This window comes from Lederbergia sp. NSJ-179, assembly GCF_022867885.1.
Classification (GTDB): domain Bacteria; phylum Bacillota; class Bacilli; order Bacillales; family Bacillaceae_C; genus Lederbergia.
The window spans coordinates 1-57,671 of the sequence record NZ_JALIFP010000006.1; the positions used below are offsets into that span (position 1 = coordinate 1).

53 protein-coding genes and 3 pseudogenes are annotated in these 57,671 nt (G+C 39.9%); 53 read left to right on the forward strand and 3 right to left on the reverse strand.

The window, feature by feature from the left end; translation table 11 throughout:
* From MUB24_RS06405 to MUB24_RS06440, 8 genes and pseudogenes are all read left to right on the forward strand, one after another.
* Window positions 1-381, forward strand: a pseudogene (locus tag MUB24_RS06405) (DDE-type integrase/transposase/recombinase); the annotation flags it as partial.
* Window positions 382-783: 402 nt separating this feature from the next.
* Entirely contained in the window at window positions 784-1,779 is a 996-nt protein-coding gene (locus tag MUB24_RS06410; protein WP_244702431.1) for an ABC transporter substrate-binding protein, read from the forward strand.
* On the forward strand, window positions 1,742-2,797 hold the full coding sequence (locus MUB24_RS06415; RefSeq protein WP_244702432.1) for a FecCD family ABC transporter permease: 1,056 nt from the start codon (window positions 1,742-1,744) through the stop codon (window positions 2,795-2,797). Before MUB24_RS06410 ends, MUB24_RS06415 begins: the two co-directional genes overlap by 38 nt.
* A gap of 3 nt (window positions 2,798-2,800) precedes the next feature.
* On the forward strand, window positions 2,801-3,601 hold the full coding sequence (locus tag MUB24_RS06420; RefSeq protein WP_244702434.1) for a heme ABC transporter ATP-binding protein: 801 nt from the start codon (window positions 2,801-2,803) through the stop codon (window positions 3,599-3,601).
* Window positions 3,602-3,833: 232 nt separating this feature from the next.
* Complete coding sequence (locus MUB24_RS06425; protein WP_244702436.1) at window positions 3,834-5,948, forward strand: (Fe-S)-binding protein; 2,115 nt, start codon at window positions 3,834-3,836, stop codon at window positions 5,946-5,948.
* Window positions 5,949-6,107: 159 nt separating this feature from the next.
* Window positions 6,108-6,323 (forward strand): hypothetical protein, encoded by a 216-nt coding sequence (locus tag MUB24_RS06430; RefSeq protein WP_244702438.1) that lies wholly within the window; start codon window positions 6,108-6,110, stop codon window positions 6,321-6,323.
* Between the two features lie 584 nt (window positions 6,324-6,907).
* Window positions 6,908-7,528 carry a DNA-directed RNA polymerase subunit delta gene (gene rpoE / locus MUB24_RS06435; RefSeq protein ID WP_280516894.1) on the forward strand — a complete coding sequence of 207 codons (621 nt, stop codon included), beginning with the start codon at window positions 6,908-6,910 and terminating at the stop codon, window positions 7,526-7,528.
* A 182-nt stretch (window positions 7,529-7,710) separates the two neighbouring features.
* Window positions 7,711-9,312 carry a CTP synthase gene (locus MUB24_RS06440; RefSeq protein ID WP_244702440.1) on the forward strand — a complete coding sequence of 534 codons (1,602 nt, stop codon included), beginning with the start codon at window positions 7,711-7,713 and terminating at the stop codon, window positions 9,310-9,312.
* An 82-nt stretch (window positions 9,313-9,394) separates the two neighbouring features.
* Here the strand turns inward: MUB24_RS06440 and MUB24_RS06445 are convergent, their stop codons facing one another.
* On the reverse strand, window positions 9,395-9,916 hold the full coding sequence (locus tag MUB24_RS06445) for a DUF2529 domain-containing protein (protein WP_244702442.1): 522 nt from the start codon (window positions 9,914-9,916) through the stop codon (window positions 9,395-9,397).
* A 184-nt stretch (window positions 9,917-10,100) separates the two neighbouring features.
* Between MUB24_RS06445 and MUB24_RS06450 the strand changes: the two genes are divergently transcribed.
* The 38 genes and pseudogenes from MUB24_RS06450 (at window position 10,101) to fabZ (ending at window position 45,741) form a co-directional block, all read left to right on the forward strand.
* Window positions 10,101-10,469, forward strand: coding sequence for a response regulator (locus MUB24_RS06450; protein WP_244702444.1), 369 nt, complete (start codon window positions 10,101-10,103; stop codon window positions 10,467-10,469).
* A 209-nt stretch (window positions 10,470-10,678) separates the two neighbouring features.
* Complete coding sequence (gene fba / locus MUB24_RS06455; protein WP_244702446.1) at window positions 10,679-11,542, forward strand: class II fructose-1,6-bisphosphate aldolase; 864 nt, start codon at window positions 10,679-10,681, stop codon at window positions 11,540-11,542.
* A gap of 612 nt (window positions 11,543-12,154) precedes the next feature.
* Window positions 12,155-13,435 (forward strand): UDP-N-acetylglucosamine 1-carboxyvinyltransferase, encoded by a 1,281-nt coding sequence (locus tag MUB24_RS06460; RefSeq protein ID WP_244702448.1) that lies wholly within the window; start codon window positions 12,155-12,157, stop codon window positions 13,433-13,435.
* Window positions 13,436-13,828: 393 nt separating this feature from the next.
* Window positions 13,829-15,118 carry a transcription termination factor Rho gene (gene rho, locus MUB24_RS06465; protein ID WP_244702450.1) on the forward strand — a complete coding sequence of 430 codons (1,290 nt, stop codon included), beginning with the start codon at window positions 13,829-13,831 and terminating at the stop codon, window positions 15,116-15,118.
* A 195-nt stretch (window positions 15,119-15,313) separates the two neighbouring features.
* Entirely contained in the window at window positions 15,314-15,520 is a 207-nt protein-coding gene (gene rpmE, locus MUB24_RS06470) for a 50S ribosomal protein L31 (RefSeq protein WP_244702452.1), read from the forward strand.
* Window positions 15,521-15,623: 103 nt separating this feature from the next.
* Window positions 15,624-16,244: a thymidine kinase gene (locus MUB24_RS06475; protein ID WP_244702454.1), complete on the forward strand. Its 621-nt coding sequence runs from the start codon at window positions 15,624-15,626 to the stop codon at window positions 16,242-16,244.
* A gap of 203 nt (window positions 16,245-16,447) precedes the next feature.
* Entirely contained in the window at window positions 16,448-17,518 is a 1,071-nt protein-coding gene (gene prfA, locus MUB24_RS06480) for a peptide chain release factor 1 (RefSeq protein WP_244702456.1), read from the forward strand.
* Window positions 17,519-18,373 carry a peptide chain release factor N(5)-glutamine methyltransferase gene (gene prmC, locus MUB24_RS06485; protein WP_244702458.1) on the forward strand — a complete coding sequence of 285 codons (855 nt, stop codon included), beginning with the start codon at window positions 17,519-17,521 and terminating at the stop codon, window positions 18,371-18,373. It begins immediately after the preceding gene.
* A 174-nt stretch (window positions 18,374-18,547) separates the two neighbouring features.
* Window positions 18,548-19,327, forward strand: coding sequence for a stage II sporulation protein R (gene spoIIR, locus MUB24_RS06490; protein WP_244702459.1), 780 nt, complete (start codon window positions 18,548-18,550; stop codon window positions 19,325-19,327).
* Between the two features lie 185 nt (window positions 19,328-19,512).
* Window positions 19,513-20,571 (forward strand): L-threonylcarbamoyladenylate synthase, encoded by a 1,059-nt coding sequence (locus MUB24_RS06495; RefSeq protein ID WP_244702460.1) that lies wholly within the window; start codon window positions 19,513-19,515, stop codon window positions 20,569-20,571.
* A gap of 514 nt (window positions 20,572-21,085) precedes the next feature.
* Window positions 21,086-21,643: a manganese efflux pump MntP gene (locus MUB24_RS06500; RefSeq protein WP_244702702.1), complete on the forward strand. Its 558-nt coding sequence runs from the start codon at window positions 21,086-21,088 to the stop codon at window positions 21,641-21,643.
* 200 nt (window positions 21,644-21,843) lie between these two features.
* Complete coding sequence (locus MUB24_RS06505) at window positions 21,844-22,287, forward strand: low molecular weight protein arginine phosphatase (RefSeq protein ID WP_244702703.1); 444 nt, start codon at window positions 21,844-21,846, stop codon at window positions 22,285-22,287.
* Window positions 22,288-22,315: 28 nt separating this feature from the next.
* Entirely contained in the window at window positions 22,316-23,605 is a 1,290-nt protein-coding gene (locus MUB24_RS06510; RefSeq protein WP_244702461.1) for a methyl-accepting chemotaxis protein, read from the forward strand.
* A 65-nt stretch (window positions 23,606-23,670) separates the two neighbouring features.
* Window positions 23,671-24,141: a ribose 5-phosphate isomerase B gene (rpiB, locus tag MUB24_RS06515; protein ID WP_244702462.1), complete on the forward strand. Its 471-nt coding sequence runs from the start codon at window positions 23,671-23,673 to the stop codon at window positions 24,139-24,141.
* Entirely contained in the window at window positions 24,138-24,689 is a 552-nt protein-coding gene (locus tag MUB24_RS06520; protein ID WP_244702463.1) for a TIGR01440 family protein, read from the forward strand. Before rpiB ends, MUB24_RS06520 begins: the two co-directional genes overlap by 4 nt.
* A gap of 178 nt (window positions 24,690-24,867) precedes the next feature.
* A complete protein-coding gene (locus MUB24_RS06525; RefSeq protein ID WP_244702464.1) occupies window positions 24,868-26,103 on the forward strand; it encodes a serine hydroxymethyltransferase in 1,236 nt (411 codons plus the stop codon).
* Window positions 26,104-26,282: 179 nt separating this feature from the next.
* Window positions 26,283-26,912: a uracil phosphoribosyltransferase gene (gene upp / locus MUB24_RS06530; RefSeq protein WP_244702466.1), complete on the forward strand. Its 630-nt coding sequence runs from the start codon at window positions 26,283-26,285 to the stop codon at window positions 26,910-26,912.
* A gap of 127 nt (window positions 26,913-27,039) precedes the next feature.
* Window positions 27,040-28,194, forward strand: a complete 1,155-nt coding sequence (wecB, locus tag MUB24_RS06535; RefSeq protein ID WP_244702468.1) for a non-hydrolyzing UDP-N-acetylglucosamine 2-epimerase — start codon at window positions 27,040-27,042, stop codon at window positions 28,192-28,194.
* Window positions 28,195-28,444: 250 nt separating this feature from the next.
* On the forward strand, window positions 28,445-28,819 hold the full coding sequence (locus MUB24_RS06540) for an ATP synthase subunit I (RefSeq protein ID WP_244702470.1): 375 nt from the start codon (window positions 28,445-28,447) through the stop codon (window positions 28,817-28,819).
* 22 nt (window positions 28,820-28,841) lie between these two features.
* On the forward strand, window positions 28,842-29,552 hold the full coding sequence (atpB, locus tag MUB24_RS06545) for a F0F1 ATP synthase subunit A (RefSeq protein WP_244702471.1): 711 nt from the start codon (window positions 28,842-28,844) through the stop codon (window positions 29,550-29,552).
* Between the two features lie 63 nt (window positions 29,553-29,615).
* Window positions 29,616-29,828 carry a F0F1 ATP synthase subunit C gene (gene atpE, locus MUB24_RS06550; RefSeq protein WP_244702473.1) on the forward strand — a complete coding sequence of 71 codons (213 nt, stop codon included), beginning with the start codon at window positions 29,616-29,618 and terminating at the stop codon, window positions 29,826-29,828.
* Between the two features lie 246 nt (window positions 29,829-30,074).
* Window positions 30,075-30,581, forward strand: a complete 507-nt coding sequence (gene atpF / locus MUB24_RS06555; protein ID WP_244702475.1) for a F0F1 ATP synthase subunit B — start codon at window positions 30,075-30,077, stop codon at window positions 30,579-30,581.
* 1 nt (window position 30,582) lies between these two features.
* Window positions 30,583-31,119: a F0F1 ATP synthase subunit delta gene (locus tag MUB24_RS06560; RefSeq protein ID WP_244702477.1), complete on the forward strand. Its 537-nt coding sequence runs from the start codon at window positions 30,583-30,585 to the stop codon at window positions 31,117-31,119.
* A gap of 31 nt (window positions 31,120-31,150) precedes the next feature.
* A complete protein-coding gene (gene atpA, locus MUB24_RS06565) occupies window positions 31,151-32,659 on the forward strand; it encodes a F0F1 ATP synthase subunit alpha (RefSeq protein WP_244702479.1) in 1,509 nt (502 codons plus the stop codon).
* Between the two features lie 105 nt (window positions 32,660-32,764).
* On the forward strand, window positions 32,765-33,622 hold the full coding sequence (locus MUB24_RS06570) for a F0F1 ATP synthase subunit gamma (protein ID WP_244702480.1): 858 nt from the start codon (window positions 32,765-32,767) through the stop codon (window positions 33,620-33,622).
* 39 nt (window positions 33,623-33,661) lie between these two features.
* Window positions 33,662-35,083, forward strand: a complete 1,422-nt coding sequence (gene atpD / locus MUB24_RS06575; RefSeq protein ID WP_244702483.1) for a F0F1 ATP synthase subunit beta — start codon at window positions 33,662-33,664, stop codon at window positions 35,081-35,083.
* A gap of 18 nt (window positions 35,084-35,101) precedes the next feature.
* Window positions 35,102-35,503: a F0F1 ATP synthase subunit epsilon gene (locus MUB24_RS06580; RefSeq protein WP_244702485.1), complete on the forward strand. Its 402-nt coding sequence runs from the start codon at window positions 35,102-35,104 to the stop codon at window positions 35,501-35,503.
* A 162-nt stretch (window positions 35,504-35,665) separates the two neighbouring features.
* Window positions 35,666-35,902, forward strand: a complete 237-nt coding sequence (locus MUB24_RS06585) for a DUF1146 family protein (RefSeq protein ID WP_244702487.1) — start codon at window positions 35,666-35,668, stop codon at window positions 35,900-35,902.
* 296 nt (window positions 35,903-36,198) lie between these two features.
* Entirely contained in the window at window positions 36,199-36,915 is a 717-nt protein-coding gene (locus MUB24_RS06590; RefSeq protein WP_244702489.1) for a YwmB family TATA-box binding protein, read from the forward strand.
* A 32-nt stretch (window positions 36,916-36,947) separates the two neighbouring features.
* Entirely contained in the window at window positions 36,948-38,255 is a 1,308-nt protein-coding gene (gene murA, locus MUB24_RS06595) for a UDP-N-acetylglucosamine 1-carboxyvinyltransferase (protein ID WP_244702491.1), read from the forward strand.
* Between the two features lie 153 nt (window positions 38,256-38,408).
* The gene (spoIID, locus tag MUB24_RS06600; RefSeq protein ID WP_244702493.1) at window positions 38,409-39,428 is read left to right on the forward strand and encodes a stage II sporulation protein D; all 1,020 of its coding nucleotides are present in this window, start codon (window positions 38,409-38,411) and stop codon (window positions 39,426-39,428) included.
* A gap of 219 nt (window positions 39,429-39,647) precedes the next feature.
* Entirely contained in the window at window positions 39,648-40,643 is a 996-nt protein-coding gene (spoIIQ, locus tag MUB24_RS06605; RefSeq protein ID WP_244702495.1) for a stage II sporulation protein SpoIIQ, read from the forward strand.
* An 806-nt stretch (window positions 40,644-41,449) separates the two neighbouring features.
* Window positions 41,450-41,737 carry a sporulation transcriptional regulator SpoIIID gene (spoIIID, locus tag MUB24_RS06610; protein WP_244702497.1) on the forward strand — a complete coding sequence of 96 codons (288 nt, stop codon included), beginning with the start codon at window positions 41,450-41,452 and terminating at the stop codon, window positions 41,735-41,737.
* 271 nt (window positions 41,738-42,008) lie between these two features.
* Window positions 42,009-43,010 carry a rod shape-determining protein gene (gene mreB, locus MUB24_RS06615; RefSeq protein ID WP_244702498.1) on the forward strand — a complete coding sequence of 334 codons (1,002 nt, stop codon included), beginning with the start codon at window positions 42,009-42,011 and terminating at the stop codon, window positions 43,008-43,010.
* 91 nt (window positions 43,011-43,101) lie between these two features.
* Window positions 43,102-43,886 (forward strand): annotated as a pseudogene (locus MUB24_RS06620) (flagellar hook-basal body protein).
* Window positions 43,887-43,919: 33 nt separating this feature from the next.
* Window positions 43,920-44,741, forward strand: a complete 822-nt coding sequence (locus MUB24_RS06625) for a flagellar hook-basal body protein (protein WP_244702499.1) — start codon at window positions 43,920-43,922, stop codon at window positions 44,739-44,741.
* Window positions 44,742-44,901: 160 nt separating this feature from the next.
* On the forward strand, window positions 44,902-45,198 hold the full coding sequence (locus tag MUB24_RS06630) for a DNA-directed RNA polymerase subunit beta (protein WP_244702500.1): 297 nt from the start codon (window positions 44,902-44,904) through the stop codon (window positions 45,196-45,198).
* A gap of 120 nt (window positions 45,199-45,318) precedes the next feature.
* A complete protein-coding gene (gene fabZ, locus MUB24_RS06635; protein WP_244702501.1) occupies window positions 45,319-45,741 on the forward strand; it encodes a 3-hydroxyacyl-ACP dehydratase FabZ in 423 nt (140 codons plus the stop codon).
* Between the two features lie 350 nt (window positions 45,742-46,091).
* On the opposite strand, the gene MUB24_RS06640 is transcribed toward fabZ, so the two are convergent.
* Complete coding sequence (locus tag MUB24_RS06640) at window positions 46,092-47,309, reverse strand: helix-turn-helix domain-containing protein (protein WP_313898428.1); 1,218 nt, start codon at window positions 47,307-47,309, stop codon at window positions 46,092-46,094.
* A 113-nt stretch (window positions 47,310-47,422) separates the two neighbouring features.
* Between MUB24_RS06640 and MUB24_RS06645 the strand changes: the two are divergent.
* From MUB24_RS06645 to MUB24_RS06675, 7 genes and pseudogenes are all read left to right on the forward strand, one after another.
* Window positions 47,423-48,721: pseudogene (locus MUB24_RS06645) on the forward strand (MFS transporter); the annotation flags it as partial.
* Between the two features lie 270 nt (window positions 48,722-48,991).
* Complete coding sequence (locus MUB24_RS06650) at window positions 48,992-49,300, forward strand: hypothetical protein (RefSeq protein WP_244702504.1); 309 nt, start codon at window positions 48,992-48,994, stop codon at window positions 49,298-49,300.
* A 303-nt stretch (window positions 49,301-49,603) separates the two neighbouring features.
* On the forward strand, window positions 49,604-50,491 hold the full coding sequence (locus tag MUB24_RS06655; protein WP_396426701.1) for an ABC transporter permease: 888 nt from the start codon (window positions 49,604-49,606) through the stop codon (window positions 50,489-50,491).
* 15 nt (window positions 50,492-50,506) lie between these two features.
* Complete coding sequence (locus MUB24_RS06660; protein ID WP_244702508.1) at window positions 50,507-51,406, forward strand: carbohydrate ABC transporter permease; 900 nt, start codon at window positions 50,507-50,509, stop codon at window positions 51,404-51,406.
* A 60-nt stretch (window positions 51,407-51,466) separates the two neighbouring features.
* Window positions 51,467-53,140 (forward strand): extracellular solute-binding protein, encoded by a 1,674-nt coding sequence (locus tag MUB24_RS06665; RefSeq protein WP_244702509.1) that lies wholly within the window; start codon window positions 51,467-51,469, stop codon window positions 53,138-53,140.
* A 181-nt stretch (window positions 53,141-53,321) separates the two neighbouring features.
* Window positions 53,322-55,169, forward strand: coding sequence for a cache domain-containing sensor histidine kinase (locus tag MUB24_RS06670; protein WP_244702511.1), 1,848 nt, complete (start codon window positions 53,322-53,324; stop codon window positions 55,167-55,169).
* Window positions 55,162-56,688, forward strand: a complete 1,527-nt coding sequence (locus tag MUB24_RS06675; RefSeq protein WP_244702512.1) for a response regulator — start codon at window positions 55,162-55,164, stop codon at window positions 56,686-56,688. Before MUB24_RS06670 ends, MUB24_RS06675 begins: the two co-directional genes overlap by 8 nt.
* Window positions 56,689-57,056: 368 nt before the next feature.
* On the opposite strand, the gene MUB24_RS06680 is transcribed toward MUB24_RS06675, so the two are convergent.
* Complete coding sequence (locus MUB24_RS06680; protein ID WP_244702514.1) at window positions 57,057-57,470, reverse strand: YwpF-like family protein; 414 nt, start codon at window positions 57,468-57,470, stop codon at window positions 57,057-57,059.
* Window positions 57,471-57,671 lie beyond the last annotated feature (201 nt).

The following is a 57,671-nucleotide window of genomic DNA, read 5'->3' on the forward strand; positions in this document are numbered from 1 at the left end:
GATGGAAATCCCATCTATCTTCTAGCTCAACATTTTTTCGCCCAACACGACATCCAGTTTGATGTCAAACAGGTGATTGGTCTGACAAATGAAGACCCTGTTTCAACCGAATTCAGGCCACTTAAACAAGTCATTGAGAGACTTAATCGTACATTTAAGGGAAACTATCGTTCTACACACGGCTTTGGTTCAGAACATGGTTCTGTTTCCTATGTCACCTTGTTTGTCGCTTATTTTAATTTTCTTAGGCCACATGCCTCTTTAGAGGGAAAGGTACCTGTTGTCAATCCATCCTTATCAGGTCTTCCTACAATGCCGGCACGGTGGACAAAACTGATCGAGTTAGCTCAACAATGGATCGTAAAACAGCGGTTAGCCTAACTTTTTGTTTAGCTGAGCCCTTGAATGATTTTTAAAAGCTAAATTAGCAATCGGCGAAGCGAACTCTTGACAAACCGAACTTGCCAATGGTTTAAAATGGGAAAAACCAAGGGCTTATTTGGCCTGCCTTCTTTTTGTCCCCTTCGCCCTTGTTAGTCTGAATTCAAACCATTGGCGTGTTTGTCAAGAGCGATTGCGGCAGCTTACCACCACATTTAGATCTTAGAGCTACTTTTGGGCTTTTGTTTTCATAGAATTTTTGACACTACCCTCCGTCTTATTATTCCCTTTTCTTTATGAAAAAGATGTCCATTTAGAAAAAAAGATGTATAATCTGGGTGAACCTAGTATTTGTGGAAAAAATATATATAAAACATACTTTTTTATATGGGAGAAGTTCAAATGAAGAAAAGGAATATCGCTGTAATAGGAATTTTTTTACTTGTTTTTACGTTATTGACTGGTTGCGGGGCTGATGCTAAACCGAAAACAGATCAAACAGAGGGAAGTAAAGATCAGGTAGCAGAGAATCAATTGACAGAAGCAGAAGCTAGTTTTCCCGTTACCATTAAGGATGCAACAGGGAAGGATGTAGAGATTAAACAAGAACCAAAACGGATTGTTTCCCTGATCCCAAGTAATACGGAAATTGTTTTTGCTTTAGAAAAAGGGAGTGACATGGTCGGAGCTTCTACCGAATATGATGATTATCCTGAAGAAGTCGCTCATCTCGAAAAAGTAGCGGCTGGCTTTGAACTAAATGTGGAAAAGGTACTTTCGCTTAAGCCGGACCTTGTTCTTGCCCATAGTTCTAGCTTACCAACATGGGAGAGTGGGTTAAAGCAAATAGAAGATAGTGGGGTAACGGTACTTGTAATAGAAGATGCGCAAAGCTTTGATTCTGTTTATCAAACGATTGAGACGATTGGAAAAGCACTTGGAAAGACGGATAAGGCTAGTGAAGTTGTAGCGGATATGCAAGCGAAATTAGCGGATATTAAAAAGAAGGCTAAAGAAATCTCAGAAGATCAGCAAAAAACAGTATTCGTTGAACTTCAACCTGCACCAAAAATATACACAATAGGTAAAGGGACATTTATGGATGAAATGTTAGATACGATTCAAGCGAAAAACGTTGTGGAAGAAGAAGGATATCCCATCTTAAATGAGGAAGCGATTATTAAAAGCAACCCAGATATCATCATTGTGAATTACAGCCATGTGGAAGATGCAGTTGATCAAGTGTTGCAGCGGACCGCTTGGAAAGACATAACCGCGATCAAAGAAAACCAAGTGTACCATGTGAACGAAGATCTTATTAGTCGTTCAGGTCCACGAATTATTGAAGGAGTAGAGGAGCTTGCCAAAGCGATTTATCCAGAAGTTTACGGGGAATAAGCCAGGCATTTCATATTGCCTTGCGATTGGCTTTTTGCTCATCACAGTTTTTCTAGGAGTAGGAGTTGGAACGGTGCAGGTTTCCTTCAAGGAGATGGTTGCTATTTTTGGCAATCATCTTCTTCCTCTTTCTTTTCAAACAGATCCAATGCTTGATAATATCGTGATCAATATTCGTCTACCACGTGTTGTTTTAGCGGGTCTTGTTGGTGCTTCGCTTGCTTTAGCAGGCGCAGCCTTCCAAGGTCTACTCAGGAATCCACTGGCAGACCCCTATACATTAGGCGTATCTTCGGGAGCTTCCGTAGGTGCTGTAATCGTTATATTTTTTCAACTTAGTTTTCCTATTATCGGCTTATTAACCTTACCAATCGCCAGTATCATAGCTGCTTTTATAACGATTTTTATTGTGTTATTTTTTGCACGGAAAATTGAACCCAGCATGAAAGTAGAAACGATTATTTTAACAGGAATTATTTTCAGTTCCTTTCTGGGAGCGTTCCTTTCCCTGATCATTGCTTTGTCTAATCAAGAGCTGCGAGAAATTATTGGCTGGTTGTTAGGAAGTGTCTCGATGCGTGGTTGGAATTACATTTGGATCATCCTTCCTTTTTTCTTGATCGGCAGCTTTCTATTAATGTTGAATACAAGAGAATTGAATGCTATGACATTTGGTGAGGAACGGGCGCAACACTTAGGAGTGAATGTGGAAAAACGTAAACAGCTCGTTCTAATAGCTGGTTCTCTTTTGACCGGAGCCGCCGTCGCTGTTTCAGGAACGATTGGTTTCGTTGGCTTGGTGATTCCGCATTTAACAAGATTATTATGGGGACCCGATCATACACATTTACTACCTTTGTCTACGGTGGTGGGGGGAGGTTTTTTGATCTTAGCCGATTTATTGGCTCGAACGATCATTCAGCCGGCAGAGCTTCCAATAGGTGTTATTACAGCTCTCATTGGCGCACCCGTTTTTGCGGGGATTTTAATGAGACGAAGATTGGAAAGTAGAGGATAAATCATGCTGCAAATCAAACAGATTTCGGGAGGTTATCCCGGTTTTCAAGTGTTACATGATCTTTCTTTTTCGGTAGAAAAGGGGGAGTTTTTTGGAATCATCGGTCCCAACGGAAGCGGGAAAACAACCTTATTAAAGATGATGAGTGGTTTACTGTCACCGAAAAAGGGGGATATTCTGCTTCAGGACAAGCCCCTCCGAAACTTTACTACAAAGGAGTTAGCTCAAAAATTGGCCGTGTTACCACAGGTTCAGTCAGAAGCCTTTGCCTTTACAGTGAAAGAGACGGTTGCATTAGGCCGTTATGCCCATCAAAAAGGCTTGTTTCAAACGAGAAGGGAAGAAGATGAGCAAATCATTGAAAAAGCCATGATCGCAACCGGCATCCAGCCTTTTCAAAACAAATTATTGCATACTCTTTCAGGTGGAGAACGGCAACGCGTTTTTCTTGCTCAAGCATTGGCACAAAAGCCGGAAATTTTACTGCTGGATGAACCGACAAATCATTTAGACCTTTCTTTTCAAAAAGAATTATTAGACAAGTTGAACAGATGGGTAAGAGAAAAAGGGCTGACGGTCATTTCCATTTTTCATGATTTAAATATTGCGAGCCTCTACTGTGACCGCTTGCTGTTAATGGATAAAGGAAGAATACATACAATTGGGAAAGTGGAAGACGTTATTCAAAAACAAACGATTCGAACCGTGTACCATATTGAGGTGGAAATATACAACCATCCAAAAATGCCAAAGCCACAAATAGCCTTACTTCCCAGTCCATTACAGATGAACCCATCTGACTGAATTTTTATCCCGTCCGGAATCGATTATCCCTGTTTGATAAAAGCAATCACTTCTCCTAAAATAGTAGGGTTGATTGCTTTTTGTCCATAAACTTGGAATAAAGTTAGCGAAAATCACATACATTCAATAGCAAACTAGTAGAAAATCTAGATTCATTTCATTCTACCTCTTGACTGAATGGCCATTCATTTTATATGATGGGTATAATAAGAAATTAAAGGGAGTGCTTGGAATGGGTCCATTATTTTGGCTCAATTGGATTGCTTTCCTCTCTGTAACCGCTTACTGTATCTATCTCTTTGTTTATGTTGTCAGAACACGGATTGCTTATATCAAGCTAGGAAAAAAGACAGAATTTGACCATGATATGAAACAGCGCCTTAAGAAAATTGGTGTCTATGTTTTTGGGCAAAAAAAACTTTTGAAAGATAAAAAAAGTGGTCTCATTCATGTCGTATTTTTTTACGGGTTTATTCTTGTGCAATTTGGGGCGATTGATTTTATTTGGAAAGGGCTTGTGCCCGGTTCTCATCTGCCGCTCGGTCCACTTTATCCTGGGTTTAAATTTTTTCAAGAAATGGTTACACTCCTTATTTTAATTGCCGTCATAGGCGCTTTTTACCGTCGATATATTGAAAAATTAGCCCGATTGAAACGTGGTTTTTATGCAGGCCTTGTTTTATTATTTATCGGAGGATTAATGCTCTCCGTATTGCTTGGGAATGGAATGTCCCTCGTCTGGAACAATGATCCTTTAGTATGGACGGAACCTGTTGCCTCTGGGATTGCGTTTGTTTTCCGATGGATGGATCCCATGGTAGCTGCTGGTTTATTTTATATTGCTTGGTGGGTTCATCTTTTCATTTTGCTTGCCTTTCTCGTCTATGTTCCCCAATCCAAGCATGCCCATTTAATTGCTGGGCCTGCAAATGTTTATTTGAATGCCCCAGACGAAGGAAAGAAGTTGGCACCAATTGATTTCGAGGATGAATCGCAAGAAACCTTTGGTGTCGGAAAAATCGATGAGTTTACCGATTTACAGCTAATCGACTTATATGCCTGTGTAGAATGTGGTCGCTGCACAAATATGTGCCCTGCATCGGGGACCGGAAAAACGTTATCCCCAATGGAGATTATGACTAAATTACGTGATCATTTAACAAATTATGGGGCAGCCGTGACAAGTAAAGAGCCTTGGGTGCCAACTTATGCTTTTTCTGGAACAATGGGAAACCAATTAGCAAAGGCTGGAGCGGGAAAAGGAACGAAGGAAGCGGCAGCCACAGTTGATTATCATCCAAGTATGATTGGCGATATCATTACAGAGGAAGAGTTGTGGGCCTGTACAACTTGCCGGAATTGTGAAGATCAATGTCCCGTTATGAATAATCATGTGAGCCATATTATCGATATGCGTCGTTATCTTGTGTTGACAGAGGGAAAAATGAATCCGGACGCCCAGCGTGCGATGCAAAATATTGAACGGCAGGGAAATCCTTGGGGATTGAATCGTAAGGAAAAGGAAAACTGGCGAGAAGCCCGCGCAGATATTCATATCCCAACCGTGAAGGAAATGAAAAAGGCTGGAGAGGATTTCGAATATTTACTTTGGGTCGGTTCGATGGGGGCGTTTGATAATCGCAGTCAAAAAATTGCCCTCTCCTTTGCGAAACTACTGAATGAAGCAGACGTGAAATTTGCGATTTTGGGTAACAAAGAAAAAAATTCCGGGGATACGCCACGTAGATTAGGAAATGAATTTTTATTTCAGGAATTGGCAACAGCCAATATAAAGGAATTTGAAAAACATCAGATTCAAAAGATTGTAACGATTGACCCACATGCCTATAATATTTTTAAAAATGAGTATCCTGATTTTGGCTTCCAAGCAGAAGTGTATCATCATACTGAACTACTTTATCAGCTCATTCAGGAAGGGCGATTACGACCAAAGTATAAAGTGGAGGGAAAAATTACCTACCATGATTCTTGTTATCTTGGCCGCTATAATGAGGTCTATGATCCTCCGCGTGAAATCTTAAAATCCATTCCCGGCATTACCTTGGTTGAAATGGACCGCAATCGAGAGAATGGCATGTGTTGTGGTGCTGGAGGCGGCTTGATGTGGATGGAGGAAGATCCAGAACAACGTGTGAATGTAGCTCGGACAGAACAAGCCTTAGCGGTAAGCCCATCCATTATTAGTTCAGGATGTCCCTATTGTTTAACCATGCTGTCAGATGGGACCAAAGCGAAAGAAGTGGAAGATAAAGTCGGTACCTATGATGTAGCTGAGTTATTGGAAAGATCCGTTTGTGGGAAACCAGAAAGTGAAAAGGTCTCATAAACAGGAATGGGTGCATCATACTCTAGAATAAATGAGAGGAAAATATCTTATAAATATGTAAAAATAGATAGGGATACACCTATCTATTTTTATTGTTTTAAGGGATTTCCAGTAAGGAATTGCAAATAAACAAACTTTCTTCAGACTGGATGTGGAAGTATGAAAATTGCACTCTATATGATTGTAAGTTGTTTAATCTTAGTTGCCAGCTACTTTCTTTACCAACAATCACTTGGCGCCATTCCATTCCTGATTGGTTCCATCTTTTTATTCTTTTTAGTCATCAAAATCAATGCTTCATCAAAGAAAGAGATAGGGAAAATACCACCAGAAGAAAGAAAACCCGACAAATCCAATAATTATTTAGAAAAATAGTAGCATAAATGAAATCAATTTGTTTATAATGAGAAAAGCGGAGGCGACTGATTAGCGACGTACAAATTTAAAGGCTTCTGACGAGATAAAGGAAACACGGCGAAGAATGAGCCGATGTTGACTTATCGTAGGAAGAAGCAGTAAATTTGCTAGTCGCTAGGAGCCGGAGCTGGACAGAGAAAAGCGGAGGCGACTGCTTAGGGGCGTACAAATTTGAAATAGAAGGATGAACAGCTAAATTCGCGCCGTCCTGGCGCAACGCTGTTCTGACCAACATCCTGTTGGCCCAAAGACTTTGCCGGAGGAAGGTTATTTACTGCGAGCCCCTAGGAGCCGGAGCTGGACAGAGAAAAGCGGAGGCGACTGATTAGCGACGACAGAAAATGTTCTTCCGGAGGAAAAGTCAATAGACTTTACCGGAGAAAGGTTATTTTCTGCTAGTCGCTAGGAGCCGGAGCTGGACAGAGAAAAGCGGAGGCGACTGATTAGCGACGACAGAAAATGTTCTTCCGGAGGAAAAGTCAATAGACTTTACCGGAGAAAGGTTATTTTCTGCTAGTCGCTAGGAGCCGGAGCTGGACAAAATGAGATCTGTATTTGGCTATTATAAGGAAGAGACTTACATATATAGAGTGAAAGGGAGCGAATTTTCAATGTTGCAACAATCAAAGGAAGAATTACAAGAAATGGCACTAATTGAGCTAGCTTTTCAAATTTTTAAGGAAAAAGGGGAAGCTATTTCATTCCAGGAATTATTGGATGAGATAGGCGCGAATCTGGGATTATCGAAGAATGAAATGCAAGAGAAAATGGTTCAATTCTATACGGATTTGAATATAGATGGAAGATTTATGACACTCGGTGAAAATCGATGGGGACTTCGGGAATGGTACCCAATGGATCAAATTGATGAGGAAGTTGTAATGCCGACTAAGACTAAAAAGAAAAAGAAATCGAAAAAGGCGCTCAAAGAAGAGGAAGAAGACTTGCTTGAAGATTTGGAAGAAGAAGAGCTTGACTATGACTTGGAGGATGATGAAGTACTCTTAGATGACGACGAAGAGGAAGATGAGGATGAAAGTCTTGAAGCTCTTCAGGAAGAAGAATTCGAGGACGAAGAAGAATTTGAAGAAGACCTGATTGATGAAGAAGAATATGATATCGATGAAGAAGAGGAAGAAGATGTAGAGGAAGAGGAAAAATAATTCACTTGACTTCCTAATAACGAATATGTAATATTTTATTTGGGCTCCTTGAAAAAGGACTGTTCAATAAACCAACACGCTCCCATTGCAATTGTAGCGGGGGCGTTTTTTATTTTTTTAAAAGGAAAAAAGTGCCTAACCCATGATTGTGGAAGAATAGAGAATCTAGAGGAGGAAGAATTGTGTCTAAATTTATTTTCATTACCGGCGGGGTTGTTTCATCTTTAGGGAAGGGAATTACCGCATCATCACTCGGTCGGCTTCTGAAAAATCGTGGTTTAAGTGTCACCATTCAGAAATTTGATCCATACATTAATGTGGACCCGGGAACGATGAGCCCTTATCAGCATGGAGAAGTGTTTGTGACAGAGGATGGAGCCGAAACAGATCTTGATCTTGGCCATTATGAACGTTTTATTGATATTAATCTAAATAGATATAGTAATGTAACAACAGGTAAAATCTATTCTGAAGTCATTAAGAAAGAACGACGTGGTGATTATTTGGGGGGGACCGTACAGGTTATTCCGCATATTACCAATGAAATTAAAGATCGTATTTATCGTGCGGCTGAAAAAACAAAAGCAGACGTTATTATTACCGAAATCGGTGGAACCGTTGGCGATATTGAATCGCTTCCTTTTTTAGAAGCGATTAGACAAATGAAATATGATGTCGGTCTTGAGAATGTGATGTACATTCATTGTACCCTTATTCCGTACCTGCAAGCAGCAGGCGAAATGAAAACAAAACCAACTCAGCATAGTGTAAAGGAACTTCATAGTTTGGGGATTCAGCCGAATATTCTTGTTGTCCGTACAGAAAGGCCAATTTCAGAAGAAGTGAAGGACAAGCTTGCTTTATTTTGTGATATCGAAAAAGGTTCTGTCATTGAAGGTCTAGATGAAAGTACCTTGTATTCCATTCCTTTATCTTATCAGGAACAAAAAATGGATCAAATTGTCTGTGATCACTTGAAATTAAATGGCGGTGAAGCAGATATGACGGAATGGAAGGAACTTGTTGAAAAGGTACAAAACCTAGAGCATACGACAACCATCGCCCTTGTAGGGAAATATGTCGAATTGCCAGACGCCTATATTTCTGTAGTAGAAGCATTGAAACACGCTGGATACTCATTCAATTCAGATATTGACATTAAATGGTTCAATTCAGAGTATATGACAACTGAAAATGTAGCAGAGAATCTAAAAGAGGTAGATGGAATCTTGGTTCCTGGTGGATTTGGAGATCGTGGGATTGATGGGAAAATAGTGGCGATCCAATACGCCCGTGAACAAAAGATTCCATTCCTCGGTATTTGCCTAGGCATGCAATTGGCTTCTGTGGAATATGCGCGCAATGTAGTAGGATTAGAAGAGGCTCATTCTGCAGAAATTCAACCAGAAACTAAGGATCCGATTATTGCCTTATTGCCTGATCAGGAAAGTGTAGCTGATCTTGGCGGGACTTTGCGTTTAGGTCAATACCCATGTAAATTAACACCTGGAACGAAAGCTCATGAAGCTTATGGTCAGGACATAATCGAAGAACGTCATCGTCATCGTTATGAATTCAATAATGCCTACCGGGAAAAAATGGCAGAGAATGGTTTTGTCTTTTCCGGTATTAGTCCAGATGGACGTCTCGTGGAAATTGTCGAATTAACCGATCATCCTTGGTTTGTCGCTTGCCAATTCCATCCGGAGTTCAAATCACGCCCAACACGTCCACACCCATTATTTTACGGTTTTATAGAAGCAGCGATGAAAACGAAAAAGTAATGAATCAAATAGAAAAGCCTGTTTAGATGAAAGATGATTCATCTGAACAGGCTTTTTTTTGAAATTGTGTTTCAATTATTTATCACTTATATTCCATAAGAATTTCATCCAAAACAAATTTAATCGAAGAATAAATGTAAAGAGCGGCTATCAAGGAAGGGAATCCCATCCGACTTCCGTCTTCGTTCGGAAGTAATGGTTTAAGTACATAAGTATTAATATGTACATCAGCTAAATCCGGAAGCTGTTTGGCTTCTGACTTTTTTATTCCTGAGATGGCTACGAAGGAGATCCCTTTTTTCTCAAGTTTTTCAGCCAGTTGAACAGCTTCCTGATCATCAGAAAAGCGTGTCATCAGTAAGACCCGATCCACTGTTTTTAGTTCCGATACGGATGGTAAAGGCTGTACATTTTGCAAAGGTTCTTGTCCATGGATGGCTTCAGAAATCACACCTTCCATTTCATCAAAACCTTTTATATAAATAGTGCCCTCACCTGCAGAGGCTTGTGCCAGCAACCTTGCTCCATCCTCAATGGAATCAGCCTCATGATCCATGATCCGGTTAAAAAGACCTAGTAACTGGGTCGTAAACATTTTTTGCATGAAAAATTACTCCTTTCATTATTTATTATAATGATGAAAAAAAGGAATACAAATGCGGAAAGATGGGTAATTATGAAGGACTAAGTAAAATTAAAATAGAATATTATCTAATGGTGCCTAATTTGTATCTTGTACCCTATTTTATTAGAAAACTTTTTTTATAAAAGATAGAGAGGGAGATAAGATGAAAGAGAAAGTTTTAATTGTCGATGATCAGTTTGGTATTCGTATTTTATTAAATGAGATTTTGCAAAAAGAAGGATATCAAATTTTTCAAGCAGCCAATGGACCTCAAGCGCTTGCTATTACAAAAGAACATGATCCCGACCTCGTATTATTAGACATGAAAATCCCTGGTATGAGTGGTCCAGAAATTTTAGCGGAAATGAAGAAGATCAATCCTGATATTGGTGTGATGATGATGACCGCTTATGGAGAACATGAACTGATTCAAAATGCCAAAAAACTGGGTGTACTTGCTCATTTCTCGAAACCATTTGATATTGAGGAAATTCGTAGTGCTGTAAAACAGTATATGTTAAAAGAAGGTTAGCAGAATCAGATTATGTAATATTCTTCCACTGATATAATAGTTGGTAATAAACAGGCGAATTTGGTATGATAAAAAAGGAAGAAAATTCAGCCTAGGATATCGTCCTAGGACAGTAATAGAGCTTGTTCAAAAAGGAGGATAAAAACCGGACTTTTTGACATCCTCTACAAGCACACCAGTGCGCAGTTTAAGCCAGAGGAGGAAGGGTAATGCCTTTAGTTTCAATGACAGACATGCTTAATAAAGCAAAAGAGGAAAAATATGCAGTAGGCCAATTTAACATTAATAACTTGGAGTTTACACAAGCAATCCTACAGGCGGCAGAAGAAGAAAATTCACCGGTCATTCTTGGAGTTTCAGAAGGTGCAGCGCGCTATATGGGTGGTTATAAGTTTGTTGTAAAAATGGTTGAATGCTTGATGGAGGAATATGGAACCACTGTCCCTGTTGCTATCCATCTTGACCATGGTTCTAGTTTTGAGGCGTGTGCAAAAGCGATTCATGCTGGATTTACCTCCGTTATGATAGATGGTTCCCATTTTCCACTTGAGGAAAACATTAGCTTGACCAATAAAGTAGTTGAAATAGCACATATGTTTGGGGTTTCTGTTGAAGCAGAACTTGGCCGTATCGGTGGACAAGAAGATGATTTGGTTGTTCAAGATGCAGAAGCAGCATATGCGATTCCTGAGGAATGTGATCGCCTTGTTCGTGAAACGGGAGTTGATTGCTTCGCTCCAGCATTGGGATCTGTTCATGGTCCATACAAAGGAGAACCAAATCTTGGTTTTGACCGTATGGAAGAAGTGATGAATTTGACAGGTATCCCACTTGTGCTACATGGTGGTACAGGCATTCCAACCAAAGATATTCAAAGAGCGATTTCTTTAGGAACGGCTAAAATTAATGTCAACACTGAAAACCAAATTTCTTCTGCAAAAACGGTACGTGAAGTTTTAGCAGAAAATCCAGATATGTATGATCCACGTAAATATCTTGGACCTGCACGTGAAACGATTAAAGAAACCGTTATTGGTAAAATGCGCGAATTTGGTTCTACTGGCAAAGCATAATTACTTTAAAAAATGAATAAATGGTGAAGGCCGCTCGTTCTTGGGCGGTTTTCGTTGTCTTTTATTTAAAGGTAAGAAAGTATAAAAATTGGCTAATGTTTGGATCTAGCTCCAGCGCCTAGCCCCTCGAGGTCAAATAACCTGAGACAATAAAAGTCAAAACCGGACTTTTCTTGTCTCAGAACATTTGCTTGTCGGGGCTGACCAAGGCGCTTGCGCTTTTCTTAGTTCCTACCTCTAATCATGTTCTACAGTATGAAGAAAAGTTTTAACCAACCCGAATTGTAGGCCCCATGTGCTCGTTTGATTACGTGCGTCATGTTAAAAAATACTATTTTTTTACATGTTCCGCTAAAATTCGTATATAATACTTTTTAATGAGGTATCAAGGCGCTTGCTCTTTTCATAATAAGATATGAAAGATAAAAATTGGCTAGTGGTGGATCTAGCTCCAGCGCCTAGCCCCTCGAGGTCAAATAACCTGAGCCAATAAAAGTCAAAACCGGACTTTTCTTGTCTCAGAACATTTGCTTGTCGGGGCTGATCAAGGCGCTTGCGCTTTTCATATAACCTAGTTTTTTGGAAATAAGTTCGTGAGAAAGGACGACTAAGATGGAAAAGCTTAAAATAGCGGGTGGCTATCCTTTAAAAGGTACGATCAAGGTAAGTGGAGCTAAAAATAGCGCCGTTGCTTTAATCCCTGCGACCCTCTTGGCTGAGTCGCCTGTAACAATCGAGGGCTTACCTAATATATCAGATGTGCATATTTTAAAGGCATTGTTAGAAGAAATTGGGGGAGACGTTGATTTTCATCAGGGAATTATGACAGTAGATCCGACCAAAATGATTTCTATGCCTTTGCCAAATGGGAAGGTCAAAAAATTAAGAGCCTCCTATTATATGATGGGTGCCATGCTAGGAAGATTCAAAAAAGCGGTCATCGGTCTTCCAGGTGGTTGCCATTTGGGACCACGTCCAATCGATCAGCATATTAAAGGATTTGAATCTCTAGGTGCGAAGGTAACCAATGAACAAGGAGCCATCTATTTACGAGCAGATGAGCTTCGTGGGTCACGGATTTATTTAGATGTAGTTAGTGTCGGGGCGACGATCAATATTATGTTGGCGGCTGTCAAGGCAAAGGGCAGGACGATTATTGAAAATGCGGCTAAAGAGCCAGAGATAATTGATGTGGCAACGCTACTTACAAATATGGGAGCCAAAATTAAAGGAGCGGGGACAGATGTGATCCGCATTGATGGTGTAGAAAACTTGAGTGGTTGCCGCCATACGATTATTCCTGACCGAATTGAAGCAGGTACATATATGATATTGGCTGCAGCAGCAGGAGAAGGAGTTCTCATAGACAATGTCATTCCCCATCATTTGGAATCATTAACAGCAAAATTAAGAGAAATGGATGTACACGTAGATGTAGGCGATGATCAAATTTTTATTGGTAAAGGAAACAGGTTTAAACCGATTGATATAAAAACACTTGTCTACCCTGGCTTCCCAACCGATTTACAACAACCATTTACCGTTCTATTATCTAAGGCGGAAGGTTCATCGATTGTAACGGATACGATCTATTCTGGACGTTTTAAACATATTGATGAATTAAGAAGAATGAATGCGAATATTAAAGTAGAAGGCAGTTCTGCTATTATAAATGGGCCATCTAAACTGCAAGGTGCAAAGGTAAAAGCATCTGATTTACGTGCAGGAGCTGCTTTAGTCATTGCTGGTTTGCTGGCGGAAGGCATAACAGAAGTAACAGGTCTTGACCATATCGATCGGGGCTATAGCGGGCTGGTCGAAAAATTGAATGGACTTGGTGCAACCATTTGGCGTGAAAAGATGACCGAGGAAGAAATGGAACAAATAAAGTGAAACTTCATTCCATGGGGGGAGGTCTGCGGGACGCATGTCATGGAGACGAAGACATGCGGACGTGGCGTCCTTAGCCGTTTATCCTCTGCTCATCCATTTGATCCTTACTTTTTGAACGTCCTCTAATAGAAAGGCAAAATATACTGTATAAAAATTAGTAAAGAGGGGGAGTCTTGTAATAAAAATAGACTTCCCTTTGCAAGTTTTCCCTTTTCCGTGTAATATAGAGACATCTTCAAAACTTCCTACTCTACATTTGTGTGTAACTTGTCATCCTTCCCGTATTTCAACAGGAGTATAATTTTTGATTGACTTGAATTAATAGTGGCGGATTTTGTTTTTTGTCTTTATTATTTTTAATATTTTTTGAAATTAAAAAAGTGTGGTGTCATGATGACGGATTTGAACATTTCTTTACTCGAAGATATGAAATTAAAAGAATTATATGAATTAGCCAAGGAATACAAAATCTCTTATTACAGTAAATTAACGAAAAAAGAATTAATTTTTTCTATTTTAAAGGCGCGCGCCGAACGAGAAGGATTTTTCTTTATGGAAGGCGTTTTGGAAATCATTCAGTCTGAGGGGTTCGGTTTTCTACGGCCGATTAATTACACAGCTAGCTCGGAAGATATTTATATTTCAGCTTCCCAGATTCGCCGCTTTGATTTAAGAAACGGGGATAAAGTCTCCGGTAAAGTTCGCCCTCCGAAAGAAAACGAACGATATTTTGGATTGCTTCATGTGGAAGCGGTCAATGGGGCAGATCCTGAAAGTTCGAAGGAACGGGTTCATTTCCCTGCGCTTACTCCACTTTATCCTGATCGCCAGATAAAATTGGAAACGACCCCAACCAATCTATCAACAAGAATTATGGATCTGGTTTCTCCTGTAGGCTTCGGACAAAGGGGGCTAATTGTTGCACCGCCAAAAGCAGGGAAAACAATGCTACTAAAATCAATCGCCAATTCTATTACAACCAATCATCCAGAAGCAGAGTTAATTGTCTTATTAATTGATGAACGTCCTGAAGAAGTTACCGATATTGAACGCTCTGTTGATGCTGATGTCGTAAGCTCTACATTTGATGAAGTACCCGAAAATCATATTAAAGTAGCAGAGCTTGTTTTAGAAAGAGCGATGCGACTTGTGGAACATCGGCGAGATGTCGTCATTCTAATGGATAGTATCACACGTTTGGCACGGGCTTATAATTTAGTAATCCCACCAAGTGGACGGACTCTCTCTGGAGGGATTGATCCAGCAGCTTTTCACCGTCCTAAGCGCTTCTTTGGTGCTGCCCGAAATATTGAAGAGGGTGGGAGCTTAACCATCTTAGCGACTGCGCTTGTGGATACAGGCTCACGGATGGACGATGTCATTTATGAAGAATTTAAAGGCACCGGCAATCTAGAGCTTCATCTCGATCGTTCTCTTGCAGAAAGAAGAATTTTCCCTGCTATCGACCTTCATCGATCTGGAACAAGGAAAGAAGAATTACTTATTCCGAAAGAGCAATTGGATAAACTCTGGAAACTGCGTAAAGCAATGGCAGATACTCCTGACTTCATGGATAAATTTATGCGTAAATTAAAAAAATCAAAAACAAATGAAGAATTCTTTAATATGTTAACGGAAGAATTAAAAGGTAGGACGAATGGAAGAACGGTTGTTCAATCTTAATCAAGCCAAATCGGCTCTTTTTCAAAAAAGGAAGAGGTTACCAATGAATCTTTTTCTGTCATTTCATTGCATTTTCTATTTACAGTTGGTATAATAGACATTGTGTTTTTATAGCATAATGCAAACGGTCTAGGTTGAGCATTATAGTTTAACTCTGTTTCAGCAAATGATTCAGGGCATAAGGAGCTGAAAAGAATGAAAGCAGGAATTCATCCAGAATATAAAAAAGTTATGGTGAAATGCGCATGTGGAAATGAATTTGAAAGTGGCTCTGTAAAAGATGAAGTACGTGTTGAAATTTGTTCAGAGTGTCATCCATTCTACACAGGCCGTCAAAAATTCGCTTCTGCAGACGGACGTATTGACCGATTTAATAAAAAATACGGCATGAAACAAAAGTAATTAACAAGCTAAGAAAAACAGGCAAGTACGGTTGCCTGTTTTTTTAATGTCTGAAATAGGGAAAGACTACTTAGAAACCGATTAAGGAAGGAGCCAGATTTTCATGGAAATAATGAAACAATCCGGATGGGTTGAGGTTATTTGCGGCAGCATGTTTTCAGGGAAATCCGAAGAGTTGATTCGCCGCGTTCGGAGAACGATTTTTGCGAATCAATCTGTCCTTGTGTTTAAACCGAAATTAGATGATCGTTATAGCATGAATGAGGTCGTATCCCATAATGGAACAGCTATAATGGCAGAACCTGTGAGATCCTCTATGGACATTTTACAAAGGATTGATCCAGAGATAGACGCTATTGCCATTGATGAAGCACAATTTTTTGATGCGGATTTGGTACATGTTGTTCAACAGCTTGCCAATCAAGGACATCGCATCATCATTGCAGGTTTGGATCAGGATTTTCGCGGTGAGCCATTTGGGCCGATGCCTGCGTTAATGGCGATTGCCGAACAGGTTACCAAGCTTCATGCAGTATGCGTCGTTTGTGGTTCACCAGCTAGTAGAACGCAACGGTTGATTAATGGGAAGCCCGCCTGCTATGAAGACCCGGTTATTCTGATAGGGGCTGCTGAAGCATATGAAGCACGCTGTCGGCATCATCATGAGGTTCCAACTGGAAAGAGCATACAAATCGCTTCTGAAAATTTCGATCCAGCCCATTAACGAGGAGGAAAGCGAAGGGAAGCTTATTTGATCAAGTGAGAAAACAAGATATTTCCTTATTCCTACATATCTCATAAATGAAATCGAGGCAACGAAACCTTGATTATCATCATTTTATCATTTTTCCATACAATGGTTTGCTCCTAAAGGAAGCCGACGGTATAATATAGTAACCATGGAAGCCAATTTTTGAGGTGAAGAGCATGTTTGACAAATTGCAATCTGTTGAGGAACGTTATGAAAAGTTAAATGAATTATTAAGTGATCCTGAAGTGGTCAGTGATGCGGATAAACTTAGAGAATATTCAAAGGAACAATCCAGCATTGCAGAAACGGTCGAGGTATACCGCAACTACAAGGAAGCGCAAAATGAATATCAAGACGCAAAAGAAATGTTGGATGAAAAACTTGACGATGATATGCGAGAGATGGTCAAAGAAGAGGTCAGTGAGCTTCAGGAAAAATTGGAGAGTTTAGAGGAACGCTTGAAAATCCTTCTTATTCCAAAAGATCCAAATGATGAAAAGAACGTGATTATGGAAATCCGTGGTGCGGCTGGCGGAGATGAGGCTGCCTTATTTGCCGGGGATTTATACCGGATGTACAGTCGGTATGCGGAGGCGCAAGGATGGAAAACAGATGTGATTGAATCCCATTCTACGGGTCTTGGTGGTTTTAAAGAAATCATTTTTATGATTACTGGAAATGGCGCTTTTTCGAAGCTTAAATACGAAAATGGGGCCCACCGAGTGCAACGGGTTCCTGAAACGGAATCAGGAGGACGAATTCATACTTCTACTGCAACAGTGGCCGTTCTTCCTGAGGCAGAAGAAGTGGAAGTGGATGTCCATGAAAAAGACATCCGCGTTGATACATTTGCTTCAAGTGGTCCAGGAGGGCAAAGTGTGAATACGACCATGTCGGCTGTTCGTTTAACACATATTCCAACAGGCATTGTCGTCTCCTGCCAAGACGAAAAATCACAAATAAAAAATAAAGAAAAAGCGATGAAGGTGTTACGAGCTCGTATTTATGATAAATTTCAGCAGGAAGCGCAAGCCGAATACGATGCTAACCGGAAATCAGCCGTGGGATCAGGTGATCGCTCTGAACGGATTCGCACCTATAATTTCCCGCAAAATCGGGTGACAGACCACCGAATTGGTCTAACCATTCAAAAACTGGACCAGATACTTGAGGGGAAACTTGATGAGATCATTGAGGCCTTGGTCATTGAAGATCAATCGAAAAAGCTTGAGAGTGTGGAAGAATAAATGTCGGAAAGAAAAGTATTTGAGGCCCTGAAATGGGCTTCTTCTTTTTTAAAAGAACAAAATAGGGATGAGAATGCAGGAGAATGGCTGCTTCATTGGATCTTGGGCATGGATAGATCCCAATTATTAGCGGAACAAAGAATGCTACTCTCAGATAAAGATTGGATTCGGTTTGAACGAGCTGTGAAGGAACATGCTTCTGGAAAACCCATTCAACACATTATCGGGTATGAGGAATTCTTTGGACGAAAGTTTATGGTCAATGAGCATGTTTTGATTCCACGCCCAGAAACCGAAGAACTCATTGAAGCTGTTTTACAAAGAATAAAAGGCCTTTTCCCGAAAAATAAGCCTTTAAAATTGGCGGATATTGGGACAGGCAGTGGGGCTATTGCGATTACAATGAAGCTAGAATGTCAGAATCTAGAAGTGATGGCAACAGATATTTCTCAAGCTGCTTTAAAAACGGCACAACAAAATGCCAAACAGCTTAAAGCAAACATCCAATTCCAACAAGGGGATTTACTAGAGCCACTAATGGAGAGGGAGGAAAAATGGGATATTATTCTGTCCAATCCCCCTTACATTCCAGATCATGATGTGCTAGATGATGTTGTGCAAGATCATGAACCCTCTCTTGCTTTATTTGGTGGTGCAGATGGGCTGGATTTTTACAGAAGATTCGCGATGGATTTGCCGAAGCTTGTCCCACAGCAGGCTCTCATTGCCTTTGAGATTGGGGCGGGGCAGGGGCATGCTGTCGCGGATTTGATGAAACAAGCCTTTCCGTCCGCTCAAATTGAAATTCTCTTGGATATCAATGGTAAGGATCGTATGGTCATCACTCAGATCTGAGGCCAACAGGATGTTGGTTAAAGCGGCGAAGACATGCAAACGTGGCGTCTTTAGCCGTTTATCCTCTGTTCATCCATTTGATTCTTACCTTCTGAACATCCCCTAAAAATATTTCCGTATGTATATGATTCTACCTTTCTGTCCATACTGCCTTTGTAGAGGGGGCAGATGGATATGAAAAAGGAATATATGAAAAAAAGATTCTACCAAAAAAATATAGCGTGGATGTATATACTAGTTTTAGTATTAGGGACTGTCGTTAGCTTAATCCTACCAAAAACGGAAGTAGCACAGGCAACAGATCCGTTTGTTATACCAGATGAAGCCATTCGTTTACGAATATTAGCAAATAGTAATAAAGAAAAGGATCAAGCTATTAAACGGGAAATTCGGGATTCCGTAAATGAGGAGATTAATCAGTGGGTTGCAGAATTAACTTCACTGGAAGAAGCCAGAAAAGTGATGATCTCACGATTAGATAAAATTGAAGAAATCGCGAATCAAAAGCTTAAAGAGGCCGGGGTCAATGATTCCGTTCATGTGGAATTTGGAGAGGCACAGTTTCCAACAAAACTTTATGGACAATACCTTTATCCTGCGGGAACGTATGAGGCGATTGTGATTACGATAGGAGAAGGAAAAGGGGCGAATTGGTGGTGTGTACTCTTCCCCCCTTTATGTTTTTTAGATTTCTCCAATAGTTTAGCTGTAAGTGAAGAAACCGAAGACGTCGAGCAGGATAAAAGGGAATCTTCGATAGAAGACAAAGATAACGAAAAAGAAAAGAAAGAAGAATCTAAAGAAGATCCTGATAAAGAGAAGATCGATGCAGAGAAATCTGTGGATGAAGTGGAAGCTGTGGATAGCGAACCTGAAACAACTGTCGGGGTCAAGCAAGAAGATGAAGTAGAGGTCAAATTTTTCTTAGTGGAACTATGGAATAAAATTTTTTAATTGAAATAATTCCATTGTATAATGTAGTGGTTATACACAAAATTAGCGGTAGTTATCCACTGAAAAGTAATAGTTATACACAATTTGTGGATAACATGTTCGTTATCAACGGGTTATAATGGAAAAAATTCTATGAAATCAAGGAAAAGAATATCAAGTAAGAATGTAGAAATGGGGAACAAATTATGAACACAATTCACTGGTCTGTGGAAAAAAATGTGGATAATTTGGATAGATATCCACAGATTGTGGAAGCTGCTCAATATTTAAGCGATGATCAAGTTGTGGCCTTTCCAACCGAAACCGTGTATGGATTGGGGGCTAATGCCTATTCGGATAAGGCTGTCGCTCAAATTTTTGCAGCGAAGGGAAGACCAGCTGATAATCCACTAATTGTCCACATAGCCGAATATCAACAGCTGGAAAAACTCGTAATCGAGGTATCTGAGCAAGCCAAGTTGTTGATAAAGGCTTTTTGGCCGGGACCCTTAACCCTTATTTTTCCGAGAAAACCTGGTATTTTATCTGAATTAGTCACTGCTGGATTGGATACTGTAGCGATTCGGATGCCGAGCCATCCTATTGCCCTTGCGTTGATTCGCACATCTGGCCTTCCAATTGCCGCTCCAAGTGCTAATCGTTCAGGTAAGCCGAGCCCAACAACCGCTCAACATGTAGAGCAGGATCTGAGTGGGAAAATCGCAGGTATCGTGGATGGAGGAGCAGCAGGTGTGGGCTTAGAGTCCACTGTTTTAGATTGTACAGGGCAGAAGCCAGTGATTCTACGACCTGGAGATATCACAAAGGAAGAGATGGAAGTTGTGTTATCCAATAAAATGTCGTTGGCCTCTAATGTACTAGGAAAGTCTGAATCTCCACGGGCTCCTGGAATGAAATATAAGCATTATTCCCCCAATGCACCATTATACTTAGTAGATGGAGAATCAACATGGATTCAAAGCTTAATTAAAGAAAAAAGAGAGCAGGGAGTAAAGGTTGGAGTGTTAGCCTCTACGGAGACAAAGATAGCTTATGATGCGGACCTTGTTCTTGACTGTGGTAGTCGAAAAAACCTTGCTGCTGTTGCTCGCCAGCTTTATGACAATCTGCGGAAATTTGATCAAACGGGTGTCGATCTTATTTTTGCGGAAGTTTTTCCGAAATCAGGTGTAGGTGTTGCAATTATGAATCGGCTTGAAAAAGCTGCTGGTCATCACTGGATTTTTCAAAAAGATCAAAGCTAGTCGATTAAAAGAAAATGCGCAAGCGCCTTGGAAATAGAAAGAACGACTGAGTGTTAGTGTATAAAACATATTAGAGTTCCATGCAATCCACCGTCCGAAGTAACTTTATCCCGAATTAACTGGCAGTAAGGCCACCCACCGAATGAAGTTTCACTGATATCCCAAACATCCTTCTACTCTTGCAAGTTCCCGCATATGTTTTCCTTATAGGCATGTCTGAAAAGGAGGATAAAAAGGACCAAGAAGTTCGAGGCGGCGCAGTTTCGAGCAGCGGACTTGTACAGGATGTACTGACTTCTGCGTTGCCCACAGGACGTGGGCGGTTTTAGCAGAAGTTCCTTATCCTAATACATGAGCAGCGGAGAAACAAGCCAACGAGCTTCCACAGGATGTGGTGACTTCGACGTTCGACACAGGACGTGTCGGTACTTAGTCGAAGTTCCTTTGTCGCTTATGTCTTTTTACCGGACTTTTTGGACTTCCTCTTATAGGCATGTCCGAATGGAAAGGGGAAATTAGGGTGCTTGCGGAGATTATTACATTAATGATAATGGCATTCGCAGTGAGTATGGATGCCTTTTCGATATCCCTTGGCATAGGAGCATACAAAATAAGACTAAGACAGATCTTTTATATTGGGATTGTTGTGGGTGGGTTTCATTTATTAATGCCATTATTAGGGATATTTGCAGGCCAGCTATTATCAGGTACCTTTGGAACGATTACCATTTATATTGGCGGGACCTTACTTATTATAGTGGGCCTTCAAATGGTATTTACTAATTTTCTTTCTGCGGATAGTCTGACCCTTCTGCCTGTTGGATGGGGTGTTTTGTTCTTTTCATTTTTAGTAAGTATTGACAGCTTTTCGGCAGGCTTAAGCCTTGGAATCTTTGGTGCAAAAGCGGCGCTGGCCGTTATTTGTTTTTCCGTTGTTTCAATCGGGATGACATGGGGAGGTCTACTGATAGGGCGTAAAGTCCAAAATATGCTAGGGATGTACGGTGAAATATTGGGAGGTGTCATCCTTATTGCTTTTGGGATAAAACTGCTCATTCCTTTCCCTTGGTAAAAAGATTTGAAATGAAGATTAAATACAATGCAATGAAAAATTTTTTCAAGACAGCCTGAAAATGCTGTCTTTTTGTATAGGAATATGGCATAATTTGTAAAGAGAAGCATCCGGTCTTTAGTCCTATATGAGGAGAGGTAAAATAGTCAGTTTAGAGAAATAAGGAAGAATTTGATGGAGGGACAAGAAGAGTGGAAGAGATGAAAGTTCTTTTTGTTTGCACAGGTAATACTTGTAGAAGTCCAATGGCAGCGGCAATTTTCAACCATAAATGGTCAGCAAAGGGGGAGGCGAGGTCAGCAGGTTTATTTGCAGTGGAAGGTGATCATGCTACACTGCACGCGCTTCAAGTTTTAAAAGAAAATGGAATTGAGTGTGTACATAGATCTAAATTAGTCAAGAAAGAAGAAATAGAATGGGCGACCCATGTTTTTACCATGACAACTGCTCATAAGGACGTGGTAATAAATTCTTTTCCAGACTATGCGGATAAAATTTTCACTTTAAAAGAATTTGTTGATCCTACACAACATTCCTTAGACATTGTGGATCCTTATGCCGGAGACAAAGATGCATATCAAAAGACCTACGATGAATTAAACGAATTTATTACTAAGCTGTTTGAACATCCTCTTAAAGGTTAGAATTATAAGAAGACAGGAGCAGGGGTACATGGAAAAGAAACAACGATATCGGTTTGGATTACAGAAAAAGCTTGTTGTATTTACGACCACATTGGCAGCAATTACATTTTCAACAAGTGCTTTCTTTTTATACTTTGTTTATCCATTTCTAGAAGAATATATAAACCAACATGTTTTCACAATACTTACATTATTACTAGGAATTATTTGGTCAGGTATTCTTGCTTATTTCAGCGCTACTATTATGACAAAACCACTGCAAAGATTGAAAGAAGCTGCAGGGAAAGCAGGGGAAGGGGATATTCGGTCAGAGGTGACCATAGGACAGACTGATGATGAAATCAGAGCGCTTGGCATCGCTTTTAATCAAATGTTAAGGAATTTACGTGAGATCGTTCAGCATATCGAAGAAAATATTAGACAAACGAATACAAGAGTGATGTCCATCTCCCAAAAGTCAAAAAAAGTATCAGAAGAAGCAGAAAGTGTTGCCCATACAATCTCGGAAATATCATCAGGTGCCGAAAGCTCTGCTGCTGCAATCCAGTCTACTGCAGAATCGGTAGAGGATATTACAAGAATTGCACAACTTGTACAAGAAAAGGCTCAAGAGTCAGAGCATATTTCTCAAGATATGTTGGCAGAATTGAAAGAAAGCCAAAAGGTTGTTGAATCCCTTGTAATGGGAATTGGCCAATTAGCAGAAAGAAACAATCAATCCCTGGCCTCTGTCAAAAGATTAGAAGAGAATGCCTCTAAAGTGGAAGAAATTATTCAAGTTGTAGGAGATATGGCGAATCAGACGAATTTATTGGCTCTAAATGCGTCTATAGAGGCGGCGAGAGCAGGGGAACATGGTAAAGGATTTGCAGTGGTGGCTGAAGAGGTTCGAAAACTTGCCGATCAAAGCGCCCATGCTGTTCAAGGAATTACCGAGCTATTACAGAACATTCAATCAGAAGTGAATCAAGTTGTGACACAGATTAGCGAACAGGTAACATCAGCTGCTGAAGAGGTAGAGCGAGGAAAACAAACCACTGGAGCAATAGCAAAAATGACAGAAACCATTCATCAGTCAGCCGTTTCCGTAGCAGATATTTCACTTCTCGTGGATCAGCAAATGGAAAATGTCCAGGAAACATCTGGGCAAGCAGAGGAAGTGGCTGCAATAGCGGAAGAAACCTCCGCTGGAGCGGAAGAAGTGGCAAGGGTGGCGACAAAGCAAGCACAAGATATGGAGGAAATTGATCAGCTAGCAAGGTCGTTAGAAGACCAGGCCGGCAAATTAAGAGACACAATCGCCCGTTTTCACTTATAATAGAATTATAAACATGAGACCGTTCGTATTATAGAACGGTTCTTACTTTTAGGAGGCATGTCGACATGAAAGTTGCATTGGCATCAGACCATGGAGGAATTCATATCCGTGAGGTGATTCGAGACCTATTAGAAGAACTAGAAATAGAATATGAAGATTTTGGCTGCGATTGTGAGACATCAGTGGATTATCCTGATTATGCCATGCCTGTAGCAGAAAAAGTGGCAAGTGGTGAATTTGACCGTGGAATTCTTATTTGTGGAACAGGAATTGGGATGAGTATTTCAGCGAACAAAGTGAAAGGGATTCGCTGTGCGCTCGTTCATGACGTTTTTAGTGCCAAAATGACTCGCCAGCATAATAACAGCAATATATTGGCTATGGGTGAAAGAGTGATTGGGGCAGGGCTTGCAAGCGAAATTGCAAAAACCTGGCTTTTAACGGAATTCGAAGGTGGACGTCATCAGAATCGGATTGAAAAAATAACAAAATATGAAGGAACCGATGCTTTCGGAGGAAGTGAAAAAGGAGAATGACAGACATCTCTTTAGAAAAATGGGCCCAAGAAATAGAAAAGATTATCCAGGGCTGTAAAGAACATTTTCAGCTTGGAGAAGGAAAAGTCCTCGTGATCGGTTGTTCAACTTCTGAAATTATCGGAGAAAAAATCGGCACAGCAGGAACAATGGAAGTTGCGGCTATTTTATTTGAAGCGCTTCAGAAGTACGCAAAAGAGAATCATTTTGCCCTGGCGTTCCAATGCTGTGAACATTTAAATAGAGCGTTAGTCATCGAAAAAAAGACGGCTTTGGAAAAAAATTGGGAGGAAGTATCCGTTATTCCAGCCCCTCATGCAGGAGGTTCCATGGCCACTTTTGCTTACCAACATTTGGAGGATCCGATCGTTGTCGAATCCATTCAAGCAGATGCTGGGATTGATATTGGCGATACCTTTATTGGTATGCATTTAAAATCAGTCGTTGTCCCCGTTAGAATCGAACAAAAGCAACTTGGGCGTGCCCATGTGACGATTGCCATCACACGTCCGAAGTTAATTGGTGGTGCTCGGGCTATTTACGAATAGAAATAAAAATGGCATTTATTAGGGGGATTAACGCCCTTTTTGTTCGGAAAACTGAACATTTTCCGTCTTCTATAGTGAAAATGTTAAGATATTACAAAAAATAATTGAAAATTTGCTTGCAAGGATTTTTCTACATGATAGAATATCAATATCGCCAAATAATAGGGGGAAGTGACATATGAGCATTATCGCCAAACAAGATCCACAGTTGTATGAAGCGATTCAAAATGAATTAAAACGTCAGCGGACAAAAATTGAATTGATTGCGTCAGAAAACTTTGTAAGTCCTGCTGTAATGGAAGCTCAGGGGTCTGTCCTAACAAATAAATACGCAGAAGGATATCCAGGTCGTCGTTACTACGGAGGCTGTGAGTATGTGGATGTCGCTGAAAACCTTGCCCGTGACCGTGCAAAGGAAATCTTTGGCGCAGACCATGTTAATGTTCAGCCGCATTCTGGGGCACAGGCGAATATGGCTGTATACTTAACGGTGTTGGAGCAAGGAGATACAGTCCTTGGGATGAATCTTTCTCATGGGGGCCACCTAACCCATGGAAGTCCTGTAAACTTCAGTGGCATTCAATATAATTTTGTCGAATATGGTGTGGACGAAAAAACGCATTATATTAATTATGAAGATGTGCGCAAGAAGGCTTTGGAACATAAGCCGAAATTAATTGTAGCAGGAGCCAGTGCCTATCCGCGTACAATTGATTTTAAAAAATTCCGTGAGATTGCGGATGAAATAGGCGCCTACTTAATGGTAGATATGGCACATATTGCGGGACTAGTTGCAACAGGCCATCATCCTAACCCCGTTCCCTATTGTGATTTCGTAACGACTACTACTCACAAAACTTTGCGTGGTCCACGTGGTGGAATGATTTTATGTAAGGAAGAATTCGCCAAAAAAATTGATAAATCGGTCTTTCCTGGAATTCAAGGTGGTCCACTTATGCATGTGATTGCAGCAAAAGCGGTATCCTTTGGGGAAGTATTAAGTGAGGACTTCAAAACGTACAGTCAAAATGTGATTGACAATGCAAAACGTCTTGGTGAAGCTTTGAAAAAAGAGGGATTGACGCTTGTATCTGATGGAACAGACAATCATTTGCTTCTACTTGATCTTCGTTCTGTAGGATTAACAGGAAAAGTAGCAGAAAAGGTATTGGATGACGTTGGAATTACTGTGAATAAAAACACGATCCCATTTGATCCAGAAGGTCCATTCACAACAAGTGGAATTCGGATCGGTACCCCTGCTGTAACATCTCGTGGATTTGGCCTTAAAGAGATGGACGAAATTGCTGGGCTTATCGGATTGGTATTAACAAATCACGAAGATGAAGCCAAACTTGAAGAAGCGCGCCAACGTGTTGCAGACTTAACCGCAAAATTTCCGTTATATGAATAAAAACAGTAAAATCCGTTTCCCTTAAGGGGGGCGGATTTTTTCATGCCTAATAGAGTCTCGAGTTCCATTAATTTCCCTTGCTCTGTCTCATTCTTTTCTGTAAAATAATCAAAGGATTGTCGAAACTGCGGATAAAAAATCGCATGATTCGGCAACATCTAAATCAAAGGAGAGATACCATGGCCAAAGTATATGTGTTCGATCATCCTCTTATTCAACATAAACTTACATATATTCGGGATAAGAACACAGGGACGAAGGAATTTCGGGAGCTTGTAGATGAAGTAGCAACATTGATGATGTTTGAAATTACGAGAGAAATGTCGCTTCAAGAAGTTATGGTAGAAACACCTGTTGCAACTGCCAAAGCTAAAGTGATATCAGGGAAAAAGTTAGCAATTGTTCCTATTCTTCGTGCTGGGATTGGTATGGTGGATGGAATATTGAATTTAATTCCTGCCGCAAAAGTAGGCCATATAGGTCTTTATCGAGATCCCCAAACACTAAAACCTGTGGAATATTATGTGAAATTACCAAGTGATGTTCACGAACGAGAATTAATTCTTGTGGATCCGATGCTTGCGACGGGTGGATCAGCCGTAGCTGCGATCGATTCATTAAAAGTGCGCGGGGCGAAAAATATTAAATTCATGTGCCTCATTGCGGCTCCAGAAGGTGTCGAAGAAATGAAAAAGCTCCATCCTGATGTCGATATATATATTGCAGGATTAGACGAAAAACTGAACGAAAAAGGCTATATAGTACCTGGACTTGGAGATGCCGGAGATCGTTTATTTGGAACAAAGTAAAACACCTAAAATTAAACCCGTGGATTTCTGCCGGGTTAATTTTTATATCCCTTTGAAAACGTTTGAAGATCTAGTACCACCCTTGGAGTGGAATACATTGCTTTTCAGAAAAAAAGGAGGGATGACAATGAAGACCAAAATAAAAGTCATGTCCGTATTTGGCACAAGGCCGGAAGCAATTAAAATGGCTCCTCTCGTTCTTGAGCTTCAAAAGAGATCAGATCAATTTGAATCAATTGTGACGGTTACCGCCCAGCATCGGCAAATGCTTGATCAAGTGCTAGAAATATTTAATATTCAACCAGATTATGATCTAAACATTATGAAAAATCGCCAAACCTTAATTGATGTTTCAACCCGTGCTTTAGCAGGTTTAGACCAGATTATGAAGGAAGCCCAACCAGATATTGTTCTTGTTCATGGAGATACATCTACTAGTTTTATTGCCAGTCTTGCGGCGTTTTACAATAAAACCGAGGTGGGACATGTTGAAGCAGGCTTGCGAACTTGGAATAAGCATTCTCCATTCCCTGAGGAAATCCATCGGCAATTAACAGGTGTGATCGCTGATCTGCATTTTACTCCAACAGAAGCTGCAGCAAATAATCTTATAAATGAAAATAAACAAAGTGAGAGCATTTTTATTACAGGCAATACAGCGATTGACGCTTTACAAACAACAGTCAAAAAAGAATATCATCACGAGATACTTGATCGAATTGCGGATGATCGCCTTCTTTTAGTGACGGCACATAGACGGGAAAACTTGGGAGAACCAATGAAAAACATGTTCCAAGCGATCAAAAGAATTGTACATAAACATTCCGATGTTCAAGTCGTCTATCCTGTTCACTTGAACCCAATTGTACAGGAATTAGCCCATGAAATTCTTGGTCAAAATAATCGTATTCATTTGATTGACCCCTTAGATGTAATAGACTTCCATAATTTTGCAAATCGTGCCTATTTAATCCTAACTGATTCAGGTGGTGTTCAAGAAGAAGCTCCTTCACTAGGGGTTCCAGTCCTTGTGTTACGGGATACGACAGAACGGCCGGAGGGGATTCAAGCGGGGACATTAAGGCTTGCCGGTACAGAAGAAAAAAGGATATTTACGCTGGCAGATGAATTACTAACCAATCAAGAGGAATACGCTCGAATGGCTCATGCAGCTAACCCTTACGGGGATGGCAAAGCCTCCGAGAGAATCTGTGAAGCCATTTTATATCATTTTAATCCAATCAATGGAAGACCAGCGCCTTTTAGAGCGATGTCATTTTAATCATGTGGGAGTTTATGGTCATTTTGTGAACGAATATAGAAAAAAGGAAAAAGCATCTATACTAAATTAATAGAAAATTGATTGACTTTAATATAGTGCTATTGTATGCTAAAAAAAGGCTGTGGGTAACAGCCGAATTCACTTTATATATGAAGGATGAGACCATTTTCAAGGATTCCGAATTTTTTCAAAAAGGTCATATTTTTTGCAGTTCAGCCTCCAAAGTTCGACAAGTTTGGGAGATATCTATATGCCGGAACTCCAACAAGTTTTTATTAGACATTGTAAATATATAATCTACCTGCTAGCCATCTATGTCCTAGGATGGGGTTTTACAGAATATAAGGCTATATTTATGGGTCTGATACTAGGAACCTCTGTAAGTCTTTTCAACCATTGGAATTTGTATCGGAAAACAAACCGAATTGAACAAGCAATGTCTGAAGATAAAAAGGTATATGGAATCGGAACTTTGACTAGAATGGCTGCAGTCATTTTAGTAGTATTCATCGCATTGGAATTTGAACATGTTTTTCATATGACAAGTGTTATAATAGGAATAGTGACTGCTTATGCAGTGATTATGATAGATTTTATTGTTCAGAAATTTAAACCCCGAAAGTAAGTGGAAGAGAGGTGAATTTGATTTGGAACATGAAGCACCATTATATAAAATAGCGGGGCTTTGGTTTAATCTTTCTAATGTACTGATGATTACCGTTACGGCAATCATCGTCATTCTAATCGCTGTCATTGCCACACGGAAATTAGAAATGAAACCGACAGGCATGCAGAATTTTATGGAATGGATTATGGACTTCGTAAAAGGCATTATTAATAGTAATATGGATTGGAAAACCGGCGGTAATTTTCATCTTTTAGGGATCACCCTGCTTATGTTTATTTTCGTAGCCAATATGCTAGGTTTGCCATTAGCCGTCGTTGTTCATGATAATCTTTGGTGGAAATCACCAACAGCTGACCCCGTAGTAACCTTAACTCTTGCTGTGATGGTGATTGTCTTATCGCACTATTATGGGATTAAAATTAAAGGGTTCAAAGAATATGGCAAAGATTATTTTAGACCAGTAGGATTTATGTTTCCTTTCAAACTTATTGAAGAAGTGGCCAACTCTATCAGCCTAGGGTTACGTCTTTATGGTAACATTTTTGCTGGAGAAGTTTTGATCACTTTATTGGCAACATTAGCAGCTACTGGATGGGTAGGGAAAATTGGTGGTTTTATACCGCTAATGGCATGGCAAGGATTTAGTATCTTTGTTGGTGCATTACAAGCGTTTATTTTCACTATGTTAACGATGGTTTATATCTCGCATAAAGTGAGTTCTGACCATTAATATATACCCGTTCTTAGCAACGGAAATCATAATTTTTTATAAATAATGAGGAGGAAAATTCTAATGTATGCAATCGCAGCAGCAATCGCAATTGGCTTATCAGCTCTAGGAGCGGGCCTTGGTAATGGTATGATCGTTTCGAAAACAGTTGAGGGAATGGCGCGTCAGCCAGAAGCTCGTGGTATGCTTCAAACAACAATGTTTATTGGTGTTGGGATCGTTGAGGCGATACCAATCATGGGTGCCGTAATTGCGTTTATGCTTCAAGGAAGATAATAGATATTCCAGCTACTAATAGGGCGGGCTCCTTCTATTTCAATAATAATAGCCCGTCTATATTAACTGGCGGAGTTCATTGACTAGATAAAGTGAAACTTCAGTCAGTGAGGGCCATCCTGCCAGTTCATTCAGGATAAAAATGGCGAAGCTCACATAGATACTTCGCCATTGCTTTATTTACAAAATGGACCATACCTTTTTTGGAAAGTGGTTGCCTTGATTTTGAAGGGAGTGAAGCAAACAATGCTTGCGAATAGTCTAGTGCTAGGACAGGTCTTTAATGGTGGAGATATTGCTTTCACCTTGGTAGCGTTCTTAGTATTAATGTTTATATTGAAAAAAGTCGCTTGGGGTCCATTAATGGGTGTAATGATCAAGCGTGAAGAATATATTGCCACTGAAATTGAAGAGGCAGAAAAAAACCGAGCTGAATCAAATAACCTCTTGGAACAACAAAAAGAGCTATTAAGAGAAGCTCGTCAAGAAGCACAAGAAATGATCGAGAATTCAAAACAGCATGGTGAAGTGCAACGTGAAGAGATCATTAAAATGGCACGACAAGAAGCCGAACGGTTGAAAGAATCCGCTCGGATCGAAATCGAACAGGAGAAGGAACAGGCGATTACCGCTTTACGGGAACAAGTAGCTTCACTATCTGTTATGATTGCTTCGAAAGTAATTGAGAAAGAATTGAATGAAGAAGATCAACAAAAACTAATCGATGAATACGTTCAAAGGGCAGGAGAGTAAGATGAGCCGAAATGTTGTCGCAGAGCGCTATGCTTTGGCGTTATACAAGATAGCCAAAGAACAAAATCAGGTAAACAAGTGGGAAGAAGAACTTCGTGTTGTTCGCCGATCGGTAAAAGACAATCCAGACTTGCTTTCATTGTTCTCTTCTCCTAACCTAACGATTTTGCAAAAGAAAAATGTTGCGAAAGAAGTGTTTGCCAAGCTATCTCCAACTGTTGTCAATACCATCTTGCTTTTGATTGATAAAAATCGTCATAATCACTTAGTAGATGTGGCGAATGCCTTTATCGATTATGCCAATCAAGACAATGGAGTAGCAGAAGCTACGGTGTATTCTGTCCGAGCGTTAACAGCATCGGAAACAGAGGCGATTTCAGCTACATTTGCTGCAAAAGTGGGTAGACGTTCTTTAAATATCGAAAATATTGTGGACTCAGATTTACTCGGTGGAATCAAAGTTCAAATTGGAAATCGTATCTTTGATGGCAGCCTTCGTGGGCAATTAGATCGCCTTGCACGAACATTAACGACTTGATGAAGTTTTTTGAAAATGAGGGGTGAAATTCATGAGCATCAATGCAGAGGAAATCAGTGCGCTGATAAAAAAGCAAATTGAGAATTATCAGTCTGATATGGAAGTAAGTGATGTTGGTACAGTCATCGAAGTCGGGGATGGGATTGCCCGCGTGTATGGACTGGACAATGTCATGGCAGGAGAACTGATTGAATTCTCTAATGGCGTCATGGGAATGGCGCAAAACCTTGAAGAGTCGAACGTTGGGGTCGTTATCCTAGGTCCTTATACAGATATTCGTGAAGGGGACGAAGTAAGACGTACAGGTCGGATCATGGAAGTCCCAGTTGGGGAGGAATTGATTGGCCGTGTCGTGAATTCACTTGGTCAGCCCTTAGATGGACTAGGTCCGATCAATACGACGAAAACACGCCCAATTGAATCTCCTGCACCTGGGGTTATGGACCGTAAATCGGTTGATGAACCACTGCAAACGGGAATTAAGGCGATTGACGCCCTTGTTCCAATTGGTCGTGGACAACGGGAATTAATCATTGGGGATCGTCAAACTGGGAAAACAACAGTAGCAATCGATACTATTTTGAACCAAGCAGACCAAGACATGATTTGTGTCTATGTGGCGATCGGACAAAAGGAATCGACTGTACGTGGAACCGTTGAAACGCTGCGTAAGCACGGAGCACTGGATTATACAATTGTTGTGACAGCTTCTGCTTCTCAACCAGCACCGCTCTTGTATCTAGCTGCTTATGCTGGGGTGACAATGGGAGAAGAATTTATGTACAACGGTAAGCATGTCCTTGTTGTCTATGATGACTTATCGAAACAGGCGGCTGCTTATCGGGAACTTTCTTTATTGCTTCGCCGTCCTCCAGGTCGTGAAGCCTATCCAGGGGATGTTTTCTATCTACACTCCCGCTTACTAGAGCGTGCAGCGAAGCTTAGTGATGCAAAAGGAGGAGGTTCTCTAACTGCTCTTCCATTTGTTGAAACACAAGCAGGTGATATTTCTGCCTATATCCCGACAAATGTTATTTCCATCACAGATGGGCAAATCTTCTTGCAATCTGATTTGTTCTTCTCAGGTGTACGTCCTGCGATAAATGCCGGACTTTCCGTGTCACGTGTAGGGGGAGCTGCGCAAATTAAAGCGATGAGAAAGGTAGCAGGAACCTTGCGCCTTGACCTAGCCTCCTATCGTGAACTCGAATCATTTGCCCAATTTGGCTCAGATCTTGACAAAGCGACTCAAGAAAAGTTAGCCCGTGGACAACGTACAGTTGAAGTGTTAAAACAGGATTTGAATAAGCCAATAAAAGCAGAAAAGCAAGTGATGATCCTATACGCATTAACACAAGGATTTCTTGATGATATAGCAGTCGAAGACATTCTTCGTTTTGAAGATTCTCTATTCAGTTGGCTGGATCATAATCGTGCAGAGCTATTGGAAGAAATCCGTACAACTGGAGCCCTTCCAGATGCCGACAAAATGGCAGATGCGATTAATTCCTTTAAAAAGACCTTCGCTAAAAGCGAGTAAATGATAATGATCGAATCGTGGGTTCATTTTTAAGTGGGACAATTTTTGAAAAAGGTGTTCCACTTACTATGAGTCCCAAAATCTGGGAAAGGATGGTGAACATAGATGGCCTCCTTACGGGAGATTAAATCTCGGATTACCTCGACGCAAAAAACTAGTCATATTACAAAGGCAATGCAAATGGTTGCGGCAGCTAAATTAAACCGTGCTGAAATGAATGCGAAGTCGTTTGTTCCTTATATGGAAAAAATTCAGGAAGTTGTTGCAAGTATTGCATTAGGCAGCACAGATGTGAGTCATCCGATGCTTGAATCACGGCCAGTGAAAAAAACGGGCTATTTAGTGATTACAGCAGATCGTGGTTTATGCGGTGCCTATAACAGCAGTATTTTGCGGGCAGTCAATATGAAAATTCAAGAACGGCACAAGTCGAAGGATGACTATGCGATCATTGCGATCGGACGTATGGGACGAGACTTTTTCCTGAAAAACAATAGGAATGTTGTGCTGGAAATCAATGGATTACCAGACCAGCCTAATTTTTCCGATATAATGGAGATTACAAATAAAACAGTGGCAATGTTCTCGGATGGAACCTTTGACGAATTATATATGTATTATAATCATTTTGTAAGTGCGATGACCCAGGAAGTCACAGCAAAGAAAATTCTTCCGCTCACGGACATTGCTTCCTCTACGAAATTAATGTCATATGAATATGAACCATCACCTGAGGAGATTTTAGAGGTATTGCTCCCTCAGTATGCTGAAAGTTTAATTTACGGGGCCCTTCTAGATGCTAAGGCTAGTGAACACGCAGCAACAATGACTGCCATGAAGAGTGCCACAGATAATGCTTCAGAACTTATTGATGAGTTGACATTATCATATAACCGTGCCCGCCAAGCAATGATCACACAAGAGATCACCGAAATTGTTGGTGGAGCCGCGGCTTTAGAATAGACTGTTTCGTAATAAAAAACCCAGGTAGGAGGGGAAAAGATGAACAATGGACAGGTTCTACAAGTAATGGGACCGGTCGTTGATGTGAAATTCTCAAGCGGCCAGCTTCCTGATATCTATAATGCGCTCAAGGTTTCATACAAAGCGCAAACGGAATCTGAAGTAAATATTGATTTAACACTAGAAGTAGCCCTTCATCTAGGAGATGACTCTGTCCGTACAATTGCCATGGCGTCGACAGATGGAGTGCAACGTGGCATGGAAGTCATTGATACAGGTGGACCTATTTCTGTACCTGTTGGTGATGTGACTCTTAGTCGAGTTTTCAACGTTTTAGGTGAAAATATCGACTTGGGTGAAGAATTGGGCAGTGATGTACGCCGAGATCCCATTCATCGGGATGCACCGAAATTTGACCAATTATCGACAGAGGTTGAAATTTTGGAAACAGGAATTAAAGTTGTTGACCTCTTAGCTCCCTATATTAAGGGGGGGAAAATCGGTCTTTTTGGTGGTGCAGGTGTAGGAAAAACAGTATTAATTCAGGAACTGATTAATAATATCGCCCAAGAGCATGGTGGTATCTCTGTATTCGCAGGCGTTGGAGAGCGTACAAGGGAAGGAAATGACCTTTATTACGAAATGAAGGACTCCGGCGTTATAAATAAAACCGCGATGGTCTTCGGACAAATGAATGAGCCACCAGGTGCGCGTATGCGTGTTGCTTTAACAGGACTAACGATGGCAGAATATTTTCGTGATGAACAAGGACAAGACGTTCTGTTTTTTATCGATAATATTTTCCGCTTTACACAGGCTGGATCTGAAGTATCAGCCCTTTTAGGCCGGATGCCTTCTGCTGTTGGTTATCAGCCAACATTAGCCACTGAAATGGGGCAGCTGCAAGAACGAATTACATCGACAAATGTTGGATCCGTTACATCCATCCAAGCGATTTACGTTCCTGCGGATGACTATACAGACCCGGCACCAGCGACAACTTTTGCTCACTTGGATGCCACTACAAACCTAGAACGGAAGCTTTCCGAAATGGGGATATACCCTGCAGTGGATCCACTTGCATCTACCTCACGCGCACTGTCTCCAGACATCGTAGGAGAAGAACATTATGAGGTTGCACGTCAAGTTCAGCAAACTCTACAACGTTACCGTGAGCTACAAGATATTATCGCCATTCTAGGGATGGATGAGCTATCAGATGAAGATAAATTGGTTGTTGCTCGTGCACGCCGAATTCAATTCTTCTTATCGCAAAACTTCCACGTAGCCGAGCAGTTTACTGGACAACCTGGTTCCTACGTCTCTGTTCAAGACACCGTAAAAGGCTTTAAAGAGTTATTGGAAGGAAAGTATGACCATCTACCTGAAGATGCTTTCCGTCTTGTCGGACCAATCGAAGATGCGATTAAAAAAGCACAGGAAATGGGCGTAGAAGTTTAAAAATAGGGAGGGAATATCATGAATACATTGCAAGTTCATATTGTTACTCCCGATGGCCCAGTTTTTGACGGCGCAGTTGAAATGATCACCACGAAGGCGGAATCTGGAGAAATAGGGATCCTCCCTGGACATGTCCCGATGGTTGCCCCCCTGCAAATTGGTGCAGTCCGCATCCATAAAGGCAATGAAACGGAGTTTGTAGCGGTCAATGGTGGTTTTGTTGAAGTGCAACAAGAAAAAGTTACAATCTTAGCGCAAACGGCTGAGAGAGCTGAAAGCATTGATATTGCCCGTGCGGAGGATGCAAAGAAGCGTGCGGAAAGCCGCTTGCGAGGAAACCGGGATGATGTGGACTTTAAACGTGCACAATTAGCTTTAAAGCGTGCGATGAATCGTATTGATGTCTACAAACATCATTAAAGAAATATGTATGAAGGCCAACAATCTAACACCTTCTGATCGGTTGATTAGAAGGTGTTCATTTTTAGGCGAACAGGATGTTGGTCGAAACAGACCGTTGCGACGTACAAGGATCTACTAATGCAGGCGAAACAACAGGACCTTTAATGGAGGTATTCTTATATGCTTGAAAATTTAGGGCAACAGGCACTCATTAATATTTTTTCTCATTTGTTTTTTATTGGGATTGCTTTTATTGCTTTACAAGCCCTTCATTTTGATAAATTCATTCGGGTCAATCGTGTTTTTCAAGCAAGACTTCTTTATGTACTATTGACGATTGTGATCGGTGCCACGGTCAGTAATTTCTTCCTTGATTACTTGCATTGGTCTCAACAATTACAATTACTTTTTAAGTGATGAACAAGCTTTTTTAAAAATAAGTCTATATCGGAAACCTCTTGTATTTTTAACTACATAATAAGAATAAAATCGTTACATCCAAGGCTACGAAAATGACCCAATCCGTATTAAATATTTATATGTAAGAAATGGGTCTTTTTACCTGTTTGCAAAGCACGCTCAATTGTATATTATGTGTAATAGTGTGTGCGAATTTTGTCAAAAATAAAGGTCATTAAACGTCTAATGTTGCGTTATATTATTGGTATGCCTTCCCCCTAACAGGAAACAATATGAATAAGGGGGAATGGAAGATGAAAAGCAATACTTTAAAGCTAGTGATCACAAGTGCTGCGTTTATCGTTTGTTTGATCCTATTATTTAACGGGAATAAATTGAGTGCAAAGACAAATTTGACTGAAATCAATGATTTAGCAAGTTCAATAATAAAATTGGATGGAACCATTATTGAATGGTCTCTATATGCAAGAGAACCTGTTCAAAAAGAGTTGAGTAAAGAACAATATACAGAACTATTTCCTGAGATGGAATGGACACTTGAAAGGAATTCGATGAAAGGTACCATCAACTATGGGACATACAGCGAAACGATTCAAGTCATTACCAATCAACATGGAAATGCCCCATCATTTATTACATACGAATTGAAAGGAAGCGACTGGAGCGAAGCAGCTAAGATTGAAGCTTCTGGGTTCGTTAGCCGTCGTATGAATACTCTTTTTAGTGGGGAACCGACTTTGTTCTCTTGTATTAAAGGCGAATTCAATGAAACAATAGATGAATTTACCAAGCATTCATTAAATGATTTAATGCAATCTTTACAAGCGAAAGAAATTGAGTCGGTTACGGAAAAGAATTTTCAATCCATATCGGCATATTCCTCTCTTTTTTCCCAATCTTTAGCATTAACCAATCAAGAAATGAATATACAATTGGGATTAAGAAATAGTGAATGGGATAATGGAACGATTCTTGTGATCGGCACACCCATCTTGACGATTGAATATTAATATAAGGACTACGGACGCGGAGGGGAATTCTCTTGGAAAAAATCATCGTCCGCGGCGGGAACAGATTGAACGGCACAGTAAAAGTTGAAGGAGCAAAAAATGCCGTTCTTCCTGTGATCGCTGCATCATTATTAGCAAGTGAGGGAAAAAGCATCATTCGGGATGTTCCATCTCTCTCCGATGTATATACGATTGGCGAAGTATTACGCCATCTCAATGCTAATGTAGAATTTAAAGACGAAACTATTACAGTTGATGCCACGGATGATTTGTATATTGAGGCTCCATTTGAATATATGCGTAAAATGCGAGCGTCAGTACAGGTGATGGGACCATTATTAGGAAGGATCGGTAGAGCAAGAGTGGCCTTACCAGGTGGCTGTGCCATTGGCTCCAGACCGATCGATTTACATTTGAAAGGCTTCGAAGCCATGGGCGCAACAGTTAAAGTGGATAACGGCTTTATAGAGGCGAAAGCCGATCGTTTAACTGGCGCAAAAATCTATTTAGACTTCCCAAGTGTTGGAGCCACTCAAAACATTATGACAGCAGCCGTTTTAGCAGAAGGGGTCACAATCATTGAAAACTGTGCCAAAGAACCGGAAATTGTGGATGTTGCGAATTTCCTCAATAAGATGGGAGCCATTGTAAAAGGAGCAGGAACAGGTACCATTCGAATTGAAGGTGTCGAAAAGGTACATGGTGCAGATCACACGATTATACCCGACAGAATCGAAGCAGGTACTTTCATGGCTGCTGCTGCTATTACAGGTGGAAATGTATTGGTAGAAGGGGCTGTCCCTGAACATTTATCATCTGTTATTGCAAAGCTCGAGGAAATGAATGTCACCATTATTGAAGAAGAAAATGGGATACGAGTGATTGGGCCTGATCGATTAAAAGCCGTTGATATCAAAACGATGCCTCATCCCGGTTTTCCGACAGATATGCAATCGCAAATCATGGCATTGCTTTTAAATGCGGAAGGCACAGGCATCATTACAGAAACGGTATTTGAGAATCGATATATGCATGTAGAAGAATTTCGGAGAATGAATGCTGAAATTAAAATTGAAGGACGTTCCGTTATTATTACAGGACCATGCAAATTGCAGGGGGCTGAAGTCGCGGCAACTGATTTACGCGCAGCCGCTGCGCTAATCTTAGGGGGGCTTGCTGCTGATGGCTATACCCGTGTGACTGATTTACATCATTTAGATCGCGGCTATTTAGATTTTCATCTGAAATTGCGTGCTCTTGGAGCCGATATCGAAAGAGTGACAGATAAAATAGTGGAAAATGAGCCAGATATTATCCCTGCAAAAGTCACGGAAATTTGAAATAGGACAAAAAGGAGTGTCTCTAAAAGAGGCACTCCTTTTACTTTCCGTACGCTTTCTTTCCAGGTTAATAGACATAAATGCTTGTCCGTCCCCATATATATGGAAAAGAATACCGGCAGTTAATTTAATATGGACATGGAGGAATAAGCAATGAAGTCGATAAAACCTATTTTTATTTCCGCCACAATTTTAATCACATTAACATTCCTATTACCCTCCCTAGTTGTCTCGTTTTCAGCCAAAGAGAAAACGGCACATCAAAATGAAGCTGTGGAATCCACCCCCCCTGAAAAAGCCGCGGATAGCCCTGAGCCAGATGTGGCTGTCTTTCGGAGCGCAACAGAGAAAATTGAAACCTTCCCTTTAGAGGATTATGTCACTGGCGTTGTGGCCGTGGAAATGCCTGCCGATTTTGAAGTGGAAGCCCTTAAGGCTCAAGCCCTTGCAGCTCGAACATATGTCGTTAACTTTTTACTGCACACAGAGGATAACACGGTACCTGAAGGAGCCAATATAACGGATACTGTAACCCATCAAGTTTTTAAAAATCGTGATGAACTTAAAAAATTATGGGGAAAAGATTTTGCTTGGAAATATAAAAAAGTTTCAGAAGCTGTTCAAGCGACAAAAGGAGAAATTTTGACCTATCAAGATAAACCGATAACGGCCTCGTTTTTTTCTACAAGTAATGGATATACAGAAAATTCAGAGGAATATTGGAAAGATAAAATACCTTATTTAAAAAGTGTAGAAAGTCCATGGGATAGTAAAGCACCCAATTTTGAAAGTAAGAAAAAATTGTCAGTAAAGGAATTTGAACAACTGCTTGGGGTCAATATTGGAGATAGTAAGGAAGTCGGAACCATTAAAAGTAAAACATCTGGTCATAAAGTCGCCACTGTCCAAATTGGTGATAAAACATTTGAAGGTCGAGAGGTAAGGGAAAAACTTAATCTACGTTCAACAGACTTTCAGTGGTCACGCAGTGGGGATTCCATTACTATTATAACGAAGGGCTATGGTCATGGTGTCGGAATGAGCCAATATGGTGCAAATGGAATGGCAAAAGAAGGGAAGAATTACCGCGATATCGTACAGCATTATTACCATGATATTCATATATCCGAGGCTAATCAATTATTTGATAAAAAGTATGCAGCCCAATTTTAATGGGAAAGAGCTGAAGACTTGATAGCGGTCTTCAGCTTTTCTTATTGATAAAAACGGCTAGATTTTACCTGTTTTAAAAATAATGAGCTGGTATCTTTATCCATAAATAAAAAAAAACGCATAAATTAACCGTTTTGTCGAAAAATAAATAGAAAAAATGTTTTAAACGAGTATAATATTTTCATTTCCTGTTCAGAATGATTGACAGAGGTGATGAAAATGAGAGAGGAAGAAAAGAATCAATCTTCTCAATGGAAAAAGTTCCTTAAAAAGCGGTGGGTATATCCAGCAATTTATCTTGCCAGTGCAGCTTTGCTCATATCCGGTATTTTCTGGTTTCAGGCAGCAAATAAAAAAGTAGCTGATCCGCCAGGCGTCACAGAAAATAATACGGATAATTTAACTGGCAACAACAACAATGACGATGCTGTAGAAGTCACACAACCTTTAGAAAATGTGGACATGCCTGTAGCAAATCAGGATGAAGTGGAGTACGTCACGGAATTTTTTGATATTAATGCATCTGAAGAAGAACTGGAAGCAGCACTTATTGTTGATGGAAACAAATATCATCCTAATCTTGGGGTCGATATTGCGAAAAAGGACAACTCGGAATTTAATGTTCTTGCCGCTTTAAGTGGGAAAGTTACAGCTGTTCGCAATGATTCTTTACTGGGAAATGTGATTGAAATTGATCATGGTAAAGGCGTTACCACCGTTTATCAATCTGTCAAAAATTTCAAAGTACAAGAAGGAGATTCAGTTAAACAAGGGGATGTACTAGCAACATCAGGTACAAGTCAACTAAATAAAGCTGCAAAAACTCATTTGCATTTTGAAATTAGAAAAGATAACCAAGCTGTCAATCCTCAAAGTTATTTTGGACAACCGGTTACTTCCCTTGAAGCTGACTCCAATGCAGAAGAGAAGTCTAACGAATCTAAGGACGACTCGGAAATGCATGAAGAGAAGTCTAACGAATCGAAAGACAACTCCACAATGGAGGAAGAGACGAACAAATTTAAAGACAACTCCACAATGGAGGAAGAGACGAACAAATCTAAAGACAACTCCTCAATGGAGAAAGAAACTGATTCAGACATGGAAGAATCCGATGATCAAACAAAATCAAGTGATGAAACAAAATCAAGTGATGAAACAAATTCTAGTGATGAACCAATGAAGGATACTTCCAATCTAGAAATTCAAGAATAATACACATATAAGTGATGACGAGTCCAATCGGGCTCGTCTTTTCTTATAAGGTAAGAAAGAAAAATTGGCTAATGTTTGGATCTAGCTCCAGCGCCTAGCCCCTCGAGGTCAAATAACCTGAGTCAAGAAAAGTCAAAACCGGACTTTTCTTGTCTCAGAACATTTGCTTGTCGGGGCTGACCAAGGCGCTTGCGCTTTCCTTACAGGGTAGGAAAGTATAAATATTGGCTAATGTTGGATCTAGCTCCAGCGCCCAGCGACTAGCAAACTTTCGGTGCCTTCCTATGATAAGTCAACATCGATTCACCCTTCGGGTTCATCGTGTTTCCTTTATCTCGTCAGGCCCCTAAAAAGTTTGTACGTCGCTAAACGGGCGCTTGCGCTTTTCTTATTTTCATCATTTCTCGGGAAATAATGGCATGATCAGGCATAATTTTTCGAAATATATCAGAAACCGCCTTTGAAAATTGAGACGGATAATTGTCGCCCTAAACACTATGGACAAAGAAAGCGTAAGTATATTGCGTAATTTAAGCATATATCCTCAAAGATGTAAATAGTATATACAAACTCTACAAAAAAATAGTGAGTGTTTGAGGTGAGTGATCGTTCATTGGCAGCTACATTTCGTTGAAGACCTACTTAAGTCCAGAAAAAGAGAAGGGATTTCAAATAAAGAATTTACTAAACAAATACCAGTTGCGAAAAGGGTGAAGGAAACCTAACGCGAGCAGATGTAGAAATGATATTAAAAAGACGAGTCTCATTTCACACTCCTCACATCCAACTTAGGGAGGGCGAGAGGTGTGCACGATTACATCAAAGAGCGAACAATCAAGATAGGAAGATATATCGTGGAGACAAGAAAGACGGTTCGTGTCATTGCGAAGGAATTTGGAGTATCAAAAAGCACCGTTCATAAGGATCTAACGGAGAGACTACCGGATATTAATCCAGATTTAGCGAATGAAGTAAAAACGATTTTAGAGTATCATAAATCGATTAGACATTTACGGGGAGGAGAGGCGACAAGACAGAAATACAGAAAGGAGGAAGAAAAAACAGACGAGTTCGAAGTGGAAGTGATCAAATAGGAGAGCTCTTAAGGGAGCCTTCCTTTCTTATTTTGAAAAAACATCAATTTATTTAAAAAATTGCACGAAAAAACAACTGGATTATGGTAAAATAAACAATTAGGGAATATTATACCATGTGACTTTTTACCTGTTTCTTTATTCGAATGAATGTGAAGGTTTTGCAAGGGAAATTTCGTCTTATGAGTAGGAACTTTTTTTATGAAGATAAGAATAGACAATTTAGATAAGCCCATAGAGAGGGATTTAAAATGGAAAGAAGGGAATCGAAATGTTTGCAAAGGATATTGGGATCGATTTAGGAACGGCCAATGTATTAATCCATGTAAAAGGACAAGGAATCGTTTTAAATGAACCTTCCGTTGTAGCGATTGATCGTAATGATAATAAGGTACTTGCGGTGGGTGAAGAAGCTAGAAAAATGATTGGAAGGACACCAGGAAATATTACGGCCATTCGACCGTTAAAAAATGGTGTGATTGCCGATTTTGATGTAACAGAAACCATGCTAAAACATTTTATACATAAATTAAACGTAAAAGGATTTTTATCAAAGCCAAGAATCTTAGTATGCTGTCCAACAAATATTACTGGTGTTGAACAAAAAGCCATCCGAGAAGCAGCAGAAAAAAGTGGTGGAAAAAAGGTTTATCTCGAAGAAGAGCCAAAAGTCGCTGCCATTGGCGCGGGAATGGATATTTTCCAACCAAGTGGGAATATGGTTGTGGATATTGGGGGAGGAACTTCGGATATTGCCGTTTTATCCATGGGAGATATTGTGACATCATCTTCCATCAAAATGGCTGGAGATCAATTTGATTATGAAATTTTAAGTTATGTGAAAAAAGAATATAAATTGCTGATCGGTGATCGCACAGCCGAGAATATAAAAATTAATATTGGGACTGTATTTCCGGATTCTCGTAAAGAAGAAATGGATATTCGTGGTCGAGACATGGTTACAGGTCTTCCGCGAACCATTACGATCCGCTCCAAGGAAGTGGAAGAGGCCCTTCATGAGCCTATTGAGTCCATTGTGCAAGCAGCAAAATTGGTCTTAGAGAAAACCCCGCCAGAGCTATCTGCTGATATTATTGACAGAGGAATTATGCTGACAGGCGGGGGAGCTCTCCTTCATGGAATGGACCAACTTTTAGCTGATCAGCTAAAGGTACCCGTACTCATCGCGGAACACCCAATGGATGCCGTTGCTATGGGGACAGGCATTATGCTGAAGAATATGGATCGTATTTTGCGCCGAACGTTCATGTAAGAATATTCACTTGTTTTATCCTTTAAGAACTTCATTTTTTTTGCTGTGGTAAAAGCTCGGCGAAACTTGTGGATAGAGATGGAGGAGTAATATGTTAAGAGGTTTATATACAGCCGCATCTGGGATGTATGCTCAGCAACGGAAAACAGATCAAACTACGAATAACCTAGCCAATATGAATACCCCCGGTTTCAAAGAAGGTCAATCGTCCATGCGAGCATTTCCTGAAATGCTGTTACAAAAAATCGGAGGATTGGAAAAACCGAATCTCCCCCAGGAAGTGGGAGCGATACATACTGGTGTTTACATGCAAGAAACAGTGCCGCGGTTTGTCCAAGGAGATTTGCAGCAAACAGATCAAAATACCGATTTAGCTCTTACAGATGGTCCAAATGGTTCTGTGTTTTTTGCCGTTGAAGATAATAATCAGATAAAATATACACGTAATGGCCGGTTTAATCTTAATGCTGAGGGTCTTCTAACAACAACGGAAGGTTTACCTGTATTGGATCAAGCGGGAAATCAAATTGCATTAAACAGTGATCAATTCAGCGTCACACCAAATGGTATCATTGAAGAAGATGGGAATCAGGTTGCACAATTAGGGATTGCCGTAACTGAAAATCCCCAAGAACTGATCCAAGAGGAGGGGGGCTTTTTCGTACAGACGAGGAGGCTGATCAACTTCCACTTGCGGCTCAAGAAGATTATCGCATATCACAGGGGTATTTTGAGAGATCAAATGTAGACCCATCTCAAGCGATGACTGAGATGCTAAGTGCGTATAGAGCTTTTGAAGCCAATCAAAAAATTGTACAGGCCTATGATAGGAGTCTGGATAAAGCTGTAAACGACGTTGGCAAGGTAAATGGTTAGGATCAAGGCTGGAGGTCAAAGGAGGGTTCAGGGATGAGTCGTATGATGACAACTGCAGCGAATACAATGAATCAATTACAAAAGCAATTTGATATCATCAGCCATAATATTAGCAATTCACAAACCGTGGGTTTCAAAAGTCAAAATACATCCTTTGCAGAGTTAATGGTTCAGGAAATAAACAATCAATCGTCCGAAAAAGCTGAAATGGGCCGATTGACTCCTATTGGGATTCGCCAAGGGGTAGGAGCCAAAATCGCCAAATCTTCTCTAAACTTACAACAAGGATCCTTAAAGACGACGGAACGAGCGCTCGATATTGCTTTTACGGAACCGAATCAGTTTTTGAAAGTATCTGACAGCGGGGCTCTTCGATTCACAAGAAATGGTGCCTTATATCTTATGCCTTTGGAAAACCAACAAGGGCTACAATTGGTGAATCAGGATGGTCATGCGGTTTTGGACGAGAATAACAACAGAATTGTTTTTCCTGATAATGTAGCCAATATTCAAATGAATAACCATGGCCATCTAACAGCGGAAGGATTAGCGAATCCTGTAAATTTAGGTGTGATTGAAGTAAAGAATCCACAGTTTTTGGAGCAAAAAGGTGACTCTCTTCTTGGTCTTCCTGATGCATTAGGAGTGAACGCAGAAGAGATCTATACCGATTTAACGGAAGAAGGCGGGTTAAGAGGCAATGTGAGCATGCAACAGCAAGCCCTCGAAAATTCCAATGTCGATATAGGTCTTGAATTAACGAATATGATGTTGACGCAACGTGCTCTACAATTCCAATCAAAATCAATTTCCATTTCTGACCAAATGATGGGAATTGTCAACAGTATTCGCTAAAATATGATATGATAAAGTGAAACTTCAATCGAGCGGCAATGGATGGAGTAATTTTGTACCTATAGAATTCACATAAAACACATTTTATATAGAAAACAAGCTAGTAAATTTTTCGTTTTAACTCATTTTAGATGATTAAAACAAAGGAGTTTATCGCAAGATGGCCAATCAAATCAGCCAGGAGCAAGTACAATCAAAAAAAGAACTGAAAAAGAGAAAGCAAGGAGAAAAGAGAGAAAAGCAAGCAAGAACCGAGGAGAAAAGTTCTAAGAGACGAGTTAGAATTAGGCTTATTCCCATATGGCTCCGCTTGATTTTACTCATTGTTTTTCTTGCGGCAAGTCTTGCGAGTGGATTAATGATCGGGTATGGTGTCATAGGCGATGGAAAGCCAAAAGATGTTTTTAAAGAGAAAACATGGACACATATCATAGATTTAGTGATAAAAGATAAGTGAACTTCCTAAATGGATATCCAACGCCTAAGGGAGCCATCCTTTGGAAATTCTCGGGTTCATTGAAAAGGGTGAACCCGTTTTTTAGTTTAAAGACATACATATTATGAGGAGGAGAACGAAATGTTGGACATTCAACAAATTAAAGAGGTTATTCCCCATCGCTATCCTTTTTTGTTAGTCGATCGTGTTTTGGAAGTAGAAGCAGGGAAAAAAGCGGTCGCCATTAAAAATGTAACGGCCAATGAGCCATTTTTTAATGGGCATTTTCCCGAATATCCTGTGATGCCAGGAGTTCTGATTGTAGAAGCTTTAGCGCAAACAAGCGGCATCGCCATGATGCAAACTTCGGAAAATGAAGGAAAACTTGGGCTATTCGCGGGTATTGACAGTTGTCGATTTAAACGCCAGGTCGTACCAGGCGATCAACTCAAGCTTGAAGCGGAAATTACCCGGATGAGAGGATCGATTGCGAAAGCCAAAGTAAAAGCCACTGTGGAAGATGAATTGGTCTGTGAAGCAGAAATTATGTTTGCTATTCAATAAGAAAAGCGCAAGCGCCCGTTTAATGGATGAACGGCTAAGTTCGCGCCTTCCTGGCGCAACGCCGTTCTGACCAACATCCTGTTGGCCCCCGACAAGCAAATGTTCTGAGACAAGAAAAGTCCGGTTTTGACTTTTATTGTCTCAGGTTATTTAGTGGAACATCGGCTAAGGTCGCCACGTCCTATGGCAACGCCGATGGACTCGCATCCTGCGAGCCTCTCAGGGCTAGGCGCTGGAGCTAGATCCAAACATCAGCCGATTTTTATCCTATCCTGTAAAATAAAAAGCTGACAAATAGACGGATGCTATTTGTCAGCTTTTCTATTTCAAGGATGCAAAGCGATCTTGGTTTATTTTAACGTTTCATAGGTCTCAAGAGCAAAATCTTTGTAAGGAGTTGCAGGAAACGACTTCATATTTTCTACCGCGCATTTAGCTAACTTTTTGGCGCTGTTTAAGTCACCTAACTTTTCAAGGCATAGGGCTTGGTACGAATCCTTCAGATATAAAATCGATAAATCAAAAGGATGGTGAAGATCAGGATGAATGTCCACCTTTTTTAACCAGGAGAGCGCCTCCTCATACTGGGCAAGACCCCATAAGGATTTCCCCTTTTCTAAGTGTAAATGCCCCATATGATAATCCGCCATTTTATTTTCAATTAGCACTTTGTCTACCAACTGTAAGGCCCGTGAATAATCGGCCTCCCCATTAAGCCAGTGAATATCGATGATAGCGCAAAACACATGTGAGTCATCATCTTCTGCGAAATCTCCATAAGACGCTAGTTTCCTTAAATAAAAATTCTTCTGATCTTGATTTCCCAACATCAAGGCGTAAGCAGCGGCCAATCGATATAAATCATTGATTCGATAAAAAATTCCATGTTTTTTTGAATGACGCATCGCTTGATTCAAAACATCAGTTGCCTTTTCCGCTTCTCCAACCGCAAAATATAAAAATGCCTCATGGTAGTCAAGATCGACTTGTGATATAGGGTCAAGGAAGGCATACATCGATTCAATATGGGCTCTCTCTTTAAGAAGGAGTTCTAACGATTGTTGATACTGATGTTCGACAAAGTAAGTTTCAGAACGAAATATAGCAATGTCGACTTGCCTTGAGCTTATATTCAACGCCTCATACATTTGTTCCGCACGTTCTGCATAAGCATTCCAATCATCCATTCCTTCAAAGTATAAGCAGTGACTATAGAGTTCTAGTAAACGGGCTGCTTCATACCCATGAGAAAGCTTTTCGAGATAAGGGTGAATAAGGGTATATAATTGCTTGTATTTATTTACATGCTGGTGGATTTCTAAATTATTGAGCTCTTCAGCTTTCTGGAGAAGTTTGCTCCACTCTTCTGCGCTCACTTCCTCCAGTAGTTCTGCCACATCTATGTCTAGTTGATTGGCAATATAAGATAAGCTTTCCATGGAAGGCTGTGCTTTGTTATTTTCAATAAGACTGACCATTCCCTTCGTTAATACATTGCCAGCAAGGGCATCTAAAGTCATCTTTTTTTGTTTTCGCAGTGAGCGAATACGATCTCCTAACGTGTTAATTGGTAGTCCCTCCTGTTACTTGTTGTGTTTAATTATATTAAACTTTTTCTTGATTGCAAAGGAAAAGGATGATATGATTTGTTTAATTAAATTAAACAAACGGGCAGAAATGGAGAATGAAGATGAATGAAGATCAGAAATTAATGAAAGCGACTTATCATTTATGGACTTTTGTGACAAGTAAGCTTATTTCATCTTTTGGAGCACAGGTGTATGCTTTTGCTATTAGCTTTTATATTTTAGAAACGACAGGATCCGCCACAAATTTTGCAATGAATCTCCTATGTAATATTTTACCTAGAACGATTGGGGCACCATTTGCTGGCTATATTGCGGATAAATATTCCCGAAAAGCGATTGTCATTCTGGCACAGATTGCCACTAGCTTAGCCATTGGTGGATTATTAGTGGTTCATTTAACAATAGGCTTATCTCTTGTAGCTATTTACATAACTACTGCTGTGCTCTCCTTTACATCGATGTTCTCGGGGGTTGCGTTTACTTCCTCCATTACCGGATTGGTCGATAAAGCTAGAATTCAGAAGGCAATGTCCCTTAATCAAATGTCGATTTCTTTTGCGGCGATTGGCAGTCCAGCAGTTGGTGGACTATTATATGGGATGGTTTCCATGCTTGTCTTTTTGCTTATTTATATGGGGGCTTCTTTCATAGCTGTCATTCTAGAATCAACGATGAATTTTAATTTATTTGCCCAAAGGAAAGAAAAGGAACCAGAAGAGGAGAAGGAAACAATGTGGCAAAGCATGAAAGCCGGAATAGCCTATGTAAAATTGCAACCGGTAATCATGGTGATTATTTGGATTTCTTTATTTATTAATTTCTTTTTTGGAGCTTTTGAGGTGGGATATTCTTATGTTTTAATTGAAAAACTAAAAATGCTCTCACGTGATTTTGGTTTTACTCAAGGAGCGTTTGCAGCAGGGATGTTTCTTTTTTCTATTTATTTGTCAGTTAGAAAGGAATTAAAATATCCCCTGCTTTCGGCTAAAAGGGGCGTAATTTGTTTGGGGGGAGTGATTGCAGGGGTTGCTTTTCCCCTAATGGTGTCCATGTCTTATACAGTAATATTTGTTTATTATCTCCTTCTTATGTTCAGTTTCGGTGTTTTGATCATTTTAGTGAATACACCGATCAATGTAATGATGCAAAAGCAAATCGATGATGATTTTAAAGGGAGAATCTTTTCAATCTTGGAAACAATGTCCACAGCCCTCATTCCTTTAGGGATGCTGATATATGGATTTTTATATGATATTTTTCCTGCACAGTGGATCCTGATTGTATCCGGCTGCGCTCTCATACTTACTGTAATGGTTATGGCAAGGCCATCCGTGATTCGATCGGCGCATCCTGAATTAACGGCAAGAAAAGGTTTGAGTATGAATGGATAAAAAAGGCGGGAACCTGTTTTCTTCTGAGCGGAAAGGGAGATAGTATCAGTACTGGGGAGATAGACAAACTTCTGGTGCACATGTAGCGTTCATCTTTCTACCGATTGCACTCAATGAAGGCATCCTAAAATTTGTCAAAAACTTTTTGCAAGTTTTTACCGAGTTTGGGAAAGCTACTATCAGGCTAAGTGCAATGTTATATTTCCAAAGAATATAACAAAGCCAAAAAAATCCCGTAACACGGGGAAAATCTGAAAGGGGCTTACCAAAATGAAAATGAAGTGGACAAAGTATGTAGGGGCAGTCGCATTGGCGTCTGTACTATTAGTGGGGTGTGGCAACAACGACAATAATGATCAAAATCCTCCACCTCCAGCCAATGACAATGGTGTGAATAACAATGGAAATGGCACTAACAACGGCGGAAATAATAACGGCGTAAATGATGGTGGAACAGACAATGGCTTGAACGATAATAACATGGATGATACCAATGGCAACAACAATAATAATAATAATGGTATGGGTAATGACACCGATTTGAACAATGACAATACGAACGATGATGACCGGAAATAAGCAGGGGACTCCCTGCTTTTTTCTATTAGCTCAACTTCACAATGGCTCATAGAACCAGTCTCGCGGATACTACCCCTTATAAATTCCTTCATAAATTTCTCTCCACCTAAAAATCTGCACCCTAATCAAAATTTAAGTGCTTACATTCATAATCTCGTTTCATTAAGATAAAGGTAGTCCATGTTAGAAATGAAGATTAAGGTGGGAACGAGATGAAGCTGACAGCAGAAAAGATAAAAAAAAACAAAGCCCCCTGTCTTGAATCCAAGCAAAGGTCAAAAAATAAGAGCATTAGGTAAAGACATGATTTCCCAAAGACAATTGCAAATCATGGCCATTCTTGGTGTCATCTGGATGTTTATTTTCAACTATGTTCCGATGTATGGATTAATTATATCGTTTAAGGAATATAGCGTGGTTAAATCCATTTCAGAAGCTCCATGGGTGGGATTGATGCATTTTCGTGAGTTTATTCAAGACGATAATTTTTGGATTGTCATAAAAAATACACTTGGAATTAGCTTAATTAAATTAATTATTGGTTTTCCGTTACCGATTATTTTTGCACTTTTAATGAATGAATTGACCTCATTAAAATTCAAAAAGGCAGTCCAAACGATCACCTATCTACCTCACTTTCTGTCATGGGTTGTATTAGGGGGAATTTTAACAACGTGGCTAGCAGATGTTGGGATTATCAATGATATTTTAATTGGTTTAGGCCTTACGAATGAACGGTTAAACTTTTTGGCAGAGCCCGATTATTTTTGGGCGATTGTGATCATTTCAGACCTTTGGAAGGAACTTGGTTGGTCAGCGATTATTTACTTAGCAGCGATAGCAGGTGTTTCCCCTGAATTATATGAAGCGTCCACAATCGATGGAGCGAATAAATTCCAAAGAATGTGGCATGTCACCTTACCTTCGATTCGCCCAACGATTACAATTTTATTTATTTTAGCGGTTGGGGGCGTTTTAAATAATAATTTTGATCAGATTTTAGTTTTACGTAATGCTTTAAATGAAAGCGCCAGTAACGTGATTGATATTTATGTCTATCAGGTGGGAATTCAGAATGCTAGATACTCTTATGCGACAGCAGTAGGCTTATTAAAATCGATTATTGCTTTTATTTTATTACTCTCGGCCAATAAAATTACGAAAAAACTAGATGGCACCTCATTGTTCTAGAAAGGAGCTGATCCTATGTTTCAAATAATGAAAAGAAATAGACGTACCTTAAGTGAGTATATTTTTGATAATCTCAATATCTTGATTATGTTGTTTCTCTGTTTTATTACGATCTATCCGATTTGGTATGTGGTGGTAAATTCCCTTAATGAAGGGATGGATGCGATGAAAGGGGGGATCTATTGGTGGCCGCGAGAATTTACGCTGGAAAATTATAAGGCTGTATTTGCGAATAAAGGAATTGTCACTTCATTCGGGATCACAGTGGCCAAAACGTTCATTGGTACCGTTTGCCACGTATTTTTTACCGCCATGGTTGCGTATGCCTTATCGCGTAAGGAATTGCGGGGACGGAATATCTATATGTTTATCGGTGTGGTCACAATGTTCTTTAGCGGCGGATTAATTCCTTATTTCTTGTTATTACGTGATCTAGGTCTATTAGATAATTTTCTTGTCTATATTATTCCCGCACTGTTTAACTTTTTTGATCTCATTATTTTTGTTTCTTTCTTTCGGGAATTACCAACATCCCTTGAAGAAGCGGCGAAAATGGATGGAGCCAGTGATATAAAGATCTTTCTTAAAGTTGTGATCCCTTTATCCATGCCGGTGATTGCCACGATTGCGCTTTTCCATGGGGTTTATCAATGGAATGATTATTTTGCTGGTGTCATTTTTGTTAATAATCCCGACTTACAACCGATTCAAACCTATCTTTACAAAGTTGTAGCCGAATCAAGCTCCAACCAAATGATGACCAATGCACCTGGTGGGGTCATCAGTAAAACAGTGACATCTCAATCGATTAAATTAGCGACCATGGTTGTGACAACCGTGCCGATTGTACTTGTCTATCCATTTTTACAAAAATATTTTGTGAAGGGCATGTTGATTGGTTCGATCAAAGGGTAAGGCCTGCTTGTTTATGCTAGGCATGGCAAGCAGTAAAAATAAATAGGGGGAAATATAAAAATGAATGAAAAGAGACGTTTCAAAAGCTTATATCTATTGTTGCTTGCGGTACTGATGGCGATGTTGATGACAGCCTGTTCTTCTGAACCAAAAGAGAAAGCAGGGGCGGGGGAGGATAAGCAGCCTACAGAAGATACTGCAAAGCTCACGGAAGATGATCCGGGTTGGAAGGAAGATACATCACCAATTACATTTGATTGGTATATTAATTTCTCTTGGTTTGCCAACAAATGGGGGGGAGATGAGACTTCGAAATATATTACAGATAAAACCGGTGTGACATTAAACCTGATTGCGCCTGCAGGGAATGAAGCGGAAAAAATGAATACGATGATCGCTTCAGGCACACTTCCAGATTTTATCACATTAGGTTGGGGAGAAGAAGCGGTTAAGCAAATGATTGAGGGAGAACTTGTTCTGCCTTTAAACGAACTAGCCGAACAATATGACCCATACTTTTTTAAAGTATCAGATCCAGCTAAATTAGAATGGTATAGACAAGAAAATGGCCATGTCTATGGCTATCCTAATGCCTCCTCATCACCAAAGAATTTTGATGAATATAAAGATTTGAAACCATCCAATCAAACATTCTTAGTGAGAAAAGATATGTATGAAGCGATTGGCAGTCCTGATATGCGTACACCGGAGGGATTTCTCAATGCTTTGAAAGAGGCAAAGAAAAAATTCCCAGAAGTTAATGGGACGCCTTTAATCCCATTAGGACTACATGAATTTGGAGATACAGGAAACTACTCTTTGGAAGGCTATTTACAAAATTTCTTGGCGATTCCGATGGAAAAAGACGGAGAGCTTTATGATCGCTCAACAGATCCGGAATATTTAAGATGGTTAAAAGTGTTTAGACAAGCGAATGAAGAAGGACTTTTAGCAAAAGACATCTTTATTGACAAACGGCCACAAATGGAAGAAAAAATTGCGCAAGGCCGCTATTTCGCAATGCTTTACCAACGTAGTGATATGGAGGCACAAGAATTGGCCCTCTATAAAAATGATCCTAATTCAGTCTATATTGCCGTTGATGGGCCGGCTAATGAAAACTTAGATCCACCAACCTTATCTGGCGATGGGTTATCAGGCTGGACAATTACTTTAATTTCTAAAGATGTGAAGGACCCAGCAAGAGCGATTCGGTTTATGAGTTATTTAATTAGTGAAGAAGGACAAAAGGATATGTATCTTGGTCCAGAAGGGATTACCCATGAAGTTGTCGATGGAAAACCACAATGGATCCCAGAAGTTCTAGAATTGCTTAGATCTGATCGAACCGCCTTTGATCAAAAATATGGCGCTTCTCATACATTCTGGATGTTGATGGATACGGATATGCAGTTACAATGGCAAGCCCCTACAGAAGAACCGATGAAACAGTTGGAAGACTGGACAAAAGGAAAAACAGAAAGCTTTACTGTTTTTGATGATATTACGCCACAAGGGACATCTACAGAAGGAGTAGCGAACAGCAAAATCGCTCAAGAATGGGGAAAAACCTTACCAAAACTTATCTTGGCGAAGTCGGATGAAGAATTTGACAAAATTCACGAAGAGTTTTTGAAAAAGCGGGATAAGTTTGGTTATGAAAAGGTTCGTGCTTACCAACAAAAACGCTATGAAGAAAATAAAGCTAAAATTGAGAAAGCAATGGAAGAGTAGAAATGTTGGTGCAGCAAACCGACCTAAACCTTTAATGACCAATGATCCAGCTGTTCGTGACGAAGTGAAAAAAGAGGGAAATCTGCAAACAAGCACACTTCCCTCTTTTTTTTACTATTTCCTCCTATGTTCCTATGGGATAATAGAATTATCAAGATGGAACTCATGGGATGTGGACTAAATGTTTACTAGAATAGTTAAAAAAGGGTATCAAAAATTCGGGCATCTCTCCTTACGCAATAAATTGATTGTTATCTATCTCGCTTTGTTTATGATTCCAGTTGTCCTGGTTGTCTTCCTTTATTCTAGTCAATTTTACAAGAATGCGATTAAGGAATCGGAAAGAAATAATCAATATGTAATGGAAATGGAAAAAATCCATATTGATAAAAATATTGAATCGATGCGGGAGTCTGCACAAACTTTGGCATCTGATCAAGATATTATTGATTTTGTCAGCACTCCTGGGGAGAAAGCGGTGGAACAACTAATGGATTTTCAGAGAAATCAGATGACGAAAATGGTGAAATTATTAAATGTGAATCCAAGTATTGAATCGATCCGTTTTTTCATTAATGATGATTCCCTGAGTGAAATGTGGCCGATTTTATTTCGCGAAAGTCGGGTTGCTGATTCGCCTTGGTTTACAGAAGCGATGTCAAGGGATGAAACAGAGCTATGGAAGCTAAAAAGGGAGGATTATCAGCTTCTGACCAATATACAGGAGAAGAATCCGAAAATCGCTTTGTACCGAAAAGTCAATGATATCTATGGCCATCATTTGGGAGTGATTGAAATTTCCATGCTCCAAAAGAACTTTTTCCCGAAAATGTATAGTCCGATTCAAGATGAGAAATCGGAAATCATCTTAGTGAATCAACAACAGCAAATTTTTAGCAATCCCGCCCGATCCTTTTTAAAAGATCAAGAGTTTACGAAAACAGAATATCAGTTTATTTTGGATCATTTAAAAAAGGATGAAGGTATTCATACCCTTTTTTTCACACATGAAAAGATTCCTTATCTTGCGGTTTCGTCTTTTATAGAAGGTACTGATACATTTATGGTCAATATTGTATCTTTAGAAGATCTTTATTCAGAAACGAAAAAAGTCCGTATCTTGACGATTTTTACGGCCGCTGCCTTTTTACTCCTCTTATTTCTGCTGACCTATCTAATGATCTCTCTTTTATTGAAAAAGATGTATACATTAATTGAGAAGATGAATCAGGTGGAGAAGGGAGATTTCACAACCAATATAGAAATTGAAGGGGACGATGAATTCGCCGCATTAGCTTTCCACTTCCAAAATATGCTGGAAAAAATCAATCAATTAATTGCAGAAGCGGTCTATAAACAGGCAGTCACCAAAGATACAGAGTTAAGAGCGTTGAAAACGCAAATTGATTCCCATTTTCTCTATAATACACTTGAAAATATTAAAATGATGGCGGAAATGGAAGGAAAATACGATATATCGGATGCGCTTACCTCTTTAGGGGAAATGATGCGCTATAATATCAAATGGAAAAATGAGTTTGTTGTGTTAAATGAGGAAATTGCCCATATTCAAAATTATATTGACATCATGAATCTTCGTTTGGACAATCAAGTCGATTTTATAGTGGACATTTCTGAAGGGCTGCGAGAACAGGAAATTTTAAAATTATCGCTGCAGCCCATTATTGAAAATGCGATTAAACATGGACTCCAACCAGATTTTAGAAATAAGCAACCAAGGATAAGAATCCGTGTATATCTGGAAAACCAATCAGTATTCATCGAGGTGCTTGATAATGGGGTCGGAATGAGCCCGGAGGAACTCGCTTCATTAAATCATACATTACAGTCTCGGATAGAGCAGGATAAACCAGGGAAAGGGATTGGAATAAAAAATGTGCATGAGCGCATTCTATTATCCTATGGACAGGGATATGGGATTCAAGTCGAAAGTGAGAAAGATCAGTACACAAGGGTCATGATCCAATTACCTTATTTAGTCATAAGGGGGGGCAGTAGGAATGTTTAAGCTATTAATTATCGATGATGAGCGAAACATTCGCATCGGGATTCAATCCATGATTTCGAGGGAGTTTCCCAACCAATTCAGCTTCTTTTTAGCAAGTAATGGTGTGGAGGCATGGGAGATTTTAGAAATAGAAGCGATTGATATTATTTTGACCGATATTAAGATGCCGGCAATGGATGGAATTCAGCTTGTCCATGCGATTCAATCGTTAGAGAAAAAACCAGAAGTCGTGATGATTAGTGGGTATGATGATTTTGAATATGCCAGAGAGGCGATTAAATATCGAGTGAAGGATTATTTATTAAAGCCCATCAATAGAAAAGAACTTCATCAAACATTAGAGCGTGTCATGAAGGAAGTGCAGGCGAAGAAAGAAAACGAGAAAGAAAAGGAGCTAATTCAAGCCAATCAATTAAATTATTTATTCATTCACCCGGATATTACGCAGGATGAAATTGAAAAGGTAATCAACAATTTACAGATAGACGATTACCCTGAAGAATATTTTGTGGGTGTGATCAAATTTCAGCAGACAAAAACGGAAAAAGAACATCTTCCTTATGTGAAAGAAATTCTCGCACAATATTTTCAAGAATCTTTTAAACAAATGATTAGCTTCTATGATAAGGATAACAACATCGTTCTGGTCACACCTACATGGCTGGTATTTGAGTCGATTCTTCCCCATTTCGAGACAACCACGGTGACAATCGGGGTAAGCCGGAAGATGAATCAACGTTATCAAATTAAGGAAGGGTATGAACAAGCCCGTTTTGCTTTGAAACATTCCTTTCTGTTTGCAAGTAAAAAAATGATCAGCTTTTCTGAAATTCACGATAGGAAACAGAATGATCCTCATTTGCTTCCTCTTGAACAGATCCAGAGAATTGCGAATATGATAGGGACCAATCGGGATCAGGAAATAAGGAAGCAATTACGAGAGATTCTGAATTTCGAAGAGATCTTAATGAATGGAATTGAATATATGGAAAAGTTGAATCAAGCGATTAATGAAGTGTTATTAGATTCTGCTTTTCATCGGCTCGGAAAAGAATCAATCGAAATTATGAAGCATTATCAGCATGTTGGCGATATGTATAATTTTGAAAACTTTTACGAGTATTATTATGCGTTGGAAGCATTAGTTTTACAACTACATGAATACAATAAACAGCTCAAATCCATTTACTCTGAACAAAGGCATATTGAAGAGGCCTTGCAGTATATAGACGAGAACTATCATAAAGATATAAATTTAGCGGTGGTTTCCAATTATGTCTCCCTAAACTATTCCTATTTCAGTCATATGTTTAAAGAGCATACAGGTCAGAATTTCGTTGATTATTTGAAAAAAGTTCGCATTGAAAAAGCCAAACTTCTTTTAAAGAAGACGGATTTAATGATTTTTGAAATAAGTTTGAAGGTTGGCTATAAAAATCCAAAACAATTTACGAGAGTTTTCAGGGAATTAGAGGGAATTTCTCCAAAGGAATATAGAGAAAATAGCCTGATTCATTAGGAAATCTGGTATATGAGGATGTTCAAAAAGTCCGGTAGACATAAGCGACAGAGGAACTTCGACTAAGTACCGACACGTCCTGTGTCGAACGTCGAAGTCACCACATCCTGTGGAAGCTCGTTGGCTTGTTTCTCCGCTGCTCATGTATTAGGATAAGGAACTTCTGCTAAAACCGCCCACGTCCTGTGGGCAACGCAGAAGTCAGTACATCCTGTACAAGTCCGCTGCTCGAAACTGCGCCGCCTCGATCTTCTTGGTCCTTTTTATCCTCCTTTTTGAACACTCACTATATGGAGAAATGTAACGTAACGTTGAAGGACGCCTCCCACCTCAAGGGGACAACCCATGAATAGGTGACGGAGGCTTTGTCATGTTTGCTTTGCTTTCATGCGTTTTTTAAATTCTATTGTGAGCGCCTCACCGCTGTATCCTTCCTTGATTAACTTCTCTAAAAGTAATTCTAAATGCTCTATGCGTTTTCGTCTCAATTTTCCTTGCAGGAGTACACTAATGTGGCTGTCGAACTCGCGAATGGTAATGACTTCCGCAGTAAATGGGGCAGGATCATTGCCCTGATGAGTGATGACGACTCTTACTTCAAATGTTTCTTTATTCTCATACTTAGACTGAAATTCTTTTTTTAACCTTTTTTCGATATAAGCCTCTATAATCCAGATGCCATCTTCACTTTCTTTATTAATAATTAATCCATCTGTTAGAGGGATGTCGATCGTTTGTTGTTGGTCGATGATCTGAAGAGCGACAATTTTAAATGTTTTCATCCTTTCGCCTCCGTTCATGCCGTTTCTTCAATTATAGCATTTTCCTTCAACTTTTTTAAAATTCCATAGAAATTAATTTTTAAGTGAAACACCGGTTGTCAAAATCGAATTTTCGTTTAGGTAATTTCCTTTTTTCTCTTAAATATAGCCGTAAAAATGCCATTTTTGCGATTTTACGAAGGGAGAAGTGTCCGATATGAT

Excerpts from the sequence above, each read along its gene's own strand:
- MUB24_RS06410 (WP_244702431.1), top strand. The coding sequence starts at position 784 with ATGAAGAAAAGGAATATCGCTGTAATAGGAATTTTTTTACTTGTTTTT.
- MUB24_RS06420 (WP_244702434.1), top strand. The coding sequence starts at position 2,801 with ATGCTGCAAATCAAACAGATTTCGGGAGGTTATCCCGGTTTTCAAGTG.
- MUB24_RS06425 (WP_244702436.1), top strand. The coding sequence starts at position 3,834 with ATGGGTCCATTATTTTGGCTCAATTGGATTGCTTTCCTCTCTGTAACC.
- MUB24_RS06430 (WP_244702438.1), top strand. The coding sequence starts at position 6,108 with ATGAAAATTGCACTCTATATGATTGTAAGTTGTTTAATCTTAGTTGCC.
- rpoE (WP_280516894.1), top strand. The coding sequence starts at position 6,908 with ATGAGATCTGTATTTGGCTATTATAAGGAAGAGACTTACATATATAGA.
- MUB24_RS06445 (WP_244702442.1), bottom strand. The coding sequence starts at position 9,916 with ATGCAAAAAATGTTTACGACCCAGTTACTAGGTCTTTTTAACCGGATC.
- MUB24_RS06450 (WP_244702444.1), top strand. The coding sequence starts at position 10,101 with ATGAAAGAGAAAGTTTTAATTGTCGATGATCAGTTTGGTATTCGTATT.
- fba (WP_244702446.1), top strand. The coding sequence starts at position 10,679 with ATGCCTTTAGTTTCAATGACAGACATGCTTAATAAAGCAAAAGAGGAA.
- MUB24_RS06460 (WP_244702448.1), top strand. The coding sequence starts at position 12,155 with ATGGAAAAGCTTAAAATAGCGGGTGGCTATCCTTTAAAAGGTACGATC.
- rho (WP_244702450.1), top strand. The coding sequence starts at position 13,829 with ATGACGGATTTGAACATTTCTTTACTCGAAGATATGAAATTAAAAGAA.
- rpmE (WP_244702452.1), top strand. The coding sequence starts at position 15,314 with ATGAAAGCAGGAATTCATCCAGAATATAAAAAAGTTATGGTGAAATGC.
- MUB24_RS06475 (WP_244702454.1), top strand. The coding sequence starts at position 15,624 with ATGGAAATAATGAAACAATCCGGATGGGTTGAGGTTATTTGCGGCAGC.
- prfA (WP_244702456.1), top strand. The coding sequence starts at position 16,448 with ATGTTTGACAAATTGCAATCTGTTGAGGAACGTTATGAAAAGTTAAAT.
- prmC (WP_244702458.1), top strand. The coding sequence starts at position 17,519 with ATGTCGGAAAGAAAAGTATTTGAGGCCCTGAAATGGGCTTCTTCTTTT.
- spoIIR (WP_244702459.1), top strand. The coding sequence starts at position 18,548 with ATGAAAAAGGAATATATGAAAAAAAGATTCTACCAAAAAAATATAGCG.
- MUB24_RS06495 (WP_244702460.1), top strand. The coding sequence starts at position 19,513 with ATGAACACAATTCACTGGTCTGTGGAAAAAAATGTGGATAATTTGGAT.
- MUB24_RS06505 (WP_244702703.1), top strand. The coding sequence starts at position 21,844 with ATGAAAGTTCTTTTTGTTTGCACAGGTAATACTTGTAGAAGTCCAATG.
- MUB24_RS06510 (WP_244702461.1), top strand. The coding sequence starts at position 22,316 with ATGGAAAAGAAACAACGATATCGGTTTGGATTACAGAAAAAGCTTGTT.
- rpiB (WP_244702462.1), top strand. The coding sequence starts at position 23,671 with ATGAAAGTTGCATTGGCATCAGACCATGGAGGAATTCATATCCGTGAG.
- MUB24_RS06520 (WP_244702463.1), top strand. The coding sequence starts at position 24,138 with ATGACAGACATCTCTTTAGAAAAATGGGCCCAAGAAATAGAAAAGATT.
- MUB24_RS06525 (WP_244702464.1), top strand. The coding sequence starts at position 24,868 with ATGAGCATTATCGCCAAACAAGATCCACAGTTGTATGAAGCGATTCAA.
- upp (WP_244702466.1), top strand. The coding sequence starts at position 26,283 with ATGGCCAAAGTATATGTGTTCGATCATCCTCTTATTCAACATAAACTT.
- wecB (WP_244702468.1), top strand. The coding sequence starts at position 27,040 with ATGAAGACCAAAATAAAAGTCATGTCCGTATTTGGCACAAGGCCGGAA.
- MUB24_RS06540 (WP_244702470.1), top strand. The coding sequence starts at position 28,445 with ATGCCGGAACTCCAACAAGTTTTTATTAGACATTGTAAATATATAATC.
- atpE (WP_244702473.1), top strand. The coding sequence starts at position 29,616 with ATGTATGCAATCGCAGCAGCAATCGCAATTGGCTTATCAGCTCTAGGA.
- atpF (WP_244702475.1), top strand. The coding sequence starts at position 30,075 with ATGCTTGCGAATAGTCTAGTGCTAGGACAGGTCTTTAATGGTGGAGAT.
- MUB24_RS06560 (WP_244702477.1), top strand. The coding sequence starts at position 30,583 with ATGAGCCGAAATGTTGTCGCAGAGCGCTATGCTTTGGCGTTATACAAG.
- atpA (WP_244702479.1), top strand. The coding sequence starts at position 31,151 with ATGAGCATCAATGCAGAGGAAATCAGTGCGCTGATAAAAAAGCAAATT.
- MUB24_RS06570 (WP_244702480.1), top strand. The coding sequence starts at position 32,765 with ATGGCCTCCTTACGGGAGATTAAATCTCGGATTACCTCGACGCAAAAA.
- atpD (WP_244702483.1), top strand. The coding sequence starts at position 33,662 with ATGAACAATGGACAGGTTCTACAAGTAATGGGACCGGTCGTTGATGTG.
- MUB24_RS06580 (WP_244702485.1), top strand. The coding sequence starts at position 35,102 with ATGAATACATTGCAAGTTCATATTGTTACTCCCGATGGCCCAGTTTTT.
- MUB24_RS06585 (WP_244702487.1), top strand. The coding sequence starts at position 35,666 with ATGCTTGAAAATTTAGGGCAACAGGCACTCATTAATATTTTTTCTCAT.
- MUB24_RS06590 (WP_244702489.1), top strand. The coding sequence starts at position 36,199 with ATGAAAAGCAATACTTTAAAGCTAGTGATCACAAGTGCTGCGTTTATC.
- spoIID (WP_244702493.1), top strand. The coding sequence starts at position 38,409 with ATGAAGTCGATAAAACCTATTTTTATTTCCGCCACAATTTTAATCACA.
- spoIIQ (WP_244702495.1), top strand. The coding sequence starts at position 39,648 with ATGAGAGAGGAAGAAAAGAATCAATCTTCTCAATGGAAAAAGTTCCTT.
- mreB (WP_244702498.1), top strand. The coding sequence starts at position 42,009 with ATGTTTGCAAAGGATATTGGGATCGATTTAGGAACGGCCAATGTATTA.
- MUB24_RS06625 (WP_244702499.1), top strand. The coding sequence starts at position 43,920 with ATGAGTCGTATGATGACAACTGCAGCGAATACAATGAATCAATTACAA.
- MUB24_RS06630 (WP_244702500.1), top strand. The coding sequence starts at position 44,902 with ATGGCCAATCAAATCAGCCAGGAGCAAGTACAATCAAAAAAAGAACTG.
- fabZ (WP_244702501.1), top strand. The coding sequence starts at position 45,319 with ATGTTGGACATTCAACAAATTAAAGAGGTTATTCCCCATCGCTATCCT.
- MUB24_RS06650 (WP_244702504.1), top strand. The coding sequence starts at position 48,992 with ATGAAAATGAAGTGGACAAAGTATGTAGGGGCAGTCGCATTGGCGTCT.
- MUB24_RS06655 (WP_396426701.1), top strand. The coding sequence starts at position 49,604 with ATGATTTCCCAAAGACAATTGCAAATCATGGCCATTCTTGGTGTCATC.
- MUB24_RS06660 (WP_244702508.1), top strand. The coding sequence starts at position 50,507 with ATGTTTCAAATAATGAAAAGAAATAGACGTACCTTAAGTGAGTATATT.
- MUB24_RS06665 (WP_244702509.1), top strand. The coding sequence starts at position 51,467 with ATGAATGAAAAGAGACGTTTCAAAAGCTTATATCTATTGTTGCTTGCG.
- MUB24_RS06670 (WP_244702511.1), top strand. The coding sequence starts at position 53,322 with ATGTTTACTAGAATAGTTAAAAAAGGGTATCAAAAATTCGGGCATCTC.
- MUB24_RS06675 (WP_244702512.1), top strand. The coding sequence starts at position 55,162 with ATGTTTAAGCTATTAATTATCGATGATGAGCGAAACATTCGCATCGGG.
- MUB24_RS06680 (WP_244702514.1), bottom strand. The coding sequence starts at position 57,470 with ATGAAAACATTTAAAATTGTCGCTCTTCAGATCATCGACCAACAACAA.